Below are 56853 nucleotides of genomic sequence, written 5' to 3'. Positions count from 1 at the left end.
CTGTGCGCGTCCGACGAGGACCGTGACCGGGTCACCGAAGTGCTGCGCGTCGCCGTCGCCGACGGCCGGCTCGACCCGGTCGAGTTCGACGAGCGGCTGGACGCAAGGAGCGGCACGGCTCGGTGCGCCGCTCCGGCCGGTGGACGTGCGCGCGGTGCGGGCGAGACCTGCCGGCCGTCATCACACCGGCTCCGCCGCGGCGCCACCCCGTTTCCGGCGGATTGCCGCGGTGATCCGGTCCACGTCGAAACGTTCGGCGGCGGGAAGCGGGGCGGCCGCCTGTTCGCGGAGCGCGCGTGCCGTCCGCAGGAGTCGTACGGCCTCGTCCGGGTCTCCCTGCAGAAGTCGCGCGCCGGCCAGGCCCTCCAGCGCGAGGGCCTCCGCACGGGCGTCGCCGTCGGCGCGGGCCGCCTCCAGGCTCTGGGAGTGCAGGCTGACCGCCAGGTCGGCGTCTCCGCGTTGCTCGGCGGCGAAGCCGAGCTCGGCCAGCAGCAGCGCCTCGGGTCCGCTTCCCCCGCCGAAGCGGCGCATCCACTCCAGTCCGGTACGGAAGTAGGCCTCCGCCGCATCGACGTCGCCCCGCCGCCGGGCGGCGAGGCCGAGACCGATCCGGGCGAACTCCTCCATGGACTTGTCGGAGTGCTCGACCGCGAGCCGCCGGGCACGTTCGTGCAGTTCGTCGGCACGCCGGAGGTCACCGGTGAGCAGGGCGATCCTGCCCAGGCGGGAGGTCATCAGTGACACCTCCGACCACAGCCCCAGCCGTTCGGCGACGCGCAAACCGGTGGCGAAGTGCCGCGTCGCCTCCGGGTACGCCCCGGTGACCTCGGCCAGCACCCCGAGAGGTTCGCCGGTCTGCAGCAGGCCCCACTGGTCCCCGAGCTCGCCGAAGAGTTCGGCGGCCCGTTCGCCGTCCCGCCGGGCGGCGGCGAAGTCGCTGCGGATGACGGCGTACCGGGCCAGGCCGGCCAGCGCCGCGGCCACACCCCAGCGATCCGCGACGGCGTGGAACTCGCGCAGTGCTTCGTTGAGGTGACGAACCCCGTCGGCCTCCTCTCGCACGCCGACAGACGCGAATCCGATGAACCACCGCAGCCGGGCCCGCGTCGCCGGATCGGCGACGGCCTCCAGCGCGAGTTCGGGGTTCACGGCCTCACCCGTGCGGATCCCGATGCCGGACGACCAGGCCAGCGCCTCGGCCCGCGCCGTCGGCGACGCCCCGGGCAGCGACAGCGCCCGGGTGATCGAGCGGCGGGCCTCACTCAGTCTTCCGGTCATGAACCAGTACCAGGCCTGCGCGTTGACCAGGCGCAGGGCGCCGTCCGCTGCGCCGTGCTCCACCGCGTGGTCGAGCGCCGCGCGCAGGTTGGCGGCCTCTGCCTGCAGTCTGGTCATCCAGGCGTGCTGGTCGCGTCCGCGGAGCCGGGTCTCCGCTCGTACGGCGAGCGCCGTGTAGTGGTCGCGGTGCCGCTCCCGCATGACCTCCAGCTCGTCGGCGTCCTTGAGCCGTTCGAGGCAGTACTCGGCGATCGGCTCCAGCAGCCGGTAGCGTCCGTCGCCCTGCACGACCACGGACTGCTCGACGAGCCGGGCGAGGACGTCCATGACCTCCGAGACGCCGACGCCTGCTCCGGCGCACGTCCGCTCGACCGCCTCGATCGTGCAGCCGCCGGAATGAACCGCCAGCCGGGCCAGCAGGATCTGCTCCGGCCGGCGGAGCAGCCGCCAGCTCCAGTCGATCACCGCGGCGAGCGTGCGCTGGCGGGCGGGCGCGTCCCTGGGGCCGTCGCCGAGCAGCCGGAGCTCGAGCCGGCCGGCGAGTTCGCGCACGCCCAGCCCACGTACGCGCGAGGCGGCCAGCTCCAGGGCGAGTGGGATCCCACCGAGGCGGCGACAGATCGACGCCGTCGCCTCGTCGTCGTCGACGACCTCGCCGGAGGCGGCGGCGCGGTCGACGAACAGGCGCATGGCGTCGCCGGGCGCCAGCGGCGGCACCACGACCACCGTCTCACCGGACAGGTGGAGCGGCTCGCGGCTGGTGGCGAGCACCCGCAGGCCGGGGACGCCGCGCAGGAGCGGGCCCACGACCGCGGCGACCTGATCGAGCAGGTGCTCACAGTTGTCCAGCACCAGCAGCAGATGCCTGCCCCGCATGACCTCATGGAGCGAACGCGGGCGGCCGTCGTCGCGGACGCCCAGAGCGTCCCGGACGACGTCCTCGTCGAACCGGCGCGACTCGGCGAGTTCCACCAGGTGGACGCCGTCGTCCTCGATCCACCCGGCGGCGACCTCCAGCGCCAGCCGGGTCTTGCCGACGCCGCCGGGACCGGTCAGCGTGACCAGCCGCGAGCGCTGCAAGGACGCGCGGGTCCGGCTGATGTCCTCGTCCCGGCCGACCAGCTCGGTGACGGGCACCGGCAGGGCGCGGCCGGTCAGCCCTGCCGGGCGAGACGTCAGCGCGGGATCCTGCCGCAACATCGCGGCGTGCAGAGCGGCCAGCTGCGGCCCGGGGTCGGCGCCGAGTTCGTCGGCCAGGCGGCGGCGCACCTGCTCGTACGCCTCCAGCGCTTCCGCCTGGCGGCCCTCGGTGTACAGCGCCCGCAGGTGCAGCACCTGCGTGCGCTCACGCATCGGGTGCCGGGCGGCCAGGTCGCCCAGTTCGGCGGCGAGCCCGCGATGTTCGCCGAGCTCCAGGCGTGTCTCCGCGCGATCTTCCAGGGCCGCCAGGCGGGCCTCCTCCAGCCGCGCGATCGCGGAGGCGGCGAAGTCGGCGTCGGCGAAGTCCGTCAGCGCCGGCCCGCGCCACAGCGCGAGCGCGTCGGCGAGCAGCGAGGACCTCGTCCGGGCGTCCGCCGTGCTGCCGGCCCGGGAGACCAGGACGGCGAAGCGCCCATGGTCGGTGGCGTCGGCCTCGATGGTGAGCCGGTAGCCGGCCGGGCCGTGGCCGATGAGGTGGCGAGCGCCCGGTTCGGCGTCGTTCAGGACCCGGCGGAGCTGGGAGACCTTCTGCTGCAGCGCGTTGGCCGGGTGGCGCGGCGGGGACGCTCCCCACAGGTCGTCGATGAGCCGGTCGGCGGAGACGGGGCGACCCTCCTGGATCAGCAGATCGGCCAGGAGGGCTCGGATCTTCGCCTCGGGAATGCGGACCGGCTCCCCTTCTTCCGTCCAGACCGCGAGCGGCCCCAGCACCCCGAAACGCACCCGTCACACGTTAGGCGAACTCCTTTCCGAAATCGAACGTCCGCCAGCGTTCTGGGCGGATCCGGAAGGTCACCCAGTCATCCAGCCCGTCCCGGACGACGGCGAAGAACCGCTCACCCTGGTCAGGGCCGAGGTACCGGATCGACCACGCGCGGTACTCGCCGGGGTCCGTCGGCTCGTACCCGACGACCGGGCCGTCCACGGAGACGTACCTGTACGGCATGGTTTCCCGCTGCACGGCGAAGCCGACGGAAACGGCCGTGCGGATCAGCTCGAACTTGCGCGTTCCCGATGACGTGCTGATCCGGATGTCGCCGCCGGGCCGGTAGCCGTACCAGATGGGGACCAGCAGCGGCGCGTCCCCGTCGGCCGCGCTGAGCACGCCGATGTGCGTGCCGGCCAGGAAGTTCTCGCGCTCCTCGACGCTCATGCTGGTGGACACGTGGGCCTCCTCATCCCAGCCGGACGAGCATCTTGCCGGTGTTGGCCCCGCTCAGCACGCCGAGGAAGGCCTCCGGGGCGCGTTCGATGCCGTCGACGACCGTCTGCTCGTAGTGCAGGGAGCCGTCGGCGATCCACGTGGCACCCCGCTCGATCCACTCCGGGAACAGGTCGAGGTAGAAGTTGATCAGCATCCCGCGCAGCGTGGCGTTCTTGGCGGCGAGAGTGAAGAGGTTGTCGGGGCCGGGCACCGGTTCGGTGGCGTTGTAGGACGAGATCGCGCCGACCATCCCGATCCGGCCGTGGTCGCGCAGCGCCCCGATGGCGGCCCGGAGGTGGTCGCCGCCGACGTTGTCGACGTAGACGTCGATCCCGTCTGGGGCGGCCTCGGCCAGCTGCCCGGCGATCGGCCCGGCCTTGTGGTCCAGGGCGGCGTCGAAGCCGAAATCGGTGATCAGCTTCTTGGCCTTGTCCGGGCCGCCGGCCGAGCCGATCACCCTGGCGGCTCCCAGCTTGCGGGCGATCTGCCCGGCGATGCTGCCGACCGCGCCGGCGGCGGCCGAGACCCACACCACGTCGCCGGGCTTGACCGGGGCCACCCGGGTCACCGTGGCGTACGCGGTCAGCCCGGTCGTGCCCAGCGGGCCCAGATAGGCTTCCGCGGGCGCGAGCGTGCCGTCCAGGACGGTCGCGTCCGCCGCGTCCAGCAGCGCGTACTCGCGCCAGCCCAGGAAGTGCGACACCAGGCTCCCCACGGGGACGGCGCCGGCCCGCGAGGCGACCACCTCGCCGACCGCGCTGCCGAACAGCGGCGCACCGACCTCGTACGGCCGGGCATAAGACACCTCCTCCTTCATCCACTCCCGCATGTACGGATCCACCGACATCCACGTGTTGCGGACCACGACCTGTCCCTCGCCCGGCTGGGGCACGCGGGATCGGCCGATCTCAAAGGTGTCAGGGCGGGGCTCGCCCACGGGGCGGGCGGCCAGCCGGATCTCACGACTGAGGAATTCGTTGCTCATGGCGACCACGGTGCCGCCCGGCGCTTTGGGTCCGCTTTGGGTCGGCTGAGGTGCGCTGCTCCGCATCGCCGCGAAACGTCAGTCGGTGGGCCGGGAGGAGCGCAAGCCGATCATGGCCACGTCGTCGTCGGCATGGCGGGGCAGGAAGCTCAGCAGGTCGTCGCAGAGCCTGTCCAGCGGTGCCCGGCACTGCGCGGCGGCTCGCTCGCGCAGCCGCTCGAACCCCTTGTCGAGATGTTCGCCGGGCAGTTCGACGAGGCCGTCGGTGTAGAGCAGCAGCGTGCTGCCCGGAGGGAGAAGGCGGCGCGCCGACGTCCAGGTGGGGTCGGAGGGGATGCCGAGGAGCGGGTTGGGCTCGTCCTCCAGGAAGCACGTCCCGCCGTCGGCGGTGATCAGCAGCGGGGGCGGGTGTCCGGCCGTCGAGTAGAACAGCTCGTGGCCGCCGTCGCGGAGATCGACCCTGCCCAGCACGCATGTGGCCGTCTCGTCGGGATGGAGGATCCGCATCGCGGTGTTCAGCCGGGCCAGGATGTGGCCGGGCGGCTCCTGGTGGTCCACGATCAGGCCCCTCAGCATGTTACGCAGCTGGCCCATCGTGACCGCGGCCCGCAGGTCGTGGCCGGCCACGTCGCCGATGGCCAGCACAGTGGCGCCGTCGGGCAACACGAACGCGTCGTACCAGTCGCCGCCCACCTCCGCGGCGGTGGGACTCGCCCGGTAGCGGGCGACGATCTGCAACCCCGGCACGCGCGGCGGCTCGGCCAGCAGGCTGTACTGCAACGCCAGCGCGATGCGATGGGTGCGCTGGAAACGCATCGCGCTGTTCAGCCGGTCGTGCATCTGGTCGATCATCTCGCGCATCAGGGCCAGGTCGTCCTGGCTGATCGGGGGGCGGTCGCCGCAGACGCCCATGGTGGCCACCGCGGCGACCGAGCCGTCCACCACGATGGGGACGACCGCGGCGGAGTGGGCGTCGCAGGACTCCAGCCACGTCCGCGTCCCCGCCGGCACGAGGTCCGGCGGGGGCCGTCCCGGAGGAAACGTCTCGCGGAACGGCCGGCGGCGGCGGATCGCGCGGGCGAGCGCGCCGGCCGGGGGGTGGCGTTCCTCGCTGAACGGCGGCAACCGCGGCACGTCCCCGCGTGAGGCGCTGGCCGCCCGTTCGAGCAGGAAGCCGGCGCCGCGCGTCAGGTCGTCGGCCAGGTCGATCACCCAGTAGAAGCCGCATCCGTCGGCGAGCTCCGGCACGACGACGTTCGCGAGCGCGTCCAGCATGTCGTCGACGCTCGTCACGTCCGTGGTCGCCGCGGCGGCGGAGTCGAGCAGCCGCCTGCGGCGCTGCCCCTGCCACTGCTCCTCGATGTCCGTGGCGGTGCCGACCCATTCCACCACGTGGCCGTCCTCCCGCACGGGGACGCCCCGGGCCTCGAAGTGCCGGTAGGAGCCGTCCTCGGTACGCAGGCGGTAGACGTCCTCCCAGCACTCGACCTGATCGTCGACCGCTCGCCTCCATGACTCGACGGCGGCCGGGATGTCGTCGGGGTGCAGCGCCGCCAGCCAGCCGTAGCCGCGGCTCTCCTCCCATGACTGACCGGTGACCCGCTCCCAGGCCCGGTTCGGCTCGGTCCTCCTCCCGTCCGGATCGGCCACCCAGATGATGTCCGCGCTGACGCGCATCAGGCTCTGGTAGCGGCGCAGGATGTGGCGCCGCTCTTCGGCGACCTGATGCAGCCGGCGCGCCATGGTGACCTGCTCGGTCGCGTCCATGACGACGACTAGCACCCCGTGCTCGCCATCGGCGAAGGTGATCCGGGAGAGGTTGGAGGTGATGTACTCCTCTTCCTCCGTCTTGCGCCCTGGCGCGGCGAAGATCGGTGCGCCCGTGCGCGACCTCTGCACGCCTGTCCTGTAGACCTCGTCGAAGGCGGCGAAGTCGTCCTCTCGGTAAGGCCCGGCGTACGCCTGCCTGACCGGCGTCCCCATGGGGAAGTCGCCCACCCGCGACCGAAGCATGGCGTTGGTGTACACGAGCCGGTGGTCGGGGCCCTTGGTCAGCCCAATGGCCACCGGCGCCGAATCGAGCACCACCAACGCCAGCCCGCTGATGCCGCTGTCGTGGACGTCCATGGCGACTTCCCCCGAAGGTCGTGACCGTCCTCCTGCCCCCAACCAGCGGCCGGGAACCGATCGCGGCCGCATCAGCGAAGGGGCCGCCCGGCCGGCGCGTCCCCGGGTAATGCTAAGGTCAGCGAACATGAAAACCATTGCCATTCGGTCGGGGATGGCGGTCGCCCTGCTGACCCTGGTCGCCGCTTGCGGCAGCGGTACGGCGGCGACCACCGCCTCCGCGCCCGCTGGGACGCGGGTGACGAGTTGCGGGGTCACGCTGGAGATCCCGGCCGTGCCCCGGCGAGCGGTCGCGATGGAGCAGAACGCGGCGGAGATCATGCTGACCCTGGGGCTGGCGGACCGCATGGCCGGCACCGCCTACCAGACCGACCCGGTGCTGCCCGAACTGAAGGAGCCCTACACCCGGGTGCCCGTGCTCGCGCGGCAGTACCCGGGCCGCGAGGCGCTGCTGGCCGAGAAGCCCGACTTCGTCTACTCCATGCGCGCCTCGGCCTTCGCCCCCGAGGCCGCCGGATCGCGGGAGGACCTCGCCAAGCTGGGCGTGCCCGCGTACCTGTCGTCCAACGACTGCGAGGACCGCGCGCTCATCCCCGCCACGGCCGAGTTCGAGGCGATCTTCAAGGAGATCGGCGACATCGCCACGGTCTTCGGAGTGCGCGAGCGGGGCCAGGCGGTGGTCGCCGACCTGCGCCGGCGGCTGGAGGCGGCCGAGCGCTCGGCGCCGCGAGATCTCGACGCCGACGTCATGTGGTACTACTCCGGCACCAAGGTCCCCGCCATCGCCGGTGACACCGGCCTGCCCGGCACCATCACGAAGCTGCTGGGCTCCCGCAACGCCTTCGCCGACGTCGAGCAGCAGTGGACGGAGGGCAACTGGGAGGAGATCGCCGCCCGCGACCCCGACGTGATCGTGCTGGCCGACCTCACCCGCGGCGGCGACGGCGACAGCGCCGAGGCCAAGAAGCGCTTCCTGCGCGAGGACCCCGTCGCCTCGGAGCTCACGGCCGTCAAGAACGACCGCTTCATCGTCGTCCCCGGCTCCTCCGTGGACCCGTCCATCCGCAGCGTCACCGCGGTCGAGCAGGTCGGCCAGGGCCTGGCCCGCCTGCACGGCTGAAGCACCACCGAACAGGAGACCCCTTTGACCACCGTCCTGTCCCCCCGCGACCTGCTGGCCTGCTGGGAGGAGCAGCAGAGCGCCTACGTCGCCCACCGTGAGAACCGCTTCGAGATCATGCTGGACGTCCTCCGCCTGCACTCCCCCGCCGAGCCGACCGTCCTGGACCTGGCCTGCGGGCCGGGCTCGATCGCGGACCGGGTGCTGGGCCGCCTGCCCGGGTCCCGGGTGGTCGCCACCGACTACGACCCCGTGCTGACCCGCCTCGCGGAGACCGTCCTGGGCGAGTACGGCGAGCGGGCCACGGTGATCGACGCCGACCTGGCCGAACCCGGCTGGAGCAGGCACTTCGCCACGTGGCGTTTCGACGCCGTCCTGACCTCGACCGCGCTGCACTGGCTGTCCCCGCGGCAGTTGCTCGGCGTCTACACCGAACTGGCCGCGATCCTCCCGCCCGGCGCGATCCTGCTCAACGCCGACCACCTCCGCTTCGGGCCCGAGCACCCCACCCTCACCGAGGTGTCGGCCCGCCACGACGAGCAGGTGCAGAGGGCCGCCTTCGCCGCCGGCGCCCGCACCTGGCAGGAGTGGTGGGCCATGGCCGCGCAGACGCCGGAGCTCGCCGAACGGGTCGCCGAGCGTGAGCGGCGTTTCGCCGACCGTCCGCCTCAGCCGCTCTCCCCGCTGGCCTTCCACCTCGCCGCCTTGCGCACCGCGGGCTTCGCCGAGGTGGGGACCGTCTGGCAGTACCTCGACGACTACGTCGTCTTCGCCAGGCGATGACGGAGCGGCAGCGCACCGCCCTCGCGATCGCCGGGGGCCTGCTGCTCCTGGTGCTGTCGATCGCGGCGGCCTCCGTGGTGGGGGCCGCGGGGCTGTCCCCCGCCGACGTGCTCCGGACGGTCGCGGCCCATGCGGGCCTGCCCGTGGCGCCGCTGTCACCGCTGGACGACGGCATCGTCTGGGAGCTGCGGTTGCCCAGGGTGCTGCTGGCCGTGCTGGTGGGAGGCGGCTTGTCCGTGTGCGGCGCCGTGTTGCAGGCGTTGACCCGCAACCCGCTGGCCGACCCGTACCTGCTGGGGATCTCCTCCGGCGCCTCGACCGGCGCCGTGGCCGTGCTGGTCCTCGGTCTCGGCGCCGGCGCCGTGGCGCTGTCCGCGGGCGCGTTCGGCGGCGGCGTGCTCGCCTTCTGCTGCGTACTGGCCATGATCGGCCGGGCGTTCGGCAGCACGATCCGCGTCGTGCTGGCCGGGGTCGTGGTCTCCCAGCTGTTCAGCGCGCTGACCAGCATCACCGTGATCTGGGCCGCGGACGCGCAGAGCACCCGCGGGGTCACCTTCTGGCTGCTGGGTTCGCTCGCCTCGGCGAGCTGGGCGAGCGTGGCTCTGTGCGCCGTCGTCGCGACGGCGGGCATCCTCGTCTGCTGGCCGGCGTCCCCCGCGCTCGACGCGTTCGCCTTCGGGCGGGAAGTCGCCGCGTCGCTCGGCATCACCCCGGCCAGGACGGAGCTCGTCCTGTTCACCGTCACCGCGCTCGCCACGGCGGTGCTGGTCGCGGCCAGTGGCGCGATCGGCTTCGTCGGGCTGATCGTCCCGCATGCCGTACGCGCTCTCACCGGTGGCCGGCATCACGTCCTGCTTCCGGCCTGTGCCCTGTACGGCGGCGTGTTCCTGCTGGCCGCCGACACCGTCGCCCGCACCGCGTTCGCGCCCCGTGAGATCCCCGTCGGCGTGCTGACGGCGTTGATCGGCGTCCCCGCATTCGCGCTCGTCATCCGGCGGAGAAAGGAGGCCCCGGCATGAGCTTCCACGCCCATGACGTCACCTGGACGGCTCAGGGCCGGCCGATCGTCGACGGGATCACCGTCGACATCACCCCCGGCGGCCTCACGGGGCTGCTCGGCCCGAACGGCTCGGGCAAGTCCACGTTCCTGCGGCTGCTCGCCGGACTGCTGCGGCCGCAGGGCGGCGCGGTGCTGCTGGACGGCCACGACCTGGGCCGCCTGCCGCGACGCGACGTCGCCCGCCGCCTGGCGGTGGTCGCTCAGGAGGTGAGCACCGACGTTGAGCTGACCGTGCTGGACGTGGTGCTGCTCGGACGCGTCCCGCATCGCCGCCGCCTGGCGACCGCCGCCGGCGAGGAGGATCTGACGCGTGCCCGCCGCGCCCTGCGCCGGTGCGGCCTGGCCGGTCTGGAGCACCGCCGCTGGTCCACGCTCTCCGGCGGCGAGCGCCAGCGGGTGAACATCGCCCGCGCTCTCGCCCAGGAACCCTCCGAGCTGCTGCTGGACGAGCCCACCAACCACCTCGACATCGCCCATCAGCTCTCCCTCCTGGACCTGCTCGCCGCGACCCCCGTCACCGTCGTCACAGCCCTGCACGACCTCAACCTCGCCTCCCAGTACTGCGATCGACTCCTGCTGCTGCACGAAGGGCGGCTCATCGCGGCGGGCCCTCCAGGACTCGTGCTCACCGAGGAGACGGTGGAGCGCGTCTACGGGGTACGGGCCGAGATCACCACCTCGGCCGCGGGCCGCCCGAGCCTTCGTTTCCTGAGTTCGGCCCTGACGCGACACTGACCACCGGGCCCCGTGGGATCTAAAAGCCTCCACTTGATCTTCTCGTTCGCGCGGGCGCGCTCGATCGTGATCTTGGAAGCCCTGAACGCGTCGCGGCGGTGCACGATCGTGACCGACTTGGCGAACTTCGTCAGGAAGGTCTCCTCCTCCATCGCCGAGTCGCCGCCGCCGGCCACCACGATGTCGTGGTCGCGGAAGAAGAAGCCGTCGCAGGTGGCGCAGGACGACATCCCGCGTCCGAGAAGCTCCTGCTCACCGGGAACCTGGAGGTGACGTGCGGCGGCGCCCATGGCCAGGATCACCGAACGCGCGCCGTGGCGGGTGCCGTCCACGACGACGTATTTGACCTTCCCGGCCAGCTCCAGCTCTGAGACGTCCTCGGCGCGCAGGTCGGCGCCGAAACGCTCGGCCTGCGTGCGCATCTCCTGCATCAGGTCCGGCCCCTGGATGCCGTCGCGGAAGCCGGGGAAGTTCTCGACCTCCGTGGTCGTCATCAGCGCGCCGCCGAACTGGCCGCCCTCGAACACCAGCGGTTCGAGCTGCGCCCGCCCCGCGTAGAGCGCAGCGGTATAACCGGCGGGACCTGATCCCACGATGATCAGATCCCTGATGTGATCGGTCGCCATGTGTGCTCTCCTCTTTCCTCGATGCGTGCTGGTCGCGCGGGAGGCACCACCCGCACGGCTGATCGGGCGAGGTGGTGCCGTGCCCGCGTCAGTGGGGGGTCTTCTCTCCGGCCTCGATCGCGAAGGGCAGCCGGTTGCTCGACGGCGGCAGCGGGCAGATGGGGAAGTGCTCGCTGAACGCGCACGGCAGGTTGACGGTGCGGTTGAAGTCGAGCGTCACGTTGCCGTCGGCGTCCGGGGCGGGGATGTCCAGGGAACGGCCGGCCCCGTACGTGGTGACGCCGCTGGTGGCGTCGGTGAAGACGGTGAGCAACATCCCGTGTGAGCTGAGCACCTGGAGGGTGTGGTCGCTGCCCTCGTGCTCGAAGCGAACCAGGCCGGGGGTGTCGTGGGTGTGAGTGCCCCAGCCCACGGAGTCGAGCGTGATGGACGTCGGCGTGTCGAACTGTTCGAGGCGGCCCGGGATCACCCATCGCCGGTCGGGCTCGTAGGCGGGCACGCCGTCGAAGTCGTGCCGGGCCGGCGAGCCGGGGTCGTAGGTCACGATCAGGTACGTGCCGCGGTAGGTGATGCCCACCTCCAGCTCCCCCACGGTGACGCGGACGTCGTCGGGGGCGTCGGCGAGGGCGAGACGGCGTTCGGTCGTGAAGGTCTCGCCGTCGAAGGCCATCGGGGTGCCCTGGGGGTCGATGTGGACGGCGTCCCCGTGCTGCCACCACAGGCCGGGCAGCCCGGGATAGGTCCGGGGCGTGTCGTCGAGCCATTCGTGCGAGGTGGCGGCCAGCCAGCCGAGGGGCTGGGTGAGCCACTGTTCCCAGCCTGCCCTCCACTCCTGCCAGGCGCGGGTGAACTCCTGCGGGCCGGTGGCGTCGCCGGTGGTCGGGGCGGCGGGAACGGGTGCGTCGCTCATCGTGGTTCTCCGGTTTCTTGTGTCGTCGCGGTCAGCGCGTGGTCGTGGTGGACCGGGCCCATGTGGCGAAGAGGGTCAGCGCGAGCAGGGGGAAGACGACGCCGGCGGTGAGGGCGGTCGCGATCGCCCCCGCCTCACCGGCTCCGGCAGCGGCGGCGCCGTAGACGGTGGTCATCACGGCCAGGCCGAGTGCGCCGCCGAGCTGCTGCATGGCTTGGTTGAGGCTGGAGGCGGCCCCGAGACGGGCGGGCGGCGCCTGGTTCATGATGACGGCGGTCAGCGGCGCGACCGTCAGCCCCGCGCCGAGGCCGAGCAGGAGGAACGGCCCGAGCAGGCCGCTGGCGAAAGTGTCGGTGGCGTCGATCCGCGACATCCACACCAACCCCGCGAGCAGGGCGGACATCCCGAGGGAGCCGACGATCCGCTCCCCGTGCCGCGTCACCAGGCGGCTGGTGAGCAGGTTGGTGACGAGCAGCGCGGCGCTGAAGGGCAGAACGGACAACCCCGTCTGGAGCGGGGTGAAGCCCAGGGCGTTCTGGGTGAAGAGCGCGGCGAAGTAGAGGAAACCGGCCTGGCCCGCGGGGATCAGCATCATGGCGAGCAGCGGGGCCGCGCTGCGCATCCTCGTGAAGAACTCCAGCGGCACGACCGGGGCGAGGTGGCGCCGTTCGATGAGGACCAGGGCGAGCAGCCCGGCGACCGCCAGCGCGAACGAGACCAGGACCGACGCACTGGCCCAGCCCTGCGACTCGGCGTTGATGAGGCCGTAGACCAGCGCGGTCATGCCGATCGTGGACGCGACCGCCCCTCCGACGTCGAGACGGGCCGGCGCGCGGGGCGCCTCCGGCACCAGCAGGCGTACCCCGGCGAGGACGACCAGGCCGACGGGGATGTTGACGAACATCACCCATTCCCAGCCCAGGGACGTGGTCAGCAGCCCGCCGAGCACCAGACCGAGCCCGGCGCCGATGCCGATGGACAGCACGAACACGCTCATCGCCCGGGTGCGCTGCGGACCTGGTTTGGTGATCGACATCAGCAGCACGAGCACGCCCGGCGCGGCCAGCGCCGCTCCCAGGCCCTGCAGGACGCGTGCGGCGATGAGCATCGCCGGCGACGTGGCCGCACCGCCCAGCGCCGAGGCGACGGTGAAGATGGACACGCCGATCAGCAGGGTGCGGCGCGGCCCGATGATCGCCCCCACCTTGCCGCTGAGCAGGACCAGACCGCCGAAGACCAGGGCGTAGGAGGTGACCACCCAGGACAGGCCGGTCGCGGAGAAGCCCAGCGCGTGGCGGATCTGCGGCAACGCGACGTTCACCACGCTGTTGTCGATCACCAGGATGAGCTGGGTGAGGCACAGCACGATGACCGCCGGGTAGCGCAGCCGCTGCGCCGCCTCGTCGCCGCTCGCCGTTCGCCGTTCACCCAGCGGGATGACGCGGTCGTGGCCCGGATCGTGCCCGGGTCTCTGAAGGGGGTGAGTACTCACCGTGAGCGTCCTTTCTGACAGTGCCGCGGCGGGCGCCGATATGTGTTCGGCCCCTGATCGGCGTCTCACGGCTGGGAGTCTGCGTCACCTCCGGACTCGGACACACGAAAACTTGCCGACTCGGCAAGAGCCACCCTGCGGGGAATATGAACGCATGCTGGACGGTTGATGCCGCGGCTGTTGAAGCCGTCGTCCGGCACTGGCGTTCCTCGTTGCCAAGTCGGCACGAACGGCCACCGGGACCTCGACTCAGGCGTCGACAGTCGAAACCGTTCGGGCGACGCCATGGACTCCATGCAAAGGCGCGGTGTGCCGGGGAGCAACGCTCCTGGGCACACCGCGCCTGCGCCGGACAGCCCAGCCGGTCAGAGTGTGACGACGGCCTTGAAACGCGCCTCGCCGGCGGCGGCCTTCCGGTAGGCGTCGTTGACGCGCTCCAGGGGGAACAGCTCGACCATCGGCTTGACCTGGCCGCGCGCCACGATGTCGAGAGCTTCGGCGAGGTACTCCATGCCGTTGTGGGCCGAGCCGATGACCTGGTAGCTGTTCGTGGTCAGCGGCAGCGCCGGCAGGATCATCTCGTCCTCGGCCAGGCCCATCAGCACGAGCTTGCCCCAGGGCCGCAGGCCGGTCATAGCGTCGATGGCGGTGGCGTGCGAGCTGCTGGTGTGCAACAGCACGTCGGCGCCACCGATCTCCTTGAGAGCCGCACCGTCGGTGACGACGTCGTCGGCGCCGAGCTCGCGGGCGAGCTCGTGCTTCACCGCGATGACGTGGTAGCCGACGGCCTTCGCGAACTGGATCGCGAAGTGACCGATCCCGCCGAGGCCGACGACGGCGACCCGGGCCCCCGGCCTGGCGTCGGCCCGGCGGATGCCGGCCCACGTCGTGTAGCCGGCGCACACCGTGGGCGCGGCGTCCTCGTAGGAGATCCCGTCCGGGAGCAGAACCGTCCCGCCGACGTCGGCGGCTACGTACTCGGCCAGGGCGCCGTCGACGTTGACGCCGGTCAGCGTCGGGTTCGCGCAGTTGCCGGCGGTGACGAAGCTGTTCGGGTGCTCCTCACGGCAGAAGGCGCAGGCGCCGCAGCGCTTCTGCATCAGGGGGGTCCCGACGCGGTCGCCGAGCTTGCCTCGGTGACGCCCGCGCCGAGTGCCACCACCTCACCGACACCCTCGTGCCCCATGAGCAGCGGAAACGCCCGGAACGACAGGACCCCGTGGCCCGTCCCCCTCGGCGACCCTCCCGGGACGCGCGTTCATGCTCACCGCGCCCGCACCGCGGTCGCGTCGGCGAACTTCACCTATGAACGTCGCCTAGATGCGATCAGAGCGCGCTACGAGGAACGCTGCTTCGGCTCGTTCTGGTCGTCCGGGGCGAGCCGCGCCCAGACTTCGGCGAGGTTGCGCAGGTGCTCGTCGTCGAGCCGGTCGAAGAAGAGCCTGCGCAGCTCGTTGTGCTGCCGGCGCCATGCCTTGCGCAGGAGCGCCCTGCCGTCCTTGGTCAGGACCGCGGTGAAGCCACGGCCGTCCTGGGCCGCCCGTCGCCTCTCGATCAGTCCGCGCTGCTCGAGCCGGTCGGCGAGCCGGGTGAACCCGCCGGTGGACATCAGGCGCCGGTGGGCGAGCTCCGACATCCGCATGCCGTCCCGGCCGGCCTCCCCCAGCAGAGCCAGCACGCTGTACTCGGCCATGCTCACGTTCAGCGGAACGAGCCCGGCCTCGATCTCACGCCAGATCCGATCGTGGGTGAACAGGAACCCCCGCCACGCCTGATCTTCGAGCTCACTCAGCTTGTCGGTCGCCATGAGCAGCACGGTATCGGCAGGTCATCTCCGGGACCAACCGAGTGTCTGCCTGCACAGCAAACCTTGTTCGCGACGAGCGCGTGACCTGCCGGAAGCTCTCAAGTTGTCTGCGTAGGCAACTAGTTTGCCTTCATGCGGAATAGTTGCTTGCGCAGACAGGTTAGTGGACTGTGGGCCAGCGGTCGGAGACGCGCGGCGCCGCCGGCCGGAGAAAGGAGACGACATGCCATTCGAGATCGGCATCATGACGTTCGGGGAGCTCACGGAGGACCCGGCCACCGGCGCCCTCCCCTCTCCAGGGCAGCGCGTCCGCGAGACGATCGAGCAGGCGCAGGTCGCCGATCAGGTCGGCCTGGACGTCTTCGGCGTGGGCGAGCACCACCGCACCGACTTCGTCGGATCGGCGCCGGCCATCCTGCTGGCCGCCGCCGCGGAGAAGACCGAGAACATCAAGCTGACGAGCTCGGTCACCGTGCTCAGCTCGGAGGACCCCGTACGCGTCTGGGAACAGTTCGCCACGATCGACCTGCTGTCCGCCGGCCGCGCCGAGATCATCGCCGGCCGCGGCTCCTACACCGAGTCCTTCCCCCTGTTCGGGTACGAGCTGAAGGACTACGCGGACCTGTTCCGCGAGAAGCTCGACCTGCTGCTCAAGATCCGCGACCGGAACCCGCTCACCTGGTCCGGCCGCTTCCGCGCACCGCTGATCGACGCCGACATCGCACCCCGCGCCTACGGCGAGACCATCCCGATCTGGGTCGGAGTCGGCGGATCGCCCGCGTCCGCCATCAGCACCGGCCGCCTCGGCCTGCCCATGGCGCTGGCCCTGCTGCTCGGGCCGATGACCTTCCACGAGGAGACCTTCCGGCTCTACCGGGCGGCCGCGGCGAGGGCCGGGCACGACGCGGACGCTCTGCCGATCAGCATCAACGTGCACGGATTCGCCGGGCGTACGAGCCAGAGCGCGCGGGACACCATGTACCCCTACTTCGCCAGAGGAATGATGGAGAACAACCATCAGCGCGGCGTCGGCCTCCGGCTCCCCCGGGCCGCGTTCGAGGCGCAGTCGTCGCCCGCGGCCGGACTGCTGGTCGGCAGCCCGCAGGAGATCATCGACAAGCTGCTCACCTACCACGAGCTGTACCGCGTCAACCGCGCCATCATCCAGATGGGCTTCGGCGGCATGCCGCAGAAGCAGCACCTCGACGCGATCGAACTGCTCGGCACGGAAGTGGCACCCGTCGTGCGCCGCGAGGTCGCACTGCGTGAGAAGAGCGTGGCATGACCATCGTCCCGCAAACGCCCGTGCAGGGCCCGACCCTGCGCGTCGTCGTCGTCAACGGCAGCCCCAGCGAACCGTCCAAGACCATGGGACGCGTCGACGTCGTCCTGGACACCCTGAAGGGCATGCTCCCGATCGAGGTGTCCCGCGTCGACGTGTACCGCCTGGGCGCGGGGTTCACCGGAGCGATCGAGCGCGACGACGTCACGCCCGAGGTCGAGGAGTCGCTCCGGCTCGCCGAGGACGCCGATCTCCTCATCGCCGCCGCACCCGTGTTCCGAGGTACGTACCCCGGCATGTTCAAGCACTTCTTCGACCTCGTCGACCAGTACGCGCTCGCGAACAAGCCCGTCCTCCTCGCCGCGACGGGCGGAGGCGACCACCACGCGCTCGTCCTGGAGCACGCCTTGCGGCCGCTGTTCGCGTTCTTCCAGGCGTTGACGATCCCGGTCGCGGTCTTCGCGTCAGCGGGGGACTTCGACGGTGCGACACTGCTCAACCCCCGCGTCTACGGGCGCATCGAGGTCGGGCTCACCGACGTCGTGGACCTGCTCAGAGCCCGCGCGACGGGCCCGGGAACACCACGGGAACCAGCGAACGGCCACCCCGACGCAAAGCCGCTCGCGCTCTCGCCGAGCGCGTCCACCAGGACAGAGACTCGTCCGGCCAGCCCCGCCGGCCGGTTCTCCTGAAGCACTTGATCCCCGGCCAGGGGCTGCCGCATCCAGCGGGCCCCGTTCCCACCCCACCCTTACAAGGAGCATCCATGTCCACTGTGTTCGTGGCCGGCGCCACCGGCCGCCTCGGCCGTCTGGTCGTCGACAGTCTGCGCCGGCGGGACGTGCGGGTCCGCGCCCTCGTCAGGCCCGGTAACGTCAAGGGCCGCCAGGCGTTGGACGATCCGGCCATCGAGATCGTGGAAGGAGACATCCGCGATCCCGCCGACCGCCTCGCCCGCGCCCTGGAGGGGGTGGACGTCGTCGTCTCCGCCGTCCAGGGGGATGCGGAGGTCATCATCGACGGCCAGGTCAACCTGCTGCGCGCCGCCGAGAAGGCCGGGGTTCCGCGCTGGATCCCCTCGGACTTCTCCCTCGCCATAGACCGGCTCAGCTACGGTGACAACGACTTCGCCGACCTCCGCAAGAAGGCTGCCGAGGCCTGCCGGTCCAGCACCGTGGCGCCCACCTCCATCCTCATCGGCGCCTTCCTCGAGGTGCTGAACGAGCCCTGGTACAACTGGGTCGACTGGGAGTCCGGCACGTTCAGCTACTGGGGTGACGGCGATCAGCCCGTCGACTTCTCCACCTATTGCGACACCGCCGAGTGGACCGCCGAAGTGGCCCTCGACCCCTCGACCGCCGGACGCACCGTGCGGGTGGCCGGGGACGTGCTGACGCTGAAGGAACTGCACCAGGCCATGGAGCGCGGCTCCGGGCGACGGCTCGAGGCACGACGGCTCGGCAGCACCGACGACCTCAGCGCCGAGATCGAACGCCTCAAGACGGTGGCCACCGACCCGTTCGAGTACCTGCTTCTCCAGTACACCTGGGCCATGACCACGGGGAAGGGGAAGCTCGACCCGCTCGACAACCACCGCTACCCGGGCATCCGGCCGATCGGCGCCGAGCAGTACTTCCGGGAGGCCATGAGCTCATAGGCGAGGGTGTACGACGCCGAACCCGGCGCACGCATGTGCGAGGCGCCGGGTTCCGCACGACGGCGTGTCGTCAGTCCGGCAACAGGTGGGACACGAGGGTGCGGGCCCATTCGGGAGTGGGCGCCTGGTCGGTGAAGACGGCGCGGTAGTAGAGCGGAGCGAGCAGGGCGTCTATGGCGCGCTCGATGGTCGGGGTTCGGCTGCCCCGGGCCTGCTCGCGTTCGAGGATGGCTTCGAGCTGTCGCTGGCGTTCACCGCGGCAGATGCTCGCGCCTTCTCCGCCTGTGCCGACGATGGCGCGCACCAGGGCCAGGGTGTCCGGGTCGCTGAGGTCCTTGGCGAGGTCGGCTGCATAACGTTCCAGGTCACCGCGGAGGCTTCCGGTGTCAGGCACCACGAGGTCGCCGGAGAAGCGGCTGGTCGCGACGTCGGCGAGCAGCTCACTGACGGAGCCCCAACGGCGGTAGACCGTGGTGGCGTGCACGCCCGCGCGCGCGGCGATGACCGGGATCGTCAGGAGATCACTGGCCTCGTCGGTGAGCAGGTCCTTGACGGCCTGGTGGACGGCCGCGCGGACGCGGGCGGAGCGGCCGCCGGGCCGGCTGTCGGGCCGGCTGTCGGTGCGGGTCGGGGACGTCGTCGCAGGCATACGACCATTATTGCATTGATCACTGCTTTTTAATCGCAATGATCGCTGCTTTTGTGGTACGTTGTGGCCACTAACGCAACGATCACTGCGAGGCGTTCATGTCTGTCGACCCTTCTGACACCCCCGCACCAGCCCACGGCGGTCCGCACCGCGGGCCGTGGAAAGGTGCCTTCTCCTGCGTGGCGGCCGTTCTGGTCCTCTTCCTGGCCGCGTCCAGCGCACCGTCCCCGATCTACGTGATCTACCAGCAGCAGTGGCAGTTCACCGCGTGGGTGCTGACCGTCGTCTTCGCCCTCTACGTGTTCGGCCTGCTGGGCTCGTTGCTCGTCGTCGGGGCGCTGTCGGACCATCTCGGCCGCCGTCCGGTGCTCGCCGCGGCGATCGCGCTGGAGGCGGTCGCGCTCGTCCTGTTCCTGGTGGCCGAGAACGTGCTCGTCCTGTCCCTCGCCCGGGTGCTGCAGGGCATCGCGACCGGGGCGGCGACGACCACCCTGAGCGCCACTCTCGTCGATCTCGAGCCGTCGCATGCCCGCGGGCGGGCCGGCGTCGTCACCTCGGTGGCTCCCCTGACCGGGCTCGCTCTCGGCGCTCTCGGCAGCGGTGTGCTCGTGGAGTTCGGTCCCGCCCCGACCCGGCTGGTCTACGCGCTGCTGCTCGGCGGGATGGTGCTGGCGGCGGTGGTCGTCGCCCTCATACCGGAGACGTCGCTACGCCGGGCGGGAGCCCTCGCCTCCCTGCGCCCGCGGGTCGCGATGCCCGAACACCTGCGCGCGGACATCGTCCCGGTGGTGCCGGCGATGATCGCCACCTGGGCGCTGGCCGGGATGTACCTCTCGCTCGGCCCATCCGTCGCGGCCGAGCTGCTGGGACTGCACAACCATCTCATCGGCGGCGTCGTCGTGACGCTCCTGGCGGGCACCGGAGCGCTCGCGGTCTTCCTGCTCCGCTCCCGTCCCGCGTCCTCGCTGCTGGCCCCCTCGTCCGCCATGCTGGGGCTCGGCACCCTGATGTCGCTCGCCGGGACGGTGGAGGACCTCGTCTGGCTCGCCGCCGCCGGCACGATCGTCGCGGGTCTCGGCTTCGGCGCGTCGGTGCTGGCGACGTTCGGCACCTTCGCCCGGATCGCCAGGCCGCACGAGCGCAGCGCGGTCTTCGCCCTGGCCAACATCATCAACTACCTGGGCAACAGCGTGCCCGCCGTACTCGGAGGGATCGCCGTCACCGCCCTGGGGCTGAGGACCGCCACCGTGATGTACGCGCTGGCGATCGCGATGATCACGTTCTCCTCCTTCGTCCTGCGCCTGAACCAGCTGCGGGCGAAGCGCCGCGCCGTCCTGGCCCCGTGCCCATGAGACACACCAACCGACACAGCCTGCAGAATGCGAAATAAGGAGACATCGTGACAACCACCCGCAGGACCAGGAAGAACCTCGAGGTTCAGCGATCCGACCACACGACCATCCGGTACACGGCCAGTGGTCCGGCCGGAGGGCCGACCCTGGCTCTCATCCACGGCTGGGCGTGCAACCGGGGCGACTTCGACGCGGTGACCGACCATCTGCCCGAGCACTACCGCGTCCTCGCGATCGACCTCGCCGAGCACGGCGAGTCGCGCTCGACGCGCGAGGTCTGGACCATGGAGGAGTTCGCTCGCGACGTGGCCGCCGTACTGGAAGCCGAGTCGGTGAGCACGGCGGTCGTGGCCGGGCACTCCCTCGGCGGGGCGGTCGCCGTCGAGGTCGGCCGCCTGCTCCCCGACACGGTCTCCCATGTGATCGCCCTCGACGCGCTGCACTATCTGTCCCTGTTCCCGGCGATGAGCGACGAACAGGCCGAGCCGATGCTGCGGCTGTTCCGCGAGGACTTCGCCGCAGGGGTGCGGGGCCTCGTCGAGGGCGGTTCTCCGGCGGGGACCGACCCGGCTCTCAAGGACGCGTACTTCGAGAAGATGGTCGCCGTACGGCAGCCCGCGGGTCTGCGTGCCATCGAAGGTCTGATGCGCTGGGACATGGACGCGGCGCTGCGCGAGACGAAGCAGCCCATCACCGTGTTCGCGATCCGTGACCTGGTGACGCGAGAAGCGATCGACCGCTACGGGGACCGCCTCGACATCGTCCTCGTCGACCTGGGCAGCCACCACTTCCCGGTGGAGTCGCCCGAAGGCACGGCGAAGCTGCTGGCAAGCGTCGGCTGAAGGCGTGGTCGTCGTCCTCGCGTCTCCGGATCTCGGCAAGCGGGGTGGCCCCGCTCGGCCTGCTGGCCGAGGCCGCCGAGGACGAGCCGCTGCTGTGCCTGGTGGACGACGCGCACTGGCTGGAACTGGTCTCCGCGCAGGTCTTCGCGTTCGTGGCGCGGCAGGTGCAGGCGGAGCGTCTGGCGCTGGTGTTCGGCGTGCGTGACCAGGTTCCCGTCCCGGCGGCCGTCATGGCGTTCGCGGGCCTGCCCGAGTTACGCCTGAACGGGCTCGCGGACGCCGACGCGCGGGCCCTGCTGCACCCTGTCGTCCACGCGCCGCTGGACGACAGGGTGCGCGAGCGGATCCTCGCCGAAGCGCGGGGGAACCCGCTGGCCCTGCTGGAGCTGTCCCGGCACGGGGCGCCGGCGGGGCCGGCGGGCGGGTTCGGAATGCCGGCCGAGCTGAGCGTGCCAGGCCGGATCGAGGAGAGCTTCCAGCGCAGGGCGGCCGGCCTCCCGCCGCTCACGCAGACGATGATGCTGCTCGCGGCCGCCGATCCGGTCGGCGACGCGGCGCTGCTGTGGCGGGCGGCCGAGCACCTCGGCATCGGCGCCGAGGCGATCGCGCCGGCGGAGGCGGCGGGCCTGCTCGAAGTCGGCGCCGGGGTGCGGTTCTCTCATCCGCTGGTGCGCTCGGCCGTCTACCGGGCCGCCGATCCGGCCGAGCGCCGCCGCGCGCACGGCGCGCTGGCGGAGGCCACGAGCGTACGGGCCGACCCCGACCGCCGGGCCTGGCACCGAGCGCAGGCGGTCCTGGGCACCGCCGAGAGCCGTGCCCGTTCCAGCGGCACCCCGCTGGCGCTCGGGGTGGAGGCACGCTCACGCGCGCTGACCACCACCGGACCCGCCGCCGAGGACCTGTATCGCGAGGCGATCGACCACCTCTCCAGATGCCGGTTCGCGACCTTTCTCGGCCGCGCCCACCTGATCTACGGCGAGTGGCTGCGCCGTGAGGGCCGGCGCCAGGACGCCCGCGAACAGTTCCGCACCGCCCACGAGATGTTGTCAGACATGGGCGTGCGGGCGTTCGCCGACCGCGCCGACTGCGAGCTGCGGGCCACCGGCGAGCAGCCGCGCAAGCGGGTGACGCAGCCGACCGACGCGCTGACGGCCCAGGAACTGCGCATCGCGCGGCTCGTGGCCACCGGCGCGACGTCCAAGGAGGTCGCGGCACAACTCTTCCTGAGCCCGCGCACCATCGACGCGCACCTGCGCAACATCTTCGGCAAGCTGGGCATCGCCTCCGCCGCGAGCTCAGGACCGAGCACCTCCCCGGAAAAAGATCAAAAGCCGCGAACCTTCCGCACCCGGGCGTCATCCAACCCGAATGTAGGACGAACATAAAGAACAGACCCGGAAAGGGCATCAACAGATGCGATCCAAGCTGGCCACCCTGTTCCTCGCCACGCTCACCGCCGGCAGTTGCGTCCTCGTCGGCGCCTCGCCTGCCTCGGCCACGGCGCACTACGGCAAAAGCAAGTGGATCAGCTCCGAGAGAGGCTGGCAGAACGCGGGCGTGTACGTCGAGCCCGGTGACATGGTGCGGATCCACTACGTCAGCGGCCGGTGGACGGTCGACTACCGCAAGTTCCCCTACGTGTCCTCGGCCGGCTACCCCAGGTACATCGACCGCAGGATCTACCAGCCGTGCAAGATCCTGAGCAGGCACCCGCACGGCTCGATGATCGCGAAGATCGAGGGAGACCACTACAGGGTCGGCAGCAGGGCCTTGATCCAGGCGCGCCAGGCGGGCTTCCTCCAGCTCCGCGTCAACGACGCCGACGGTTGCCTCGGCGACAACGACGGCTCCGTCCGCGTGAGGATCACGGTCACCAACTAGTCAGATCGTCGGGCAGTGATCATGATCACCGCGTCTCCGGCCGGTGGCGGGGAAGCCGGAGCACGAAGCGTGCGCCGTGGTCGCTGTCCTCGATCCGCAGGCTGCCTCCGTGCGCGTCGGCGATCTTCCGGGCGATCGCCAGCCCGAGCCCGCTGCCTCCCGCGTCCTTGCTGCGGGCGGCGTCCAGCCGGGTGAACCGCTGGAAGACGATCTCGCGCTTGTCCGGGTCGATGCCGGGCCCGTCGTCGATGACCTCCAGCACCGCGCCGCCGCGCGGCGAGCGCTCGTCGTCCTCGGGTTCGACCTTCACGGTGATCGTGCTCGCCGCGTGCCGGTCGGCGTTGTCGAGCAGATTGGTGAGCAGGCGGCCCAGGCGCATCCGGTCACCCAGCACCATCACGCCGGGTTCGGCCCTGCACGTGAGGTTCTTGGTCGTCTGGTGGCGCGCGCACTCCTGGTCCGCCAGTTCGGCGAGGTCGAGGGGCACGAGCACAGCAGGTGCGCCCGCGTCCAGCCTGGCGATGGTCAGGAGGTCGGAGACGATCGACTCCAGCCGTTTCAGGCTGGGCATGAGCTTGTCTCCCAAGCCGGTCACGCTGGTCTCCTCGGGCGCCAGCAGGGCGTCCTCCACCTCGGCGTGCATCGCGGCGATGGGGCTTCGCAGGTCGTGGGAGGCGTCGGAGGCGAACTGGCGCTGCCGCGCCATCGCCGTGTCCAGGCGGCTCAGGGTGTGGTTGATGCTGGCGGCGAGGTCGTGGATCTCGTCCTCACTGGGCGGTACGGGCACCCGGCGTGAGGGGCAGGAGGCGTTGATCGCGTCCAGCTCTTTCCGGATGGCGTCCACCGGTCGCAGTGACGCGGTGGCGATCCGGTTGCCGAGGTAGGTGATGGCAGCCGCCAGCACGGCCGCCGACCCGATGACCAGAGCGGCCAGCCAGGGCGCGACCCACCAGGGCACCACCGGGGAGGAGACGTAGACGGTCCAGCGTCCCTCCGGCCGCCGCGCCGACTCCGCGACCACGACGGCGCACCGGCCGGGCCCGAAGACGCCGCCGCACACCTCTTCCTCCCTGATGTTCTGGCCGTCCGGGACGAACGTCACCATCGGCGGCTTGCCGCGCAGCGCCGGCGTCGACTCGACGACGCGCCCCCGATGGTCGACGATCTGGACGTTCCGGCCGGGCTGCTGGGTAAGGGGGCCTCGCACGCTTCCGTGGTCCTCCACCGTGATGGCCACACGTCCGCCGGCCGCGCGCACCTCCGAGCTGAGGGCGCCGGCGGCGTACCAGTGGATCGCATTCATCAGGACCACGGCCAGCAGCGTGCACAGCAACGCCGATACCACGCCGGTGAAGAGAGTTACGCGCCCGGTGATCGAGATATTGCGACTGACGTTCATCCTGGGCCCCCCTTCGGCCGGTCCACGCCCTCACGTGATGTGCGGGGAACGTCCACATTCGGATCCGGGGGATGACACGAAGGTGGACAACTGATGTAAATCCAGCCCATATCGAGCGTATCTACACGTCACCCGCAGACGACACACAGGACGTGAGGGGAACCGCCCCGTCAGCCCCACCGCACACGCGTGCGGCGTGTCACGAAGCGGTACGCGCGGCCCCGGCGGGCGCCTGATCGCCGGCCTGGTCACGCTCGACGTGGTCGGCGTGGTAGAGACCCTCGGCCAGAAGACGGCGTACGTGTTCGTCGGCCGCGCGGTAGTAGACGAAAGTGCCCTCGCGACGGCCCTTGACGAGCCCCGCCAGGCGCAGCTTGGCCAGGTGCTGACTGACCGCGGCGGGGGCGGCGTCGGCGAGTTCGGCCAGGCACGCCACTGACGACTCCCCTTGCAGCAGCGCCCACAAGATCTTGATACGCGTGGGATCGGACAGCAGCCGGAACGATTCGGCGGCCAGGTGCACCTGTTCCTCGTCAGGCATGTCGAAGTCGGTCAGCGAGGTGTGCATGCACCTCAGCATACCGCCGGACCCTCCTGCTTGCATATCTGCGTGAATGCGCATATACGGTACTTTAGTGACTACGGACCTGAGAACGGCCCTCGCCGCCCCGGCCGCGGCGGCGAAGGCCCGGCCGCGCACTTGGTGGCGGTCCGGGGCGGGCTCGCTGATGGAGGTGCGCTGGGCCATCGCGGCCACCGCACTGTTCGCCGCCGGCGGCCTGGCCCAGCTCTCCGGGGCGCCACCCTGGCTGTGGTGGACCCTTTATCTGGCCTGCTACGCCGCCGGCGGCTGGGAGCCGGGCCTGGCCGGGCTGAAGGCACTGCGCGAGAAGACGCTGGACGTCGATCTGCTGATGGTCGCCGCGGCGATCGGCGCGGCGGCGATCGGGCAGGTCTTCGACGGCGCACTGCTGATCGTCATCTTCGCCACCTCCGGCGCGCTGGAGGCGGTGGCCACCAAGCGCACGGAGGACTCCGTACGCGGCCTGCTGGATCTGGCGCCCGACCAGGCCACCCGCATCGCCGGCAGCGGCGAGGAGGAGGTCGTGGCGGCCGCCGACCTGCGCGTGGGCGACGTCATCCTCGTACGACCCGGCGAGCGCATCGGCGCCGACGGACGGGTGACGGCCGGGACCAGCGACGTCGACCAGGCGAACATCACCGGCGAGAGCCTGCCCGTGGACAAACAGGCAGGCGACGACGTGTTCGCCGGCACCTTGAACGGCACCGGCGCGCTGCGCGTCCAGGTCACCCGGCCGGCGTCGGAGACGGTGATCGCCCGGATCGTGGCGATGGTCGAGCAGGCCGCCGCCACCAAGGGCCGCACGCAGCTGTTCATCGAGAAGGTCGAGCAGCGCTACTCCGTCGTCATGGTCGCCGCCACGGTCGCCCTGTTCGTGCTGCCCCTGTTGTGGGGCACACCGGTGCGGGACAGCCTGCTGCGGGCCATGACGTTCATGATCGTGGCTTCACCGTGCGCGGTCGTGCTGGCCACCATGCCGCCCCTGCTGGCCGCCATCGCCACCGCCGGACGCAACGGCGTGCTGGTCAAGTCCGCGGTGGTGATGGAGCAACTGGCCGACGTCACCCACGTCGCCTTCGACAAGACCGGCACCCTGACCGAAGGCCGCCCGCACGTGGCCCATGTGCGGGCCCTCACCGGCAGTTCCAAGAGCGGGCCGGACGACCGGCTGCTCGCGCTCGCGGCCGCGGCGGAGCGGGGCTCGGAACACCCGCTGGGCCGTGCCATCGTCGCCGCGGCCCACCACAAGGGGCTGACTCCGCCCACAGCCACCGACTTCGCGTCCCTACCCGGTCGAGGCGTACGCGCCCGGGCCGACGGCCACGCGATCGAGATCGGCAGTCCCGTCCACCTGCTCGGCGAGACCACGCCCGGCGACTCCGCAGCGCAGGCACGCGCGGTGGTGGCCGAGCTCGAGGACGAGGGGCACAGCGCCGTACTGATGCTTCTGGACGGCCGCCCCGCCGCGGTGCTCGGCCTGGCCGACCGGGTGCGCGACGGCGCCGCCGCGGCGGTCGCACAACTGACCGGCCTGACCGGTCATGCTCCAGTGCTCCTCACCGGCGACAACTCTCGCGCGGCAGCCCTTGTCGCCGGCCAGGCCGGGATCACCGACGTGCGGGCGGGCCTGCTGCCCGAGGACAAGGTGACCTTGGTGCGCGAGATGCAGCAGCGCCAGGCGCGGGTGGCGCTGGTGGGCGACGGCGTCAACGACGCCCCCGCCCTGGCCACCGCCCACGCCGGGATCGCGATGGGCCGCGCCGGCGCCGACCTCACCCTGGACGCCGCCGACGCGGTCATCACCCGCGACGACCTGGCCACCGTCCCCACTGTGCTCGCCCTCGCCCGGCGCGCCCGCCGCCTGGTCGTCGCCAACCTCGTCATCGCCGGCACCTTCATCGCGGTGCTGGTGGCCTGGGACCTGTTCGGCGATCTGCCGCTTCCGCTCGGCGTGGCCGGCCACGAGGGCTCCACCGTCATCGTCGGACTCAACGGGCTACGGCTCCTGCGCAAAGCCGCCTGGCGCCGCGCCGCGGCCACCGGGGGACGTCCTCTTCCCCGCTGAGGTGCGACTGCCGGGGGTCGGCACCAGAAATGCTGCTGTTACTCTCAGTAGTCAGTCATGTGTGTATTGTCAAGATCGCTCCTGCGGCCACGCGAGCACGCGTGGGTTCGTCGTGCTGCTCGGAGCACTCACATTCGCGCATCTGTGGTCTCATGCCAGCAGATCGCCGATCATGTGGCGTCGGATGCGCTCACGGCCGTGAGCCACAGCGAACACGAACATGAACACGATCACGACGGTGAGCGGGCGCACTCGCACCTTTTCGTGGTCTCCGCCACGAGCGCCGCTCAGACGGGGCAGGGCGAGTGGTCGGCCGTGACGGTCCCTCCCCGAGACACCGAGCGTGACATGGCGCCGATCCCGATGGGACGCGCGCCGCCCGCCGGCCACCGTGGGCGCGCCGCGCTCACCCGGACACTCGAGGTGTGCCGCTGCTGATGCGGACGTGTACGTCACCGTCCTCAACAGTCAGCGACCTGGCGCGGCATGCGCCGAAATGAGTGTTCATCATGACTTCATCCATCACCGAACTCACCAAGACGCACCTGGTGGGACGTACACCTGTCTGCTGGATCGGAGAGCCGTTCGCCTCCGGCGGCCGTGGTTTCTGGGCCAAGCTCGAAGGCGCCAACCCCGGCGGGCTGAAGGACCGGGCCGCGCTGCACATCGTCAGGCGGGCCAGGGCGCGCGGGCAGCTCGCTCCCGGCGCGATGATCGTCGAGTCCACGTCAGGAACGTCCGGGCTCGGGCTGGCGCTGGCCGGCATCGTGTACGGCCATCCGGTCACCGTCGTGTCCGACCCCGGCATGGAGGCGATCATCGAGACCCTGCTCGTCTCCTATGGTGTACGTGTCGAGACCGTCCTGCGGGCCCACCCCTCCGGCGGCTGGCAACATGCGCGCCTGGACCGTGTGGCCCAGTTGATGGCGCGGCACCCCGGCGCGTACTGCCCTGACCAGTACAGCAACCCGGACAACGTCGAGGCCTACGCGGGCCTCGCCGACGAGCTCGCCGAGCGGCTCGGCCGAATCGACGTGCTGGTGTGCAGCGTGGGCACCGGCGGGCATTCGGCGGGGATCGCCAGGCGCCTGCGCCTTCGCCACCCGGCGTTGCGCCTGGTGGGAGTGGACTCGATCGGTTCCACGATCTTCGGACAGCCGGCGCGGCCCCGCCTGATGCGCGGCCTGGGCAGCAGCATCCATCCGCGCAACGTCGCCCACGACGCCTTCGACGAGGTGCACTGGGTGGCCCCGCACGAAGCCGTGTGGGCCAGCCGCACCCTCGCCCACACCCACTACGCGACCGGTGGCTGGAGCGTGGGCGCGGTCACCGTCGTGGCCTCCTGGTACGCCAGGACCACCCCGTCCGGCGTCCGCGTCGCCGCCGTCTTTCCCGACGGCCCGGCCCGCTACCACACGACCGTGTTCGACGACGCGTACTGCGCCGAGCACGACCTCCTCGGCCGTCCACCGGCCGCCGAGCCCGACGAGGTCAAGGACTCCGGCGAGGCCGAGGTCACCCGGTGGACCCGCATGGTGATGCCCTACCTCGCCGGCCACCTGGCCGACGGGTCGCCCGCCCTGCTCGTCGCCTCGGTCATGACGGGGTTCGCCGGAGCGCTGTTCAATCCGGCGGTGCATGCGTACCTCGCCCACGGCTCGGGCGAGCGCAGGGTGGAGGCTTTCGCCCTGTTCAACGTCTTCTGTCAGGCGGGGATCCTGCTGGGCCCGCTGATCGGCGTGGCGCTGCTCTCGGTCGACTTCCGGCTGGTCTGCGTGGTGGCGGCCGGTGTGTTCGCGGCCCTCACCCTGCTGCAGTTGTCCGCCCTGCCGCCGTTCCGCGATGAGGAGCGGCGCGGCGGCGTGCGGGCGGACTGGGGGCGCGTCGTGGCGAACCGGCCGTTCCGGATGTTCGCGCTGGCCATGGTCGGCTCGTACGTGTTGTCGTTCCAGATCTACCTGGCGCTGCCGCTGGCACTGGGTGACGATGGGGCCGTCAGCGCGCTGTTCGTCGTGTCGGCGCTGGTGGCCCTGCTGGGGCAGATGCGCGTCACCGACTGGGCGCGCGGACGGTGGACGACCTCGCAGGCCATGGCCCGCGGGCTGGGCCTGATGGGGCTCGCCTTCGTGCCACTGATCCCGTACGGGGTCGCGGGCGCGCCGGTGCCCCTGGCCGCCGCGCTGGCCTGCACCGCGCTGCTCACGCTGGGCACGGTGCTGGCCTACCCGTTCGAGATGGACACCGTCGTGGCGCTGTCGGGCGGGCACCGGGTGGCCACCCACTACGGCTTCTACAACACGGTGGCCGGCCTCGGCGTCGCCGCGGGCAACCTCGCGGTGGGCCGGCTGCTCGATCTCGGACCGGCCTGGGCCTGGACCACGCTCGCCCTCACGGGGGCGGCGAGCGCGGTGGCCGTGCGGCGGCTCGACCGGGAGCTCGGCGGTCACCGGGCCGGGGTCACCGTCTCCTCCGGCTAGCGATGCGTCGCCGGCGCCGCGTGGTGCTCGAATCCTTCGACGGCCTGTGGATCGGTGTGCACGGTGGCGGAACGGAGGCGGGGCAGGTCATGGATGAGCCGGTGCTCCGCCTCCACCGCGATCGCGTGCGCGCCGATCAGGGTCTCGTCATGGCCGACCACGATGTCGACCTCGGCGTGCAGGGCGTGGCCGACCCAGCGCGGCCGTACCGCGCCCACGTCCCGGACGCCGGGGGTGTCGCGGAGGCGGCGATCGGGAAGCCCAGCGCCGCGCCCCCGGCTCCGAGCAGCACGGCCAGCGCGGTGAAACCGTCGGCACGGGCATGCAGGCCGTCCGCCACCAGCGCCGCCGAGCCGATCTCGCGCCCGACCTTGATCCGATAGCGCGCCACCCACTCGTTGCCGGCGAAGCCGATCACGCCCGCCGCCGCGACCCACCACAGAGCCCGCACGTCCTGCGGGTCCATCAGCCGCGGTGTCGCCGCTCTCCTGCCCACCCAGAACGCGATGGCCAGGGGTAGGGCCGTCAGGGCGTCGGCGAAGTTGTGCAACGTGTCGCCCAGCAGGGCCACCGATCCCGACTACGCTGGCCCCGTGGCAACCGCACCCGATCAGGACGGCGTTTCTCCCCACCCCCTGACCGCGTCCGACCGGGCACGAAGAGCCGCCTGGGGTGCGCTCGCGCTGTTCCTGGCCGCGTTCGCCGTCTTCGAGAGCCAGAAGTACGGCCTGCCGACCACCGCCGCCATGCTGCTGTTCCTCGTCCTGCCGGACTTGGCCCGGCTGGCGGGCGTCCGGCCACCAGGCCCGCTGCACCAGGCTGTGCACCGCGTCTGGATCCCGCTGCTGGTGCTGGTCGGCTACACGTTCGGGCCGGTTGTGTGGCCGCCGCTGTTCACCGCCGGCCTCGGCTGGCTCACGCGCATTGCCGCCGAACGCGCACTCGGCCGCGGCCTACGGCGCTGATACGGCGAAGTCGGTGTGAGTTCACTGGGCGGCGGTGATCTGCCGACCCGCAGAAGGTGGCCGGCGCGGCGACGTGCACAGGCACAGAAGGAGCAGCCAGCGGCACCGGCCAGGTGTCGTGGATCGGCTTGCCGTGGTGAGGTCAATGGCTGGTCAGTCCGGACAGATCTCGCGGGGAGGCTGTAGGCGCCCGAGTCTGGGGCGACGGCGATACGGCTCAGCGTGATGTCTCAGGATCAGCGGCCTAGTCGCGTGGATCTGAGCGGAGGGACGGTGGGAAGCGCAGCACCCAACGCCGCTGCCATGGGGTTTCGACGGCCCGTCGATGATGGTGCTCGCGTGTCCAGGCGACGGCGTCAGCCGGGTCGAGACCCGCCAGGATCGCCAGGCAGGCGACGACCGTGCCGGTGCGGCCGACCCCACCCCCGCAGGCGACCTCCACCGCGGCACCCGCCCGCGCTCGCTCGTACAGCGCATGGATCTGCTGTACGGCCCCGTCGCGGTCGCGGGGCAGCAGAAAGTCGGGCCACTGGATCCATGCGTGCGGCCACTGCAGCCCACCCTCGTGGCGGCGGCGCAGCCCGTCGGATCCCAGGTAAAGGCCGAACTCGGGCGTGGGCCCCTCCGGCAGCGGATGACGAAGGCCGCGACCGCGGATCAAGGTGCCGTCGGGGAGCCGGAAGGCGCCTACGAGCGGCGGCCCGCCCACCGGTCGGGCTGTCGTGCTGTCCACGGAGTCATTCATGGGGTGCTCCTTGTGTCCTGCAGAAAGTCGTTTCAGCGAGCGGTGCTGTCAAGCCGCCGCCGTTCGCGGTGATTCGCGACATTGATCCGGTTACCGCACACGTCGGGCCTGCAGTAGATGCGACGCCCCCCGCGGCTGATGTCGACGAACACCCCTCGGCAGCCCGGGGCGGCGCAGGCGCGGAAACGGTCGTGCCCGAGCGCCCGGACGGCGCCGAGCAACCCGATGCCGATGAGCGCGGCCAACTCCTCGGCCAGCGGCGCGCCCGGCCTGGTCGGGACGTACCACTGCCACCGCCCCGTGGGGTCGCGCTCCAGCACCGGCCTGAGTCCTGCCCGCCCGGCCAGCACGGCGCCACCCGCGACGGCCTGGTCATCCGTCTCGGTCTCCACGACGCCGCGCACCTCCCGGCGCAGCAGGTGAACCTGGCGGACGTCGTCGTCGTTCGGCAGACGCCCGTCCACGGAGTCGAGGCGCAGCCCGTGCCCTGCGAGGAACTCCATCAACGCGTCTGGGGTCGGCAGCGCCTCGCCTGCCGCGGCCTGCACGGTGGGTGAGGTGTTGGCCAGATCGCCTGCCAGAGTCGCCCCGACCACGTAGTCGGTGATGGAGATCCGCACGCTTCGCCTCGTCTCGGTAACCGAATAAATCGAACTATATCCCTTACACGCAGGCAACCGGATGCAGCATCGGCAGCCCGGCCGGCGACCGGGCCCGGGACTACCTGGCCGGGCAACTGCGCGTGGCAGGGCTGGAGGTTGAGATTCAACCTCGGTCGGTGCCCGTTCCGCGTCGGGGGCTGGCGACGTTCGGCCAGGTCGACAACATCGTGGGCCGGCTGCGGGGAACGGACTCGACCGGCACCGTGCTCATCGCCGCGCACTATGACTCCGCAGCCATGGGACCGGGCGCCTCCGACGACGGCGCCGCGGTGGCCTCGATGCTCGAGACCGTCCGGGCGCTGCGCGGCGGCCCCGGCCTGCGTAACGACATCGTGCTGCTCGTGTCGGACGGTGAGGAGGACGGCGTGCTCGGCGCCGAGGCCTTCGTCCGCGAGCACCCCCTGGGCAAGGCCGGCGGCGTGCTGCTGAACTGGGAGGCGCGCGGGGTCAGCGGCCCCTCACTGATGTTCGAGACCTCCGCGAACAACGCCCGCCTGGTCGAGACGTTCACAGGCGCCGTCCCCGCCCCGCGCGGCCACTCCGCCATGGTGGAGCTGTATCGGCTGCTGCCGAACAACACGGACTTCACCCCTCTGACCAAGGGCGGCTTCGCCGGCATGAACTTCGCCTACATCCAGCGTTCCTCGCTGTATCACACCGCGGGCGACTCCATCGCCAACCTCAACCGGGGCAGCCTGCAACACCACGGCAGCAACATGCTGGCGCTGGTGCGCGCCCTCGATCACGACGTCACCTACTTCCGCGCGCTCGGCATCATGATCACGTATCCCGATCAGCTCGTCTGGCCGCTGGCGGTGCTGACCGTCGTCGCGGTGGCGGGCCTGGCGCTGCCGGCACGCGCCAAGCGGTCGCTGAGCCTGCCCCGGTTGGTCGCGGCGACGGCCTCGGCCGTGGTGCCGTTGGCGGTGTCGGCCGCCTTGGCGCAAGGGCTGTGGGAACTGCTGGTGTCGTGGCGGCCTGCCTACGACCTGATGGGCGGGCTGCTGCACCGCCCTCGGCCGTACCAGGCGGCGATCGTGGTCCTGTGCGCGCTGACGGTCCTCGGCTGGTACCTGGTGCTCCGCCGCAGATTGGGCCCGGCAGCGCTGACGGTGGGGGCGCTGACCTGGCTCGCCGGGCTGGGCCTGCTGTGCGCCCACGTCGCTCCGGGGGCGTCTTTCCTGTTCGCCCTGCCGGCGCTGACGGGCTCGCTCGGCTGGCTGGCCGCTGTCCTGCTCCGCACGCCTGCCTGGGCGCAAACGGTCGTGGCGATGCTGGGCCCGGTCACGGCCGCCATGCTGCTGCCGTCCCTGGCCGGGAACGTCTTCGACGGGATGGGGCTGGCGCTCGGCGGGGTGAGCGCACTGGTGCTGGCCTTGTTCGGGCTGATCGTCGTGCCGATCGCGGAGTCGTCCCTGCCTGATCTCGCCACCCGGCCGAAGAGAGCCACCGTCCTCGCAGTGCCCCTGACGGCTCTTGTCCTCACGGCGGGGCTGGTCGCGGCCGGGCTCGTGGTGGACGACTTCGACGCCGACCGGCGGCGGCGCATGCATCTGGCGTACGTCATGGACGCCGCCACCCGTACCGCCCACTGGGTCAGCGCCGACGTGGACCCGGCGCAGTGGACCAAGCGGTACGTGTCCGGCCATGACACCGCCGCGCTGCCCCCCGGGTACGCACGCGGCACGCTGTGGACCGGACAGGCACCGGCGATCGCCGCCGAGGGACCGCGAGCAGACGTCCTGGCCCACAGCCGGGACACGCTGAAACTGCACGTGACCGCCGGGAAGGGCGCGCGCTCGGTGACGCTACGGCTCGACCAGCCGATGACCCACGCCACCGCATCGGCCGGCCGGTTCGGGTCGGCGAGCGTGCCCGTCACCGGCACACGAGTCGGCACGTGGCCCTCGGAGATCCGTTTCCGCGGCATCCCCGCCCGGGGAGTCCAGATCACCGTGCGCATACCGGGAAAGGAGCGGATCGGCCTCACGGTGATCGCCGAGACCGACGGGCTGACCACGGTGCCGGGCTTCGTCCCCAGACCTCCCGACCTGGTCGCCGCCACCAGGGAGGACGGTGATCTCGCCGCGGTCACGCGCAGTTACACGCTGACCAGGGACTCCTGAATCCCGGGACGAGGCGGTTCCCTGGTATTCAGCTCCCGCCGCCGCTCCCTGTTCCATTATGGACGATATCGTCTATTATGGCTCCAATGTGAAGGTGCCGGTCAGCCAAGGAACGTGGCGTCATGGCCGCCAGACGCGCTGCTGCTCCGAACCACCGATGGCCGGTGTGGCCTGCCAAGGAATGCCACGCCAGACTCCAGAGTCCAATTGATTCGCGCCGGTTCGTGGGCGACCACGTCCTCATCAGCGCCGGCTCGGGACGCTGCGGCAGGGAGTCACCACCACGGATCCGACGCCGCCGGCGACCTTCTCCGCGACGTTCACGACCGGGCGGACGGCTGGGACGGCCATGCCCAACCAGGCGTCCTCAAATGTCACGTATGGGAGGTGCGCTGATGCAGGGTTTCGGAGGCGTGCCTCTTGACATCTTCGACGCGGTTCCCGCAGGCGTAGCAGTGACCAGCGGCCCCGAGCATCGACTGATCTACATGAACTACGCCTATCAGGAGATCGTCAGCGCCCGGCGCCTCGGGATGCCGATCCGGGAAGTGTTCGCAGACCTTCGCCAGCAAAGCTATTTCGCACTCTTCGATCAGGTACTCGAAACAGGCGAGAGTGTGAGTCTCAACGAGATGCCGTTCGAACTTGGCGACCGTTCATCGGAACGCGAGCGTTTCACCTCGACCAGCTTGTCGAAGATCTCGTTGGGGAACGAGGAGGGCCTGCTCGTCGTGAGTCTGGAAGTCACCAGCCAGGTCGATCCCGCCCACGGCCTCGACTCGATCATCAGAGAGCGGCGCAGGTTCCTGCAGCGCTATCAAAGCCTGCTCCAGCTCAAGACGCAGGCGGTATGGGTGACCGACGCCATGGGCGGGGTGAGTGAGCCGAGCGCCGGCTGGCGGCGGCTGACCGGGCAGTCGTGGGAGGAACACCGCGGCAACGGCTGGCTGAACGCCGTGTGCCCCGACGATCGCGAGCTCGCCATGGAGACCTGGGCCAGCGCGGTGGAGCGGCACGACCGCCTGGACCAAGTCTTCCGCGTGCGGACCGCTGACCGCGTCTATCGGCATGTTCGCGTGCGCGGCGTGCCCATCGTCGAGAACGGCGAGGTGGTCGAGTGGGTCGGCACCGTCACCGACATCGAGCAGGAGTGGGCGGAGCAACGGCGCAGAGAGCTGCTGGGCCGGGCGGCGGCTGCCACCGCGGACCTCGCCGACCTGGACGAGGTGTTGCGCGCGCTCTCCGAGGTGATCGTGCCGGCCGTCTCCGACGGATGCGGCATCTACCTCCTGTCCGAGATGGAGGACGAGTCGGTCACCTCCCCGTTCATCGCCGAGCGGGTCGCGAACACGGTGCGCGACGGCCTGCTGACGCGCCCGCCGCTGCGCATCGAACGGTTCGAGCCCGACAGCGACATCGCCAAGGTGATCAGGACCAGGCGGCCGATCCGCAGCACGTTTCCCCCGGGAGCGCCGCCGCCCGGCGCCCCGCCGGCGGGCGCGGAGGAGTGGTTCGCCGCGGTCGGGGCCAACAGCACGGCGGTGGTGCCGGTGGTCGTGGACGGCTCGGTCGCGGCGGTGGTGGCGGCCACGGTGTGCGGCGACCGCGAGCCGCTCACCGCCGCCGACGTCGACCTGCTGGCCCGCATGCTGGACCACGCGCACGCCCACCTCAGCAACGCCATGCGCTTCCAGCGCACCCAGCGCGTCGCGCTCGCGTTGCAGAACTACCTGCTGCCCGACCCCCCGCGGGTGCCGGGCCTGGAGATCGCCGCCCGCTACCGCGCCAGCGCCACCGCGGCGGAGATCGGCGGCGACTGGTACGACTCGTTCGTGTCACCCGACGGCTCGACGATCCTGACGATCGGCGACGTGGCCGGGCACGACCTCGCGGCCGCCGTCACCATGAGCCAGCTGCGCAACATGCTCAGAGGCCTGGCGATGGACCGCCGCGAACCTCCCGGCGACATCCTGCGCCGCCTGAACATCGCCACCGAACTCCTCGACGACGAGGACACCGCCACCTGCATCCTGGCCCGCGTGGAGGGTCAGGACGAGAGCGCGCGATGGGTGCGCTACTCGGTGGCCGGCCATCCACCGCCCCTGCTGGTCACGCCGGAGGGCGAGGCGCGCTACCTCGAAGGCGCCGTCAACCCCATGCTCGGCGTGGCCTACGACATGCCGCGCACCACCGCCGTCGCGTCGCTGCCACCCGGCAGCACGCTGCTGCTCTACACCGACGGCCTGGTGGAGATGCCGGGCGAACACCTCGACGCCGGCCTGGAACGACTACGACTCGCCGCCGCCTCGATGGCCCGCGAGCCGCTGGACGTCTTCTGCGACCTGCTCCTCACCCGCCTGCCCATGGCGGGCAAGGACGACATCGGCATGATCGCTGCACGGCTACCCGACCCCGGTCCGGTGGACTGACCGCTTCCCGTCGAGTGCGGACGGAGACCCGCTGACGGGATCTCGGTCCACACGTGGCTCAGCTCTGCAAGTGCCGCTTCTTGTCGCCGCTTTCGGCCGCTCCAAGGCAAGGGAACAGGCTCCGGCACTCAGCACACCCAGCCTGCAAGGCCCACTGCCCGGCGCAACGGGACAGACCTATGCGACATAGATCACGAACACCAGCCACCGAACCTCCGACGACGTGGCATGTAAGACCTGCCAGCGAGCCTGTCACTCACCAAGACATAGCAAGCAGGTTCTCAAGTTCAGACGCCAACTGCGGCACGAGCCGCATCGCGAAGGGTGAAGAAGCATGGGTGGTTTCGAAGGCCGGAAGCTGATCGTCGTCGGCGGCAGCAGCGGCATGGGTCGGCAGAGTGCTGAAGACGTGGTCGCAGCCGGCGGCTCGGCCGTCATCATCGGCCGCGACCAGGCCCGAGTGGACGACACCGTCAACACCTTGTCCCAGAACGGGGAGGCGTGGGGCATCACTGCCGATCTTGCCAACCGCGACGACGTCAGGCGGGTCCAGGACACGCTGGCGGCCGAGCACGCCGACGCCACCCTCCTGGTGAACTCAGCCGGGTTCTTCATCCCCAAGGCTTTCCTCGACTACGAGGGCGCCGACTACGACGCCTACCTCGAGCTCGCCAGGTCTGCCTTCTTCCTCACCCAGACCGTCACCCGAGGAATGATCAGTGCCGGTGGAGGCGCCATCGTCAACATCGGCTCGATGTGGGCACACCAAGCCATCGCCGCAACCCCGGCGACCGGTTACTCGATGGGCAAGGCTGCCCTCCACGCGCTCACCCACAACCTGGCCATGGAGCTCGCGGAGCACAAGATCCGCGTCAACGCCGTGGCGCCTGCCGTTGTCGCGACTCCCTTGTACGAGGCTTTCGTACCCAAGGACCAGTTCGAGGCCACGCTCAACAGCTTCAACGGCTTCCACCCGCTCGGCCGTGTGGGAACGCCCAAGGACATCGCCTCTGCGGTGACCTACCTGCTCTCCGACGATGCCGGCTGGGTCACCGGCGCGATCCTCAACGTGGACGGCGGCGTCATGGCGGGCCGGAACTAGGCCTCAAAGAGATTCCCGGCCATTCGGGGTCCGGGCTCAGAGCAGCACGGAGTCCTAGGCGAACAACACGAGAAGGCAAACCTCACAGCGAGGAGCTGGAGCGATGGCACAGGCATATGAGCGCACACCCGAGGCAGTCGAGCGACTGACGCCACGACAGCGGGCGGTCACCCAGGACGACGTCACCGAGCCGCCCTTCGAGAACGAGTTCTGGAACTCGAAGGAGCCCGGCATCTACGTCGATGTGGTCTCAGGCGAACCGCTCTTCGCGTCGGTCCACAAGTTCGACAGCTACACGGGCTGGCCCAGTTTCACCATCCCGCTCGAGCCGGGCAACGTCGTTGAGCGCACCGACACCAGCCATGGGATGGTCCGGACAGAGGTTCGCTCGGCACACGGCGACAGCCACCTCGGCCATCTCTTCCCAGACGGCCCAGTCGATGCGGGTGGCATGCGCTACTGCATCAATTCTGCCTCCCTGCGATTCATCGCCGCCAAGGACCTCGAGACCGAAGGCTATGGCCAGTACGTGCACCTGTTCGACGCGGCTCCCGGCCCGGCGGCGTCCGGGGAAGGCGTCGAGTGATCAATTAGCCGAGACCGCGGTCCTTGCCGACGGTTGCTTCTGGGGTATGCAGGACCTGTTGTCGACCTCGGGTGGGCTACACCGGCGACGAGAACGAATTGCCCTTTGAGGAGGATCTGCATCCCTCTGGACGCCGTTGAGGCAGAGGATGCGGAGTGCTTCTCGTTGGCTGGACACTCCAGCCAGGCATCGAACGTATGAGTCAACCAAGGTGGACGTGTGGATATTGAAGCGCAGAACGCATCCGACGATCAGCGGAGTGATCACTGGGCTCGACTGGACGCCTTTCTCCGGACGGATCCGCGCGATGCGGGCTGCGACGAAGCCATGGAGATGCTGGACGTCTACGCGGAGCTGCTTGCTGCGGGCAACGACCCGAGCGAGCGGTTCTCGGGCGTTCATGCGCACTTCCTGGCCTGCGGTCCGTGCGCCCAAGACTTGGAGGGCCTGCTATCGGCGCTCACGGGGCCGGACCCTTCTCAGCCCGACCCGCCGTAGCCCACCTATAAGTTGGTCTATTTAGTCCCAAATCCTTGCCGATTCCAATGCAACTGGGCATTTGTGTGGACTTCATCGTCCAGTATACGGTGGCCTAGGCGTGACGTCGGGAGTGACCTGACCAGCGCGTACACGGCTTGTGCTGCTCTGACGGAAGAGGTTGCGGTGGACGACGCGGAGATCGATCGAGAGAATCGCCGGTGGGTGCGGGATCTCGCTGCTGCGGGCCCACGGAGAGAGGCGACATGCGCCGAGTTGTATCCCTTGCTGCTCCGCGTCGCGACTTCCGAGGCTCGTCGACGCGCACCCCTCCTCAAGCTGGACGGCCCAGAACTCGAGGACATCGCCCACCAGGCCGCCGCTGACGCACTGATGGCGATCAGCGAGCGTTTGGACAGATTTCGAGGTGAGGCGCGGTTCACCACGTGGGCGAGCAAGTTTGCGATCTTCAACGTAGCCGCCATGATGAACCGCCACTTCTGGCGTCGCCACGAGGTCCCCTACGAACAAGAGGATTGGTCCAAGATCGCTTCGCGGTTCGACGCCGGCCCCGAGGACGAGGCACAAGCCCGCGAGTTCGCGGCCGCCGTCTCATCTGCGGTGAAAGAGAACCTGTCCGATCGCCAGCGGCTGGTGTTCGTTGCGACGGTCCTCAACGGCATGCCGATGGATGTGCTGGCCGACGAGCTGGGCTCGACCCACAACGCGCTGTACAAGGTCCTCTTCGACGCCCGCAAGAAGCTCCGCCTCGCGCTGGTGGCCGATGGCTACCTGCCGGAGGCGCCTGCGGTTCGGTCGGCCTGAGGTCGCCGGTTTTCGGACGCGACACATGGAACGAAACGCTCGAGACGGCGTTCTCAGTGCGTGAGCGGCTCGGGGCAGAGGTGTGGCCATCTGCCCCGAGAACGACCAGGCGTGAAACGGGATCAGCGTTCGACGGGGCCTGGGTCGAGCGAGGAGGTGTCCAAGTCACCCTTGCGGAGCCGAAAGACCTGAAGACGCAGGTTGTAGTACTTCTCCGTTTCTCCGACCCACTCCATCCCGATGCGACGGGCGGCGCGCGTGCCGCGATCGTTCTTGGGCCGTACAACAGCGAAGACCTCTTCCTCGCCCTTGCTGAAGGCATAGTGGGCCAGAGCGTGACCCGCCTCGGCCGCCAGCCCCCGGCCCCACGCCCATGGAGCGAACTGGTAGCCCAGCTCCAGGTCGTCACCCTCCGGCGGCAGTGGAAGGATCTGCCCCGAGCCGGCGACACGCCCGCTCTCGGTCTCCTCGATCACCCACCGGCCACTCGGGCGCCCTTCCGATCCCAGAGGTGCGGTGATCCATCGGTTGATCACCGCACGCATCTGGTCGAGATCCTTGATGCGATCCATTACCGGGGCCAGCCACCGGGAGACCTCCGAGCTGCCGTATATGTCGAGCGCCTCGGCTGCGTCATCGTGACGCCACGGACGCAGCCGCAACCGTGGTGTGCTGATCGTCGAACCGACGATGGTGACCTGGTGAGTCAACGCTGCTCCTCGATGGGGACGGGGCGCGCCCGACGGGGCGCTTGGCGGTTGATTACACTACGCCGTACCGGACGAGATGGTCCATCTAGGCTCCTGGTCAAGCTCCTTGAGGACTTTCTGCTCCTCCCGCGAATGCTGAGCTCGACTTGAGGTAGTCGGGATCAAGGACACGCGCTTGCCGAACGGCGCCTCGATGGCCTAATTTGGACGAAATCGTCCTATTGGCTCCTGGTCGACGGATCGACCCAGTTCATCGGGCCAATCACCCGCCAGCATGCAGGAGCCATGAGCCACGGGACCGACCGTGCCGATGCTGGAGTAAGACGGCGCGACAGACCTGACACCTACCAGGCGAACAACCGTTCACGCCGGCACCGCGTATACGACACGAAGACGACAGCCCAGCCGCCGTGGACGCCGAACCGCATGAAGACGGAGCGAGAGATGAACGACACCAAGCAGTCGGCCGAAGGTCTGGCGATCCTCGAGCAACATTCTCTGTACACGGACGTGGGCCGGAAGCGTGAGGGCACCTGGGTCTACGTCTCGGCCTGTGCGATCGCCCCGAGCGCCTGACCCACGCCGCCATGTCTGACATTGCTGCCCAGGCGCGCTACGAACAGTTCGTCGAACTCCACCGTGGCCCCGAAACGTTCATCATGCCCAACGCATGGGACGGCCCGTCGGCCCTGCTCTTCAAGGAGGCCGGGTTCAAGTCCATCGCGACGTCTTCAGCGGCCTTCGCCGCGACACTGGGCCGACTCGACGGCATCCACGCCGTCAGCCGTGATGAGCACCTGGACCATGCCGCCCTCCTCACGACCACGAGTGGCCTGCCGATCAACGGCGACTTCGAGGACGGCTACGGCGAGACTCCCGAAGATGTCCGGGCCACTGTCGACGCTGCCGTTGCCCGCGGTCTCGCCGGCATCGGAATCGAGGACACCACTGGTGACCCCTCCAACCCGATTCGCGACTTCGATGACGCGGTTCGCCGCATCGAGGCTGCCGCCGCGGCTGCGCACGGACGGATCGTTCTGACCGGTCGTACGGACAACTTCTTGTGGGGGATTTCCGACATCGACGACACCATCCGCCGCCTCTCCGCTTACGCGCAGGCAGGAGCCGACGTCCTCTACGCACCGAACCTGCCGGACATGGCCTCCGTCAGCGCAGTCGTCAGGGCCGTCGCGCCGAAGCCGGTCAACGTCCTCGTCGGCCCCCAAGATGGGGCCACCGTGGCGGAACTTCAGACGATCGGCGTCCGCCGGATCAGCCTCGGGGTCGACCCCTACACGCACGCTCTCGGAGCAACACAGGCGGCCGCGGCGAAGCTCGCGAGCGGAGACCTGACGGCACTCGCGTCAAATCTCAACTTCGGCCACATCATCGACCTCATCAAGGGCTGACCCGGCCGTGCACTCGGCTCATGGAGCTAGATCGCAGCGTGAGCCGGCTCGCCGGTACCCCCTGGGGCGCCTACAGAGCAGGGCTGGTCAGGAGCATGTGATGAGCGAGGAGAACACATGATCGAAAACGAAGAGGTGGAGCTGACCCCCCACGCACCGCAGGTGCGCGTGGTCACGGCATCGTCGTGCAACGCGGCCGTCCGCGTCGCGACACAGCCTGAAGCCGCTCGCGCCGCCGCCACTGGTGCGCAGCCCGGTAGCAGGCGGGGCTGGGCGTCCGTCGGTGCGGTCGCGCTCGGCGCGTTCGTCATCGTCATGACGGAGACGCTGCCGGTGGGGCTGCTGCCGGAGATCGCCGACGGACTGCAGGTCTCGCTCGGCCTGGCAGGACTGATGGTGCTCGTGCCGGGCTTCAGCGCCGCCGTGTCGGCGCCGCTGTTCTTCCTCGGCTCCGGCCGCTTCAACCGGCGCTCGGTCATCGTCGTCCTGGGTCTGACGGTACTGGTATCGAACGCGGTCGTTGCGGTGGCGCCGAACTTCGTCCTGGTGCTGATCGCTCGTATGCTCTTCGGCGCCACCCTCGGAGCCTTCTGGACCGTGGTCTCACCGGTCGGACCCAAGCTGGTGGGCCCGGCCGGCGGAACGCGCGCCATCACCATCATCGCGGCCGGTATTTCGGGTGGGACGGTGGTGGGGCTGCCCGCGGGACAGTTCCTCGGCAACCTCGTCGGCTGGCGTCTCACTTTCGCCATCGCGGCGGCGGCGACACTGCTCGTCGTGGTCGTGCAGGCGGTCGTGCTGCCGGGTATTCCGCCGGACGGGCGTACGCACCTGCGTGATCTGGTGGGAGTCGTGACGCGGCGGGCCGCCCGGTTCGGGATGGCAGCGGGCGCGATGGTGTTCGTCGGACAGTTCGCCGCCTGGACCTATGTCACCCCGTTCCTGATGGACCACACGCATCTGTCCAGCGGCGTGATCTCCTTGCTGTACCTCATCTACGGCTGCGGTGGCATCGTCGGCTCACTCATCGCTGGATCGTTGTTCAAGCGCGGTGTGATCGGCAGCTTCGCCGGGGCGGCGACGGTGGTGGCCGCCTTGCTCATCGGGCTGGCGATCACGGGGACCATGCCCTGGCCGGCTGGCCTGTTGCTCGTGCTGTGGGGCTTGTTCTGGGGAATCGTGAACCCGGGAACGCTGGTCTGGATACTCGACGCGGCCCCGGAAACCCCGGAGGCCGCGTCGGCGGTGAACGTGACGAACCTTCAGATAGCCCTGGCGGCAGGGTCCGGCCTCGGCGCGATCCTTGTTTCGTCGACGACCTTGCAGACGGTGTTCCTCACGGCCGGCTTCATCGTCCTTGCCTCCGCCGTGCTCGCCGCGGTGGCGGGGCGGTTCGTCACACTCGCCCGGAGGGGGTGAGGAGCCCGGCGAGATCGCGGCAGCGACGGTAAGACGGCGCCGCGATCCGACACCGACCAATCGAACCATGACGCGATTCGTTGTGCCCGTCCACAGCGAACGCCGAACCGCACAGAGAAGGAGCGAGAAGATGAACAACGCCAAGCAGTCGGCCGAAGATCTGGCGATCCTTGAGCGACTCAACAACGATTACGTCCACTCCGACCAGTTCAACGATGTCCAGCGCTTCAGCGAGTTCCTCGCCGAGGACTTCATCGTGCAGCTTCCGGGGATCACCCGTAACCGTGCCGAGTTCCTCGACTACATCGCCAAGCCGCGTCCCTTCAGGGATCTCGCTGTGCACGACGTCACCATCCGCATTCTCAGTGACGTCGCTCTGATCCACGGCCGCAGTACATACACCATGCTCGCGGATGGAGCGGAGCAGGAAGCCCTGTACACGGACACGTACCAGAAGCGTGACGGGACCTGGGTCTGCGTCTCCGCCTGCGCGATCGCTCCGGGCGCCTGACGGCTGCCCGCGAAGCCGCTGGTCGCGACGTGGCAACGAGCCGACACCGTACGGTGAGCCGGCCGCCTCCTCGTGATCCTCTCCGGCACGCCCGGCTCCGGACGGTGGAACACCTCCCGAGGACTCGACTGAGGAAGCACGCAGGCTCATCGCACGGTGCGCGCCTACGTCGACGTGCGCACCTTCGAAACCTCCAGAAGCGCCGGCATGGCCCAGAACAAGAGAAAGACGGCTCGATGCAAGACGTGACCCCGGCGACCAGCCTGGGCAGCCGGGACAGAACGCTCCGGCCGGCATTCGTTTCCGCGGTGGTCTCCCTGGTGGCCGTGTTCGCCGCAGTGGGCTCGACGATCCCTCTTTTCAACATTTACCGAGCCGAGGACGGGTTCACCAACGCCGGCATCTCGCTGACCGTCGTCGCCTACTCCGCCGCTACTCTCAGCACACTGCTGGTGCTGGGACGACTGTCCAATCATGTGGGCCGACGGCCCACCGCGATCGCCAGCCTCGGACTGCTCGTCCTGGGTTGTCTGCTGCTCTTGAACGTGCACGACATCGGCGTCTTGATCGCCGGTCGGCTCCTGATGGGTCTCGGCGCCGGGCTGGCCAGCAGCAGCCTCACCGCCTACATCGTCGACGCCGCACCGGCCAGGCCGGCTTGGCTGGCCTCCGTCGCCTCCAGCCAGACGGTCATGCTCGGTCTTGCCGTCGGCGCCATCGCCTCCGGAGCCCTGGTCCAGTTCGGGCCCTGGCCACGCGAGCTCATCTACCTGGTCGCCGTCGGCCTCCTCCTGCTGTCTGCCGCTCTCATCGCCATCAGCCCGGACACCGTGGCTCCGGCGCCGGGCGGTTGGCGATCACTGCGCCCCAGCGTTCGCGTACAGGTCCGAGTCAGGCATCTGCTCCCCGTCGCGGCCGCGGTGTTCCTGGCCACCTGGGCGACCGGGGCGTTCTACCAGGCCTTCGTGCCCGCCCTCATCGGAGATCACCTTCACACCACCAGCCCGCTCATCCTCGGACTGGTGTTCGCCGCCTACATGGCCCCCAGCGCCCTCGGCGCCCCCCTCGGCAGCCGGTTCACACCCGCGGCAGCCCAACGCCTGGGCATGAGCGGCTTCCTGGCCGGATGGATCGGCATGATCACAGCGATCACGACCGGCGCACTGCCATTGTTCATCGCCGCAACCATCGTTGCCGGGGCCGCTCAAGGCGTCGCCATCAGCGCCGCCACCCGTGGCCTGCTCTCCGGCAGCAGGCTGACCGACCGCGCCCCGATCTTCGCCGTGGTCTATCTCCTCAGCTACAGCGGCGCCACCATTCCCAGCCTCATCTCCGCTCAGCTCTCCAAGGTCTTCTCAGTTCCGCAGATCGCGCTCGGGTACGGCGTACTTGCCCTCATCGCCACCCTGTTCACCGTCATCGCCGCACGCAACCCGCACGGACACGACCAGCCCGCCAGATGAGTGGACGAATCTCACCGTCACCCAGACGCCACTCGACGCCGAGCAGCGTGCCGTGAGCTTCCCGGCATGGCGAGTTCGCAGCGGAACCCGCGACGGTAAATGACCGTGCCCGTGCACGGGACGAGGTGATGCGCCCGCTGTGTGCCGCTCGAGGAACCTGTGCGTCGGGCAGCCGGAGCACCCATTTGCCTTTACTGCGATTTTCTGGGCCCGTGCGCAACATCGTCGTTTTCGCCGGGTATGCAGCGCTGATGAGCACCACGCCCATCGCCGACCTCGCCTTGGTGTCCGATCGCCATTCCGCCGGCCTGATCAGCAGGGACGGATCGGTCGAGTGGCTCTGCTTTCCCCGGTTCGACGGGCCCTCCGTCTTCGCCCGACTGCTGGACGACGAGGCCGGGCACTGGGCGATCCGCCCGGCCGTCCCGTACGAGACGACGCGCCGCTACCTACCGCAGACGATGGTGCTGGAGACCACCTTCCGCACCAGGAGCGGCACGGTGGTGCTCACCGACGCCATGCTCACCGGCCCGGACGACGGCGGCCACCGGCTCGGAGCCGGAGTGCCGCACCTACTCGTCCGACGGGTGTCCGGTGTCGGCGGCGAGGTGCCGATGGAGATCGACTACCGGCCACGGCCGGAGTACGGCCTGATCCACCCCATCCTGTCCGTCGTCGACGGCGGCGTGACGGCCCGCGGCGGCGCCGAGTGGCTCGTGCTGACCACGCCGGTCGCCCTCACCGTCGGCGACTGCACCGGACACGGCGTGTTCACGGTGCGAGAGGGCGAGACACGGCACTTCGGGATGCACCGCTCGACGCTGCAGGAGACCCCCGCGCGGGTGTGGGGCCAGGCGGAACTGGCGGCCCGGCTGGACGACACGATCATCGCCTGGCAGTCGTGGTCCAGCCTCCACCAGGCGTACGACGGGCCGTGGCGCGACCTGGTGCATCACAGCGGGCGGGTGCTGCAGGCGCTGTCCTTCCAGCCCAGCGGCGCGATCGTCGCGGCCGCCACGACATCGCTGCCCGAATGGGCCGGCGGCGAGCGCAACTGGGACTACCGGTACACATGGGTACGGGACGCGTCACTGACCATGTACGCCCTGTGGGTCGCGGCCTGCCCCGACGAGGCGAGCGACTTCTTCGCCTTCCTCACCACCGCGGCCCCGTCCCTGGGCAAGGACCGCGCGCTGCAGATCATGTTCGGCGTCCGCGGCGAGCACGACCTGAGCGAGCGCACCCTGCCGCACCTGCGCGGCTGGCGCGGCAGCCGACCGGTACGCGTCGGAAACGACGCGTGGAATCAGCAGCAGATCGACGTGTACGGCGAACTGCTCGACGCGGCCATGCGCCTCGAACACCAGATCAGCGACATCGACGACGACGTCCGCCGCTTCCTCCTCGTCTGCGCCGACACCGCGGCCGAGCGCTGGACGGAAAAGGATCGGGGCATCTGGGAGATACGCGGAGAGCCGCAGCACTTCCTGTACTCCAAGCTCATGTGCTGGGTGGCGCTGGACCGCGGCATCGCCCTCGCCGGCCTGCTGAGGGCGCAGGAGCGTGTCGAGTCCTGGCGGAAGACCTGCGCCGAGATCCGCGAAACCCTGCTGCGCGAGGGCTGGAACGACCGAGTGGGGGCGTTCACGCAGGCCTTCGGTTCTGACGAGCTGGACGCCAGCGCCCTCATGGTGCCGATCACCGGCTTCCTGCCCGCCGGTGACCCGCGGGTGCTCTCCACGATCGACGCCATCGCGGACCGGCTCACCGACGACCATGGCCTGGTCTACCGCTACCGCACCGCGGGCGGCATCGACGGCCTCGCCGGCGAGGAGGGCGCCTTCCTGCTGTGCTCGTTCTGGCTGGCGCAGGCGCTCGCCATGTCCGGGCAGGTCGGCCGGGCCAGGGAGGCATTCGAGCGAGCCGCCGCGCACGCCAACGACGTGGGCCTGCTGTCGGAGGAGGTCGACTCCCGGAGCGGCGAGCTGCTGGGCAACTTCCCGCAGGCGTTCAGCCACATCGGGCTCATCAACGCCGCCTGGGCCATCGACGAAGCCGAGCGGAGCGCGCGCGCCGGCGCGGGCCACGGGAACGGCAATGGTCGGATGGCGTGAGGTCACCGCCGAGTTCGCCGGGACGGCGCTCCTGCTCCTGCTCGTCGTCAGCGCGATCGTCGCGGGCTTCGCACCCGGCTCGCCGCTCGTCGACACGGTGCCGAACGAGGACCTGCGGCGGCTCGTGACCGGCGTCCTGTCCGCTACCGCGGCGGCGGGGATCGTCTACTCGCCGCTCGGCCGGATCAGCGGCGGCCACCTGAACCCCGCGGTCACGACCGCGTTCTGGTTGCTGGACAAGATGACGTCGGGTTCGGCGCTGAAGTACGCCGCGGCACAGGTGGCGGGCGCGATCACCGGTGCGCTGGCGGCGCTTCTGGTGTGGGGCGGCGCGGCGGTCAGCGTGCGGGTCGGCGCGACCGTGCCCAAGCTCGGCGGCGCGGCCACCGCGCTGGTCGTCGAGGCCGTGATGACGTTCCTGCTCCTCACGCTGATCCTCACCTTCGTCGACCGGCCGCGCCTGATGCCGTACACCGCTGCCGCCGCGTCATCGCTCGTGGCCGTACTGGTGTTCACCGAGGCGCCGGTGTCCGGCACCAGCCTGAACCCCGCCCGCAGCATCGGCCCCGCGCTGGTCGGCGCCACCTGGACGGGACTGTGGGTATACCTCGTGGCACCGACACTCGGCGCGCTCACCGCGGCGCTGCTGCACCGGCGCCTGTGGGGGACCGTGGCCTGCGCGAAGCTCATGCACGACCACACCTACCCATGCCACTTCCTGAACTGCGCCTACACCTCACCCGACGAGCGCATCGGGCGGCCGGTCCGTACTCGCTCCGCAGCTCTGTCGTCCCTCCTCGGCATCGGCCGGTGGCGAGCGCGCGCCCGTCACCGTCGCTCGCGGAGGCAGCAGCGAAGGTGAAGCCGATCGCCGTATATCCCGGAAAGGTGAACAGCACCCGCATCAGGGGTGCGGCCGGGTGAGGACGTCCGTGGCCGACGTGGCGTTCCGGGGCGTGGTGTCAGCGAGGGACGGGATCGGGACGCGGCCGGCGCTGCGCCCGGCCCACTCCCCCAGGGCGACGGCCATCACCGAGGCACCGGCGCTCACGAGTTGCCCCCGGTGCAGCGACGTCGCTTCGGGCCCCGCGACCGCCAGCAGGCCGCCGACGACGGCCGCGGCAGCGCCGAGCCGTACGCCGTCACGGCTGACGCGAACGGCTCTGGGCAGGCAGCTCAGCAGCAGATGGGCGCCGCTCAGGTCGCCGGCCACGTGGGCGTCCCAGGGCACGGTCCCTGACCGGTCCATCACGCCGACGCCGATGTCGGCCTGAACCAGGCCCTGACAGGACCCTCGTGACACCACGACGACGCAGTGCCCCTCGGACTGCAGCTCGACAACCGCGTCACCGAGCTCGGGACCGCCGGGAACCAGCCGCTCGATGGCGAGCCGCCGGGCGAGCCCTTCGTCGTCTCCCGCGAGCATCACGGTCGTCGCCGCCTTGGCCGTGTCGACGACGGCCTCCGCCATGGGGTCGATCTCGGGGGCCAGTCCCGCGACCGCGACCAGGCGGCCTTCCCTGGTCACGCCGATCGGCAGCAACCCTCGCGCTCGCCACTCGGGAGCCTCCGCCGGGAGGTGCTTGTCCAGATCGACGACCGGTTCGACAACCGCGTCCTCACCGGTCCGGGTCCCGGACGGGTCGGCGAAGTCGATCAGCGAACAGAACCGGGCATAGAGCTCGTCGGTGTCCAGACCGCTGCTGAGAGACACCAGCCGGTCGATCGTCCACGAACCGGTTGTGATGGTGTCGGCATCGAGGATCACCGTGTCGACGCGGTCCATGTGGCGCAGCGTTTCGCTCTCGAAGACGATGGAGCCGCGCCGCCCCAGCGCGCGGCTGACCGCGCACGCGAAGGCGTCGCGACCGACGGCGGCGACCGTTGGCGTGACCGAGATCAGGATGGCCAGAGCCCGCTGCGTGCTGCGCGTGGCGAACCGGGTGACGGCGTACCCGCCTGCCGCCGCCGGGCTCGCCACGTCCGCGTAACGCTCGATCGGGCCATGGGGCCGGTGGCACGGCCGTGGCCGCGCCATCGTCTTGATGTGCCGGTACGCGCCTGCCTGATGAGCGAGCCGCTCCTCCAGCAGCTCCCAGGCCTGCCGGCAGGCTCGCGCCTCGACGTAGTGGCCGGCGGACACGAGCGCGTTCGCGACCAGCCCGACCGGACGCAGCGTCAGCGTCTGCGTGATCATGGTCGCCGAGGTGAACAGGGCGTTCGTGGCGCGGCAGCCAAGGAGCCGGTCCAGTTCCGCGCGCAGGATCGGCGTGGAGTCCGCCAGGTGCAGCAGCGCGGGGACGGCGGGGGTGAGACGCGGCAGCCTGGCTGCCCTGCCCCCGAACGCCAGCCCGATCCCCGTCACGCCGGCGGCCAGCCGTATCGTCGCGCGTACGTGCTCCTCGGCCAGCCGGATCGGCGTGTGGTGCGCCCGCTCCTCCTGTTCGTCGAGTTCGGCGACGATCGCCATCAGCTTGGCCTGGTCGACCTTGTCCGGATCGCAGCCCACGAAAACGTTGCCGAGACGCCCGTTGACCTCCGCTCGGTCGACTCCGGGTTGTTCGAGCAGCATTTCCTCGAGTCGCTCGGCCGCGGTCTCCGTACCGGGCCCGCCGATGCCGTGCACGTCGATATGGAGCCCTCCCGGGCAGGTGCCCAGCCGCCGCGGGCAGGGAACCGCACCCCGCAGAGGGTCGGGCAACACCCCGCGGAGCAGCGTCGCCGACGTCATGAGAACGCGGGTCAGCAACATGCCGTCATCCTCCTCGCGGACGAGGGGGGCGTCCTGACGTGCGTGATGGTGCCGCCGGCGTGGGAGGCACCTCTGGTGTGCGGCCGTACCGCCGTTCCCTCATAGCTCTTCCTCGATCAGGTACGCCGGAAACCCCAACAGCCCACAAAGAGGACAAGCCGGTCAACACATGGGCGACCACCGCTCGGTGTCGTTGGTCGCAGTCATCGGCGTTCTTCGGGGTGTGGCATGCCCGCGACGGAAAGGAGCCGGACGGTCAGTCGGCCGTCGCGACGCGGGGGAAGCCAAGTTGGCTGCACAACTCCAGCTGGTCGTAATACACCTGGTGCGTGATGACCTTGTCGTCCTCGACGTGAGCCACACAGCAACCGCGAACGGCGATTTGACGGCGAGATCCTTCCAGGTAACGTCCGCAGGGGAGAAGAAAGGGCCCCATATGGGTGCCGGTGAGCATCCATTCGGTGACCGCGGGGTCGCTGAGGGTCGCCTTGTACCAGGGGGTCAGGCGGGCATCGGGGAACGCCGTGAGGTGCTGTTCGTATACGGCGACGATCTGCTCTCGTCCTTCCGCCACGCCTTCCGGTAGGACCAGGACGGCGCTCGGACTGTAGTGCAGGCCCATCTGGCCCAGCTCGTGATCGTTGAACGCTCGAAACAGCTCGTCCATGACGTCGTGAGCAGTGGACATCTCAACCGCCCCCTTGCCGCGCGCTTCAGCAGCACCGCGTGTGGTTGACATCCTGGCTTGACAAAACCATAGCGTAAATGGACGAAATCTTCCAATTCGTCCGTGCAGCGGCTGTCGACCGGACCGGAGGCGGGGCGAGCAACCGGCACACCCCATCCCCGCCTTCGCCGGCATCGATCTCATCCAAGTGCGGACATGGCCGGCAGCACTACTCGTGCTCGCCGGTGACCGGATGGAGGGGACCGGCGACGCACTCGCAGCTTTCCTCCAGCAGTGGCAGCCGGAGGACGAACCGGGCGCCGCGAGAAGAGTCCTCGATGCGCAGAGTTCCCTGGTGGGCGTGGGCGATGTCGCGGGAGATCGCGAGCCCGAGGCCGCTGCCGCCGGCCTCACGACGACGTCCGTCCTCCAGACGTACGAACCGCTCGAAAACTCGCTCACGGTCGGCCGGTTCGATGCCGGCGCCGTCATCGGTCACCACCAGGACCGCTTGGCCATGGGCCCGGGTGACGCACACGGCGACGTGGGCCTCGGCGTGCCGCCGCGCGTTGGCCACCAGGTTGCTCACCAGCCGGATCAGTTGGATCCGTGAGCCACGCACCCATACGTCACCGACCACCCGAACCTGCACCGGCACATCCTGCGAAGGCATGCCCGCCTCCTGCTCGACCAGCGCACCGAGGTCGATCGGCTCGTACGGCATCGGCTCACCGCCATGCAGCCGGGCCTGCAGCAACAGGTCCTCCACGATCGCCTCGAGCCGGTCACCGGTCGACAAGGCCTCGCGGATCGCGTCACGAGGATTGACACGGTCGGGGTAACAGAGCGCCTCCTCCAGTTGCAAGCGCAGGCCGGCGATCGGATTGCGGAGCTCGTGGGCGGTGGTGGAGGCGAGCTCGTACTGCTCCTCAACCTGGCGCAGAGCCCGGCTCATCATCCGCCACGTCAGCCGTCCCCCCACTACGGCCATCATGAGCGCGGTCACCGCGATGACGTATTCGAAATCATGCGCCGTCAGGTACGACGGCTCAGCCGCTCCCGCGTAAACGACGGAGGCGTCGGCGGACGGTGAGACCCTGCTGGCCGTCAGCAGGACACACCTCTTCCCCGAACACTCGGTCCGCTGTTGCAGCGGATGGCTGGACGTCGGCCTCAACCCGCTCAGCGGCGGCCGGCCCGCCGCCCGAGGACTGGAGCCGACGACGTTGCCACGGGCATCCACCAGTTGGATGAGATCGATACCCGCGGAAGGCGGGATGGGGTGCGGCAGCCCACCAGCCCGCACCCGGGCACTCCACCGGTCGGCGACCCGCTCGGCGTTGCCGAACACCTCGTTCCGGATCTTGTACCGGATCGCCAGGTCCAGGCTCACGCCGACCACGGCCACGACCACGAGGACGAGCAGCGTCACCGCCGCTGTGTAGCGCACACGGATGGAGCGCAGCGACAAGGTACTCCGCACCGCTCTTCCGGCGCGGCCGATCAGCCTGTCCGAGCGACCACGGCCCCGCCGTCCGGGGCCGGTCTCGGCCTGCCGGCACATCCGCGGCTTCGTCTTTCCAGTTGATCGCTGGCCCATACCAGCGTCGATGGGCTCAGGAACAGCCATCTGCGAACTCCTTGTCGGGTGGCCGCCACGCACAACACTCCGGGGAACCGCCTGTCGGCCGCGTCAGCCTGGATAGGGGCTGGAGGTCCGGCGGGGACATCTGTCAGAGCTGCGTGGTCCTGACCACAGAGGCGCCCTCTGACCTGGTCGAAGCGTCGCACCCAGGTCCGTTTTGGACGATTGCGTCCAGTTTGCGTGATTTACCCAAGCTTGTCAAACGGAGTCAAGGCGAAGGCTGTGACACGCCAGAGCTACGCCGATGCGGCGAAGGGCCTCGGCAAGGCAGCTGGAGAGGATCACTCGTTGATCGACTGCCCGCCCGACAGGCTGAACGGGGGCCGTCGTAACGCGGCCGGCGAGCTCGTCGGTGGACGCCGGAAAGATCGGCTGGACGGTGAGCGTGGTCTCCACCATCAGCCGCGCCCATCAGCACGCCGCCAGGGAACACGCCGGGACGGTCACCGGCATAAGGAACCGCCCAGCAGGGGCGGTATCCGGTCAGGCTCTGAGGAGCTACCGGCTCTCGGCGGCCTGCAGGGCGTCCGCGGCCGTCAGCAAGGAGGCTCCGAGGAGCACGACGTCCTTGACCAGGAACTGCCCTGCGAGGGACAGCTTCGGTTCGCCGCGGGTTTCCTGCCACGCCTCGGGCGTCGTGGCCAGGAAGCTGAGGGTGGTGGCGAACATGCCGACGGCGGCGAGGCTGCCGAGGGCTGATGCTCTGGGCGCGATCGGTTTGGCCGCGATCAGCGAGCCCAGAACGATTTCAGTGACGCCGATGAGCCTAGCGACTTTCTTCTCCCCCAATCGGGAGATCAGCCACGAGAGCGGCGGGCTCGAGGTTACGAGTGGACGAATATTCTCCACCTCGTAGTCTTCGAATTTTATTCGCCCGATCTCCAGAAGGTTGATGACAAGCCCATACCGAGCGGTTGAAACCCCCGCATTGTGGACTATTTTTCCGATGCGGTGCATTTTCATAAATCCCTCGCCTAATGCGTCGATTGTCTCAGTGTAGGACTCGAAACATCAGCCAATGCTAAGCATCAGGTCATGCTTCACCATCGGCGTTCGAGGGGCTCAGCTTCGGCCCGGGGACTGTGGCGGCAATGGCCCTGGTACATGCGGCTGGAGTGGGTACGAGGCCAGTGACGGTGTACGTAGAAGCATCCGGTCAGCGGCACCGGACGATCGCGAACATACGAGCTTCAGCAACCGGGACTGAAGCGCTCGATTCTGGACAAGTTACGCGGGGCTGCTGGCCGGCCGGAGCTGGCCGGCACAGACGTCCAGGTGGACGGGGCTCCACGAACAGACCATCGCCATGGCGGTCGCCGCCGTCGTCGGCTCGGCCATTTTCTATACCACGCGATCGGTACGACGCGACGCCGCCGCGTGCACGGCCACTTCCCGCATGGCCGCAGTCAAAGGAGCGCGAACTGCTCATGACCGATCAAGCAAACCAGCTCGCCACCGAGGATGCGGACAGGCGCTGCATCGACAGGGTCCGCACCCTGTCGATGGATGCGGTGCAGGCAGCGGAATCCGGGCATCCCGGCATCCCGATGACGCCGGCTCCGGTGGCGTCTTGCCTATGTGGCCTGAGCGTCCGACCGGCCCGCACGAGCGGATCACGGTGACGCCCACCCATGCAGGTCGACGGGCACCCGAAGGTGTTTGCCGTGGGCGACTTCGGGGAGGTCCCTCACCCTGACGCCGGAGAGCCGCTGCCGATGCTCGCCCAGGTGGCCACCGAGTCGGGCCGGCAGCCGCGAGGAACATCAGCGCGCTGCGTGGAGAGACATCCCGCAGCCCTTCCGACACAAGGACCTGGGAGCTACGGCCACAGTCGGGCGCGGCTTCGCAATGGCCGACATCGGACCGATCCGGCTCGGCGCGCAGCCGGGATTCCTGGCTTCGCCGGCGTCGGCCCGCGCGGAGCGGGCCAAGCGCAGTTCCGAAGCCAGGGATGACACAAGAACGAGGAGACACGAGATGCAAATCGGAATGGTCGGGTTGGGCCGGATGGGCGCCAACCTCGTCCGGCGGCTGATGCGGGCCGGTCATGACTGCGTGGTGTTCGACATCAGCCCGGATGCGGTGAAGGAACTGCAAAGCGAAGGGGCCACCGGGGCGTCCTCCCTGGAAGACCTGGTGACCAAGATGGACAAGCCCCGGGCGGTGTGGGTCATGGTCCCGGCCGGCGAGATCACCGACACGACGGTCCGCGACCTGGCGGGCCACCTGGAACCTGATGACGTGGTCATCGACGGCGGCAACTCCTACTACCAGGACGACATCGCCAGGTCCAAGGCCCTTTCGGAGTCCGGCATCCACTACGTCGACGTGGGCACCAGCGGCGGGGTGTGGGGACTGGAGCGCGGCTACTGCCTGATGATCGGCGGCCCGAACGAGATCGTGGACCGGCTCCGACCGATCTTCGAGGCGATCGCTCCCGGCGTGGACGCGGCGCCGCGCACCTCCGGCCGGGACGGGACTCCCGCGCCGTCGGAACACGGCTACCTGCACTGCGGACCGGCCGGTGCCGGGCACTTCGTGAAGATGGTGCACAACGGGATCGAGTACGGGGTCATGGCCGCCTACGCCGAGGGCCTGAACATCCTGAGGAACGCCAACGTCGGCACCGCGAGCCGCCAGGCCGACGCCGAGACCGCCCCGCTCGAACACCCCGAGTATTACCAGTACGACATCGATCTCGCCGAAGTCGCTGAGGTGTGGCGCCGCGGCAGCGTGATCGGGTCCTGGCTGCTGGACCTCACCGCCGCTGCCCTGCTGCGGTCCCCGAACCTGGAGGAGTTCTCCGGCAGGGTCTCGGACTCCGGCGAGGGACGCTGGACCGCGCTCGCCGCAGTGGAGGAGGGGGTGCCCGCGCCCACCCTGGTCAGCGCGTTGTTCTCCCGGTTCGGCTCCAGGGATTTGGACCACTTCGCCAACCAGGTCCTGTCGGCCATGCGCAAGGGCTTCGGCGGGCACGCGGAACGGCCGACCGGATGAGCGCCTCCCATAACCGACGCCTGGCCCTGCTGTTCGACATCGACGGCACCCTGATCACCACCGGCGGGGCGGGTGCCCGGTCGTGGCGCCTGGCCTTCGACAAGCTGTACGGCATCCCCGCCGACATCGGCGAGTTCACCGACACCGGCATGACCGACCCCGACGTGGGCCGTAAGACGTTCGAAGCGGTACTGGGCCGCAAGCCGGAACGGCACGAGTTCGCCAGGCTCCTGGAACGCCGCCTGCACTACCTGCGCCAAACCGTGGAGGAGGCGGAACACTACCGCGTGCTGCCCGGCGTCGAGGACCTGCTCACCGGGCTGGTCAACCAGGGCTACCTGGTCGGCCTGATCACCGGCAACGTGGAAACCGCCGCGCACATCAAGCTGCACCGCGCCAACCTGAATCGCTTCTTCTCCTTCGGCGGCTACGGCTCGGACTCCAACGACCGCGCCGAGGTGACCCGCATCGCGCTGCGCCGGGCCTCCCTGGTCTACGGCGAGGACCTGGACGAGGACTGCTGCCTGGTCATCGGTGACACCCCTCACGACGTGGCGGGCGCGCATGCGGCCGGAGTCGCTTGCGTCGGGGTGGCCAGCCACAAGTTCAACTCCGCCCAGCTCGCCGAGGCGCAGGCCGACTGGGTCATCGAGTCCTTGGAACAGGGGCTGCCCAAGGAGGCTCTCGAATGAGCATCCCGGCAGTAGAGACCTATGCCTTACGCCTGCCGGTCACCGGCCGGTGCCTGCGCCAGGCAGAACGTGCGCCGGGAGCGGTGCGATCGCGCGGTCCAGCGCCACCCAGCAGTACAGGAAGCCGCGCGACCGATCGGTAAAGAGTGCTGGCAAGACATGCGAGGCGATCGGGTCGCGGCGGGCTTCCACCTGGAGTGCCGGCACGTAGGCACCGCCGTCAGCAAGTAGACGCTCTCGTCCAGTTTGGCTTGCGTGCACCGGCCGAGGGACGGGACAAGATCCTTCACGACCGACCGTGCGTGGCGCCAACCACTCGCGAACGTCTATGAACTCGCGAGCCGGCCCGAACGCCCTCATCGTCCGCCTGCCGCCGCCGCTCCGAGTTCTTCACATCCCGAGTTGACAAGCTCGGACGCCGTGAGTTAAATGGACGCGATCGTCCAAAAGTTCATTGCGGCGACTGCTCGACCAGGCACGTGTGCGCTGCTGGTGGCCGGTCGTCATGCCAAGCGTCGACCCATGGCACCGCCGCACTGCACGGGGTCTCCAAGGCTATGCGGCCCGCATGTGGCGCCCGTCCAGGAACGGGAACGGCGGCGGCCACCCGAGCCGCAACTCGCAGATGGCTGAGGCTGTTCCCGAGCCACTCGACGTCCGTGTGGATCAGCGATCAGCTTGAGGACACAGCCAAGACACAGCAGCGACGAACAGCCAACCGAGATCGCCCACGACTTGCGGGCAGTGGCCCGCTCAGAAGAACCGGTGGGACGCTCAGGAAAGGTGAAGCGATGCCGTCACCGTGTCCCATTCAGGTGACCGTGGTCGTGATCGGCGCGGACATGTATCCAGACCGTCCGCGGATCCCGCTGTCGCGTACGCCGGCGCGGTGAAGCCGTTGGTTCTGTCGACGCTTGTCTTCGAATTCAAGGAGTGACATGAAGCTCGCCGTACAGGAGCAGCTTCTGCCTGGCCGCACGCTGCAGGAGAAGTTCGCGTTCGCGGTGGACGCCGGATTCGACGCCATCGAGTTGCGCGGCAAG

50 protein-coding genes and 3 pseudogenes (1 of these 53 only partly in view) are annotated in these 56853 nt (G+C 70.0%); 31 read left to right on the top strand and 22 right to left on the bottom strand.

What is annotated here, in order from left to right; translation table 11 throughout:
• A pseudogene (locus C1J01_RS53630) lies at positions 1 to 60 on the top strand (hypothetical protein) (its annotated part extends 54 nt beyond the left edge of the window); the annotation flags it as partial.
• Positions 61 to 180: 120 nt separating this feature from the next.
• Here the strand turns inward: C1J01_RS53630 and C1J01_RS01415 are convergent.
• The 4 genes from C1J01_RS01415 to C1J01_RS01400 all read right to left on the bottom strand — a co-directional run bounded on the left by C1J01_RS01415 (position 181) and on the right by C1J01_RS01400 (position 6794).
• Positions 181 to 3201 carry an AfsR/SARP family transcriptional regulator gene (locus C1J01_RS01415; protein ID WP_111175209.1) on the bottom strand — a complete coding sequence of 1007 codons (3021 nt, stop codon included), beginning with the start codon at positions 3199 to 3201 and terminating at the stop codon, positions 181 to 183.
• A gap of 10 nt (positions 3202 to 3211) precedes the next feature.
• Positions 3212 to 3643 carry a pyridoxamine 5'-phosphate oxidase family protein gene (locus C1J01_RS01410; RefSeq protein WP_235854168.1) on the bottom strand — a complete coding sequence of 144 codons (432 nt, stop codon included), beginning with the start codon at positions 3641 to 3643 and terminating at the stop codon, positions 3212 to 3214.
• Between the two features lie 10 nt (positions 3644 to 3653).
• A complete protein-coding gene (locus tag C1J01_RS01405) occupies positions 3654 to 4667 on the bottom strand; it encodes an NADP-dependent oxidoreductase (protein ID WP_111175259.1) in 1014 nt (337 codons plus the stop codon).
• A 78-nt stretch (positions 4668 to 4745) separates the two neighbouring features.
• A complete protein-coding gene (locus tag C1J01_RS01400; protein WP_111175208.1) occupies positions 4746 to 6794 on the bottom strand; it encodes a SpoIIE family protein phosphatase in 2049 nt (682 codons plus the stop codon).
• A gap of 127 nt (positions 6795 to 6921) precedes the next feature.
• Here C1J01_RS01400 and C1J01_RS01395 point away from each other — a divergent pair, with 127 nt between their 5' ends.
• From C1J01_RS01395 to C1J01_RS01380, 4 genes are read left to right on the top strand one after another with little or no spacing between them, the layout of a single operon-like run.
• On the top strand, positions 6922 to 7914 hold the full coding sequence (locus C1J01_RS01395; protein ID WP_181448516.1) for an ABC transporter substrate-binding protein: 993 nt from the start codon (positions 6922 to 6924) through the stop codon (positions 7912 to 7914).
• Positions 7915 to 7938: 24 nt separating this feature from the next.
• On the top strand, positions 7939 to 8697 hold the full coding sequence (locus C1J01_RS01390; RefSeq protein WP_235854167.1) for a class I SAM-dependent methyltransferase: 759 nt from the start codon (positions 7939 to 7941) through the stop codon (positions 8695 to 8697).
• Complete coding sequence (locus C1J01_RS01385) at positions 8694 to 9716, top strand: FecCD family ABC transporter permease (RefSeq protein WP_111175207.1); 1023 nt, start codon at positions 8694 to 8696, stop codon at positions 9714 to 9716. Before C1J01_RS01390 ends, C1J01_RS01385 begins: the two co-directional genes overlap by 4 nt.
• Positions 9713 to 10492, top strand: a complete 780-nt coding sequence (locus tag C1J01_RS01380; RefSeq protein WP_111175206.1) for an ABC transporter ATP-binding protein — start codon at positions 9713 to 9715, stop codon at positions 10490 to 10492. The genes C1J01_RS01385 and C1J01_RS01380 overlap by 4 nt, the downstream gene beginning before the upstream one ends.
• Before the next feature lie 35 nt (positions 10493 to 10527).
• Here the strand turns inward: C1J01_RS01380 and C1J01_RS01375 are convergent.
• The 6 genes and pseudogenes from C1J01_RS01375 to C1J01_RS01355 form a co-directional block, all read right to left on the bottom strand.
• Positions 10528 to 11118: pseudogene (locus tag C1J01_RS01375) on the bottom strand (NAD(P)/FAD-dependent oxidoreductase); the annotation flags it as partial.
• Between the two features lie 88 nt (positions 11119 to 11206).
• Positions 11207 to 12028, bottom strand: a complete 822-nt coding sequence (locus C1J01_RS01370; protein WP_111175205.1) for a DUF1684 domain-containing protein — start codon at positions 12026 to 12028, stop codon at positions 11207 to 11209.
• A gap of 31 nt (positions 12029 to 12059) precedes the next feature.
• Positions 12060 to 13520, bottom strand: a complete 1461-nt coding sequence (locus tag C1J01_RS01365) for an MFS transporter (protein WP_181448515.1) — start codon at positions 13518 to 13520, stop codon at positions 12060 to 12062.
• 365 nt (positions 13521 to 13885) lie between these two features.
• Entirely contained in the window at positions 13886 to 14425 is a 540-nt protein-coding gene (locus C1J01_RS51815) for a zinc-binding dehydrogenase (RefSeq protein ID WP_268958556.1), read from the bottom strand.
• Between the two features lie 42 nt (positions 14426 to 14467).
• Positions 14468 to 14647 (bottom strand): annotated as a pseudogene (locus C1J01_RS54040) (alcohol dehydrogenase catalytic domain-containing protein); the annotation flags it as partial.
• 209 nt (positions 14648 to 14856) lie between these two features.
• Positions 14857 to 15327 (bottom strand): MarR family winged helix-turn-helix transcriptional regulator, encoded by a 471-nt coding sequence (locus C1J01_RS01355; protein ID WP_146615431.1) that lies wholly within the window; start codon positions 15325 to 15327, stop codon positions 14857 to 14859.
• A 223-nt stretch (positions 15328 to 15550) separates the two neighbouring features.
• Between C1J01_RS01355 and C1J01_RS01350 the strand changes: the two genes are divergently transcribed.
• The 3 genes from C1J01_RS01350 (at position 15551) to C1J01_RS01340 (ending at position 18266) form a co-directional block, all read left to right on the top strand.
• Positions 15551 to 16612: an LLM class flavin-dependent oxidoreductase gene (locus C1J01_RS01350; protein WP_111175202.1), complete on the top strand. Its 1062-nt coding sequence runs from the start codon at positions 15551 to 15553 to the stop codon at positions 16610 to 16612.
• Complete coding sequence (locus tag C1J01_RS01345) at positions 16609 to 17301, top strand: NAD(P)H-dependent oxidoreductase (protein WP_111175201.1); 693 nt, start codon at positions 16609 to 16611, stop codon at positions 17299 to 17301. Before C1J01_RS01350 ends, C1J01_RS01345 begins: the two co-directional genes overlap by 4 nt.
• Before the next feature lie 74 nt (positions 17302 to 17375).
• A complete protein-coding gene (locus tag C1J01_RS01340) occupies positions 17376 to 18266 on the top strand; it encodes an NmrA family NAD(P)-binding protein (RefSeq protein WP_111175200.1) in 891 nt (296 codons plus the stop codon).
• A gap of 70 nt (positions 18267 to 18336) precedes the next feature.
• Here C1J01_RS01340 and C1J01_RS01335 read toward each other — a convergent pair whose 3' ends face one another.
• On the bottom strand, positions 18337 to 18915 hold the full coding sequence (locus tag C1J01_RS01335; RefSeq protein WP_111175199.1) for a TetR-like C-terminal domain-containing protein: 579 nt from the start codon (positions 18913 to 18915) through the stop codon (positions 18337 to 18339).
• 179 nt (positions 18916 to 19094) lie between these two features.
• Here C1J01_RS01335 and C1J01_RS01330 point away from each other — a divergent pair, with 179 nt between their 5' ends.
• From C1J01_RS01330 to C1J01_RS01315, 4 genes are read left to right on the top strand one after another with little or no spacing between them, the layout of a single operon-like run.
• A complete protein-coding gene (locus C1J01_RS01330) occupies positions 19095 to 20267 on the top strand; it encodes an MFS transporter (protein WP_220039677.1) in 1173 nt (390 codons plus the stop codon).
• Positions 20268 to 20314: 47 nt separating this feature from the next.
• Entirely contained in the window at positions 20315 to 21109 is a 795-nt protein-coding gene (locus tag C1J01_RS01325) for an alpha/beta fold hydrolase (RefSeq protein WP_111175197.1), read from the top strand.
• Between the two features lie 44 nt (positions 21110 to 21153).
• The gene (locus C1J01_RS01320) at positions 21154 to 22494 is read left to right on the top strand and encodes a helix-turn-helix transcriptional regulator (RefSeq protein WP_235854166.1); all 1341 of its coding nucleotides are present in this window, start codon (positions 21154 to 21156) and stop codon (positions 22492 to 22494) included.
• A 28-nt stretch (positions 22495 to 22522) separates the two neighbouring features.
• Positions 22523 to 22990, top strand: coding sequence for a hypothetical protein (locus tag C1J01_RS01315; protein ID WP_111175195.1), 468 nt, complete (start codon positions 22523 to 22525; stop codon positions 22988 to 22990).
• Positions 22991 to 23015: 25 nt separating this feature from the next.
• Here C1J01_RS01315 and C1J01_RS01310 read toward each other — a convergent pair whose 3' ends face one another.
• Both C1J01_RS01310 and C1J01_RS01305 read right to left on the bottom strand, forming a co-directional pair.
• A complete protein-coding gene (locus tag C1J01_RS01310) occupies positions 23016 to 24389 on the bottom strand; it encodes a sensor histidine kinase (protein ID WP_146615430.1) in 1374 nt (457 codons plus the stop codon).
• Between the two features lie 199 nt (positions 24390 to 24588).
• Positions 24589 to 24957 (bottom strand): ArsR/SmtB family transcription factor, encoded by a 369-nt coding sequence (locus tag C1J01_RS01305; RefSeq protein ID WP_111175256.1) that lies wholly within the window; start codon positions 24955 to 24957, stop codon positions 24589 to 24591.
• A 67-nt stretch (positions 24958 to 25024) separates the two neighbouring features.
• On the opposite strand from C1J01_RS01305, the gene C1J01_RS01300 reads away from it, so the two are divergent.
• The gene (locus tag C1J01_RS01300) at positions 25025 to 27037 is read left to right on the top strand and encodes a heavy metal translocating P-type ATPase (RefSeq protein ID WP_328589583.1); all 2013 of its coding nucleotides are present in this window, start codon (positions 25025 to 25027) and stop codon (positions 27035 to 27037) included.
• Positions 27038 to 27546: 509 nt separating this feature from the next.
• The gene (locus C1J01_RS53420) at positions 27547 to 29514 is read left to right on the top strand and encodes a pyridoxal-phosphate dependent enzyme (RefSeq protein WP_111175192.1); all 1968 of its coding nucleotides are present in this window, start codon (positions 27547 to 27549) and stop codon (positions 29512 to 29514) included.
• Here C1J01_RS53420 and C1J01_RS51805 read toward each other — a convergent pair.
• Complete coding sequence (locus tag C1J01_RS51805; protein WP_235854165.1) at positions 29511 to 29732, bottom strand: cation transporter dimerization domain-containing protein; 222 nt, start codon at positions 29730 to 29732, stop codon at positions 29511 to 29513. The two genes, C1J01_RS53420 and C1J01_RS51805, sit on opposite strands and share 4 nt — an antisense overlap.
• Positions 29651 to 30085, bottom strand: coding sequence for a cation efflux transmembrane domain-containing protein (locus C1J01_RS01290; RefSeq protein ID WP_235854164.1), 435 nt, complete (start codon positions 30083 to 30085; stop codon positions 29651 to 29653). Before C1J01_RS01290 ends, C1J01_RS51805 begins: the two co-directional genes overlap by 82 nt.
• A 22-nt stretch (positions 30086 to 30107) precedes the next feature.
• Here C1J01_RS01290 and C1J01_RS01285 point away from each other — a divergent pair, with 22 nt between their 5' ends.
• Positions 30108 to 30479, top strand: a complete 372-nt coding sequence (locus C1J01_RS01285; protein WP_220039675.1) for a hypothetical protein — start codon at positions 30108 to 30110, stop codon at positions 30477 to 30479.
• Between the two features lie 244 nt (positions 30480 to 30723).
• Here the strand turns inward: C1J01_RS01285 and C1J01_RS01280 are convergent, their stop codons facing one another.
• Both C1J01_RS01280 and C1J01_RS01275 read right to left on the bottom strand, forming a co-directional pair.
• The gene (locus tag C1J01_RS01280; RefSeq protein ID WP_111175191.1) at positions 30724 to 31224 is read right to left on the bottom strand and encodes a phosphatase domain-containing protein; all 501 of its coding nucleotides are present in this window, start codon (positions 31222 to 31224) and stop codon (positions 30724 to 30726) included.
• Positions 31225 to 31256: 32 nt separating this feature from the next.
• Positions 31257 to 31844 carry a CGNR zinc finger domain-containing protein gene (locus C1J01_RS01275; protein WP_111175190.1) on the bottom strand — a complete coding sequence of 196 codons (588 nt, stop codon included), beginning with the start codon at positions 31842 to 31844 and terminating at the stop codon, positions 31257 to 31259.
• 158 nt (positions 31845 to 32002) lie between these two features.
• Between C1J01_RS01275 and C1J01_RS01270 the strand changes: the two genes are divergently transcribed.
• From C1J01_RS01270 to C1J01_RS01245, 6 genes are all read left to right on the top strand, one after another.
• Positions 32003 to 34012, top strand: coding sequence for a M28 family peptidase (locus C1J01_RS01270; protein ID WP_235854163.1), 2010 nt, complete (start codon positions 32003 to 32005; stop codon positions 34010 to 34012).
• A 371-nt stretch (positions 34013 to 34383) separates the two neighbouring features.
• Positions 34384 to 36441 (top strand): SpoIIE family protein phosphatase, encoded by a 2058-nt coding sequence (locus tag C1J01_RS01265; protein ID WP_328589582.1) that lies wholly within the window; start codon positions 34384 to 34386, stop codon positions 36439 to 36441.
• 334 nt (positions 36442 to 36775) lie between these two features.
• Positions 36776 to 37543, top strand: a complete 768-nt coding sequence (locus C1J01_RS01260) for an SDR family NAD(P)-dependent oxidoreductase (RefSeq protein WP_111175187.1) — start codon at positions 36776 to 36778, stop codon at positions 37541 to 37543.
• 103 nt (positions 37544 to 37646) lie between these two features.
• Positions 37647 to 38129 carry a peptide-methionine (R)-S-oxide reductase MsrB gene (gene msrB, locus C1J01_RS01255; protein ID WP_111175186.1) on the top strand — a complete coding sequence of 161 codons (483 nt, stop codon included), beginning with the start codon at positions 37647 to 37649 and terminating at the stop codon, positions 38127 to 38129.
• Between the two features lie 219 nt (positions 38130 to 38348).
• Complete coding sequence (locus tag C1J01_RS01250; RefSeq protein WP_220039674.1) at positions 38349 to 38627, top strand: hypothetical protein; 279 nt, start codon at positions 38349 to 38351, stop codon at positions 38625 to 38627.
• A 165-nt stretch (positions 38628 to 38792) separates the two neighbouring features.
• On the top strand, positions 38793 to 39431 hold the full coding sequence (locus C1J01_RS01245) for a sigma-70 family RNA polymerase sigma factor (RefSeq protein WP_111175185.1): 639 nt from the start codon (positions 38793 to 38795) through the stop codon (positions 39429 to 39431).
• A 122-nt stretch (positions 39432 to 39553) separates the two neighbouring features.
• Here the strand turns inward: C1J01_RS01245 and C1J01_RS01240 are convergent, their stop codons facing one another.
• Positions 39554 to 40141, bottom strand: coding sequence for a GNAT family N-acetyltransferase (locus C1J01_RS01240; RefSeq protein ID WP_235854161.1), 588 nt, complete (start codon positions 40139 to 40141; stop codon positions 39554 to 39556).
• A 444-nt stretch (positions 40142 to 40585) separates the two neighbouring features.
• On the opposite strand from C1J01_RS01240, the gene C1J01_RS52940 reads away from it, so the two are divergent.
• From C1J01_RS52940 to C1J01_RS01205, 7 genes are all read left to right on the top strand, one after another.
• Positions 40586 to 40717 (top strand): hypothetical protein, encoded by a 132-nt coding sequence (locus C1J01_RS52940; RefSeq protein WP_268958553.1) that lies wholly within the window; start codon positions 40586 to 40588, stop codon positions 40715 to 40717.
• An 11-nt stretch (positions 40718 to 40728) separates the two neighbouring features.
• Positions 40729 to 41550: an isocitrate lyase/PEP mutase family protein gene (locus tag C1J01_RS01230; protein WP_111175184.1), complete on the top strand. Its 822-nt coding sequence runs from the start codon at positions 40729 to 40731 to the stop codon at positions 41548 to 41550.
• A 117-nt stretch (positions 41551 to 41667) separates the two neighbouring features.
• Positions 41668 to 42969 carry an MFS transporter gene (locus tag C1J01_RS01225; RefSeq protein ID WP_111175183.1) on the top strand — a complete coding sequence of 434 codons (1302 nt, stop codon included), beginning with the start codon at positions 41668 to 41670 and terminating at the stop codon, positions 42967 to 42969.
• Between the two features lie 130 nt (positions 42970 to 43099).
• Entirely contained in the window at positions 43100 to 43480 is a 381-nt protein-coding gene (locus C1J01_RS01220; RefSeq protein WP_111175182.1) for a nuclear transport factor 2 family protein, read from the top strand.
• 236 nt (positions 43481 to 43716) lie between these two features.
• Positions 43717 to 44943 carry an MFS transporter gene (locus C1J01_RS01215; protein ID WP_111175181.1) on the top strand — a complete coding sequence of 409 codons (1227 nt, stop codon included), beginning with the start codon at positions 43717 to 43719 and terminating at the stop codon, positions 44941 to 44943.
• 251 nt (positions 44944 to 45194) lie between these two features.
• The gene (locus C1J01_RS01210; protein ID WP_111175252.1) at positions 45195 to 47057 is read left to right on the top strand and encodes a glycoside hydrolase family 15 protein; all 1863 of its coding nucleotides are present in this window, start codon (positions 45195 to 45197) and stop codon (positions 47055 to 47057) included.
• Positions 47041 to 47919, top strand: coding sequence for an MIP/aquaporin family protein (locus C1J01_RS01205; protein WP_111175180.1), 879 nt, complete (start codon positions 47041 to 47043; stop codon positions 47917 to 47919). The genes C1J01_RS01210 and C1J01_RS01205 overlap by 17 nt, the downstream gene beginning before the upstream one ends.
• 42 nt (positions 47920 to 47961) lie before the next feature.
• Here C1J01_RS01205 and C1J01_RS01200 read toward each other — a convergent pair whose 3' ends face one another.
• The 4 genes from C1J01_RS01200 to C1J01_RS01180 form a co-directional block, all read right to left on the bottom strand.
• Positions 47962 to 49809, bottom strand: coding sequence for a hypothetical protein (locus tag C1J01_RS01200; protein ID WP_111175179.1), 1848 nt, complete (start codon positions 49807 to 49809; stop codon positions 47962 to 47964).
• Positions 49810 to 50065: 256 nt separating this feature from the next.
• Entirely contained in the window at positions 50066 to 50548 is a 483-nt protein-coding gene (locus tag C1J01_RS01195; RefSeq protein ID WP_235854160.1) for an ester cyclase, read from the bottom strand.
• A gap of 157 nt (positions 50549 to 50705) precedes the next feature.
• Positions 50706 to 51908, bottom strand: coding sequence for a sensor histidine kinase (locus tag C1J01_RS01190; protein ID WP_181448514.1), 1203 nt, complete (start codon positions 51906 to 51908; stop codon positions 50706 to 50708).
• Between the two features lie 711 nt (positions 51909 to 52619).
• Complete coding sequence (locus C1J01_RS01180) at positions 52620 to 53078, bottom strand: YkgB family protein (protein ID WP_220039673.1); 459 nt, start codon at positions 53076 to 53078, stop codon at positions 52620 to 52622.
• 134 nt (positions 53079 to 53212) lie between these two features.
• Here C1J01_RS01180 and C1J01_RS53415 point away from each other — a divergent pair, with 134 nt between their 5' ends.
• The 3 genes from C1J01_RS53415 (at position 53213) to C1J01_RS01165 (ending at position 55810) form a co-directional block, all read left to right on the top strand.
• Entirely contained in the window at positions 53213 to 53743 is a 531-nt protein-coding gene (locus C1J01_RS53415) for a thiamine pyrophosphate-binding protein (RefSeq protein WP_328589581.1), read from the top strand.
• A gap of 226 nt (positions 53744 to 53969) precedes the next feature.
• Positions 53970 to 55118 carry a phosphogluconate dehydrogenase (NAD(+)-dependent, decarboxylating) gene (gene gnd / locus C1J01_RS01170; RefSeq protein WP_111175175.1) on the top strand — a complete coding sequence of 383 codons (1149 nt, stop codon included), beginning with the start codon at positions 53970 to 53972 and terminating at the stop codon, positions 55116 to 55118.
• Entirely contained in the window at positions 55115 to 55810 is a 696-nt protein-coding gene (locus C1J01_RS01165; RefSeq protein ID WP_111175174.1) for an HAD family hydrolase, read from the top strand. Before gnd ends, C1J01_RS01165 begins: the two co-directional genes overlap by 4 nt.
• Positions 55811 to 56853: the final 1043 nt, after the last annotated feature.

This window comes from Nonomuraea aridisoli (assembly GCF_003236395.1).
Lineage (GTDB): Bacteria > Actinomycetota > Actinomycetes > Streptosporangiales > Streptosporangiaceae > Nonomuraea > Nonomuraea aridisoli.
This window is presented reverse-complemented; position numbering and strand designations above follow the sequence as displayed.

What these genes read in the sequence shown, in the direction of transcription:
- C1J01_RS01405 (WP_111175259.1), bottom strand. Translation starts at nt 4,667, where the DNA reads ATGAGCAACGAATTCCTCAGTCGTGAGATCCGGCTGGCCGCCCGCCCC.
- C1J01_RS01400 (WP_111175208.1), bottom strand. Translation starts at nt 6,794, where the DNA reads ATGGACGTCCACGACAGCGGCATCAGCGGGCTGGCGTTGGTGGTGCTC.
- C1J01_RS01395 (WP_181448516.1), top strand. Translation starts at nt 6,922, where the DNA reads ATGAAAACCATTGCCATTCGGTCGGGGATGGCGGTCGCCCTGCTGACC.
- C1J01_RS01385 (WP_111175207.1), top strand. Translation starts at nt 8,694, where the DNA reads ATGACGGAGCGGCAGCGCACCGCCCTCGCGATCGCCGGGGGCCTGCTG.
- C1J01_RS01380 (WP_111175206.1), top strand. Translation starts at nt 9,713, where the DNA reads ATGAGCTTCCACGCCCATGACGTCACCTGGACGGCTCAGGGCCGGCCG.
- C1J01_RS01370 (WP_111175205.1), bottom strand. Translation starts at nt 12,028, where the DNA reads ATGAGCGACGCACCCGTTCCCGCCGCCCCGACCACCGGCGACGCCACC.
- C1J01_RS01355 (WP_146615431.1), bottom strand. Translation starts at nt 15,327, where the DNA reads ATGGCGACCGACAAGCTGAGTGAGCTCGAAGATCAGGCGTGGCGGGGG.
- C1J01_RS01350 (WP_111175202.1), top strand. Translation starts at nt 15,551, where the DNA reads ATGCCATTCGAGATCGGCATCATGACGTTCGGGGAGCTCACGGAGGAC.
- C1J01_RS01345 (WP_111175201.1), top strand. Translation starts at nt 16,609, where the DNA reads ATGACCATCGTCCCGCAAACGCCCGTGCAGGGCCCGACCCTGCGCGTC.
- C1J01_RS01340 (WP_111175200.1), top strand. Translation starts at nt 17,376, where the DNA reads ATGTCCACTGTGTTCGTGGCCGGCGCCACCGGCCGCCTCGGCCGTCTG.
- C1J01_RS01335 (WP_111175199.1), bottom strand. Translation starts at nt 18,915, where the DNA reads ATGCCTGCGACGACGTCCCCGACCCGCACCGACAGCCGGCCCGACAGC.
- C1J01_RS01315 (WP_111175195.1), top strand. Translation starts at nt 22,523, where the DNA reads ATGCGATCCAAGCTGGCCACCCTGTTCCTCGCCACGCTCACCGCCGGC.
- C1J01_RS01310 (WP_146615430.1), bottom strand. Translation starts at nt 24,389, where the DNA reads ATGAACGTCAGTCGCAATATCTCGATCACCGGGCGCGTAACTCTCTTC.
- C1J01_RS01305 (WP_111175256.1), bottom strand. Translation starts at nt 24,957, where the DNA reads ATGCACACCTCGCTGACCGACTTCGACATGCCTGACGAGGAACAGGTG.
- C1J01_RS53420 (WP_111175192.1), top strand. Translation starts at nt 27,547, where the DNA reads ATGACTTCATCCATCACCGAACTCACCAAGACGCACCTGGTGGGACGT.
- C1J01_RS01280 (WP_111175191.1), bottom strand. Translation starts at nt 31,224, where the DNA reads ATGAATGACTCCGTGGACAGCACGACAGCCCGACCGGTGGGCGGGCCG.
- C1J01_RS01265 (WP_328589582.1), top strand. Translation starts at nt 34,384, where the DNA reads ATGTCACGTATGGGAGGTGCGCTGATGCAGGGTTTCGGAGGCGTGCCT.
- C1J01_RS01260 (WP_111175187.1), top strand. Translation starts at nt 36,776, where the DNA reads ATGGGTGGTTTCGAAGGCCGGAAGCTGATCGTCGTCGGCGGCAGCAGC.
- msrB (WP_111175186.1), top strand. Translation starts at nt 37,647, where the DNA reads ATGGCACAGGCATATGAGCGCACACCCGAGGCAGTCGAGCGACTGACG.
- C1J01_RS52940 (WP_268958553.1), top strand. Translation starts at nt 40,586, where the DNA reads ATGAACGACACCAAGCAGTCGGCCGAAGGTCTGGCGATCCTCGAGCAA.
- C1J01_RS01230 (WP_111175184.1), top strand. Translation starts at nt 40,729, where the DNA reads ATGTCTGACATTGCTGCCCAGGCGCGCTACGAACAGTTCGTCGAACTC.
- C1J01_RS01225 (WP_111175183.1), top strand. Translation starts at nt 41,668, where the DNA reads ATGATCGAAAACGAAGAGGTGGAGCTGACCCCCCACGCACCGCAGGTG.
- C1J01_RS01220 (WP_111175182.1), top strand. Translation starts at nt 43,100, where the DNA reads ATGAACAACGCCAAGCAGTCGGCCGAAGATCTGGCGATCCTTGAGCGA.
- C1J01_RS01215 (WP_111175181.1), top strand. Translation starts at nt 43,717, where the DNA reads ATGCAAGACGTGACCCCGGCGACCAGCCTGGGCAGCCGGGACAGAACG.
- C1J01_RS01210 (WP_111175252.1), top strand. Translation starts at nt 45,195, where the DNA reads ATGAGCACCACGCCCATCGCCGACCTCGCCTTGGTGTCCGATCGCCAT.
- C1J01_RS01205 (WP_111175180.1), top strand. Translation starts at nt 47,041, where the DNA reads ATGGTCGGATGGCGTGAGGTCACCGCCGAGTTCGCCGGGACGGCGCTC.
- C1J01_RS01200 (WP_111175179.1), bottom strand. Translation starts at nt 49,809, where the DNA reads ATGTTGCTGACCCGCGTTCTCATGACGTCGGCGACGCTGCTCCGCGGG.
- C1J01_RS01195 (WP_235854160.1), bottom strand. Translation starts at nt 50,548, where the DNA reads ATGTCAACCACACGCGGTGCTGCTGAAGCGCGCGGCAAGGGGGCGGTT.
- C1J01_RS01180 (WP_220039673.1), bottom strand. Translation starts at nt 53,078, where the DNA reads ATGCACCGCATCGGAAAAATAGTCCACAATGCGGGGGTTTCAACCGCT.
- C1J01_RS53415 (WP_328589581.1), top strand. Translation starts at nt 53,213, where the DNA reads ATGGCCCTGGTACATGCGGCTGGAGTGGGTACGAGGCCAGTGACGGTG.
- gnd (WP_111175175.1), top strand. Translation starts at nt 53,970, where the DNA reads ATGGCCGACATCGGACCGATCCGGCTCGGCGCGCAGCCGGGATTCCTG.
- C1J01_RS01165 (WP_111175174.1), top strand. Translation starts at nt 55,115, where the DNA reads ATGAGCGCCTCCCATAACCGACGCCTGGCCCTGCTGTTCGACATCGAC.